At 72.9% G+C, this 57,011-nt stretch carries 54 protein-coding genes and 1 tRNA gene (1 of these 55 cut by a window edge); 33 read left to right on the top strand and 22 right to left on the bottom strand.

Annotation, left to right across the window (positions count from 1 at the left end; genetic code table 11):
* The first annotated feature begins 41 nt into the window (after positions 1-41).
* The 3 genes from J2X26_RS01780 to J2X26_RS01770 are packed head-to-tail and all read left to right on the top strand — an operon-like array spanning position 42 to position 3,854.
* A complete protein-coding gene (locus tag J2X26_RS01780; RefSeq protein WP_307489290.1) occupies positions 42-2,189 on the top strand; it encodes a DEAD/DEAH box helicase in 2,148 nt (715 codons plus the stop codon).
* A 40-nt stretch (positions 2,190-2,229) separates the two neighbouring features.
* Positions 2,230-3,333, top strand: a complete 1,104-nt coding sequence (locus J2X26_RS01775) for a Fic family protein (protein WP_307489288.1) — start codon at positions 2,230-2,232, stop codon at positions 3,331-3,333.
* 35 nt (positions 3,334-3,368) lie between these two features.
* Positions 3,369-3,854 (top strand): methyltransferase family protein, encoded by a 486-nt coding sequence (locus tag J2X26_RS01770; RefSeq protein WP_307489286.1) that lies wholly within the window; start codon positions 3,369-3,371, stop codon positions 3,852-3,854.
* A gap of 4 nt (positions 3,855-3,858) precedes the next feature.
* On the opposite strand, the gene J2X26_RS01765 is transcribed toward J2X26_RS01770, so the two are convergent.
* Both J2X26_RS01765 and J2X26_RS01760 read right to left on the bottom strand, forming a co-directional pair.
* Positions 3,859-4,500 (bottom strand): winged helix-turn-helix transcriptional regulator, encoded by a 642-nt coding sequence (locus tag J2X26_RS01765; RefSeq protein ID WP_307489284.1) that lies wholly within the window; start codon positions 4,498-4,500, stop codon positions 3,859-3,861.
* A gap of 5 nt (positions 4,501-4,505) precedes the next feature.
* Positions 4,506-4,940, bottom strand: coding sequence for a VOC family protein (locus tag J2X26_RS01760; RefSeq protein WP_307489282.1), 435 nt, complete (start codon positions 4,938-4,940; stop codon positions 4,506-4,508).
* Between the two features lie 173 nt (positions 4,941-5,113).
* Between J2X26_RS01760 and J2X26_RS01755 the strand changes: the two genes are divergently transcribed.
* Positions 5,114-6,238, top strand: coding sequence for a hypothetical protein (locus J2X26_RS01755; protein ID WP_307489280.1), 1,125 nt, complete (start codon positions 5,114-5,116; stop codon positions 6,236-6,238).
* Positions 6,239-6,282: 44 nt separating this feature from the next.
* Here J2X26_RS01755 and J2X26_RS01750 read toward each other — a convergent pair whose 3' ends face one another.
* From J2X26_RS01750 to J2X26_RS01735, 4 genes are read right to left on the bottom strand one after another with little or no spacing between them, the layout of a single operon-like run.
* Complete coding sequence (locus J2X26_RS01750) at positions 6,283-7,461, bottom strand: RNA polymerase sigma factor (RefSeq protein ID WP_307490686.1); 1,179 nt, start codon at positions 7,459-7,461, stop codon at positions 6,283-6,285.
* Between the two features lie 41 nt (positions 7,462-7,502).
* A complete protein-coding gene (locus tag J2X26_RS01745; protein WP_307489278.1) occupies positions 7,503-7,829 on the bottom strand; it encodes a YciI family protein in 327 nt (108 codons plus the stop codon).
* A gap of 24 nt (positions 7,830-7,853) precedes the next feature.
* Positions 7,854-8,453: a dihydrofolate reductase family protein gene (locus tag J2X26_RS01740; RefSeq protein WP_307489277.1), complete on the bottom strand. Its 600-nt coding sequence runs from the start codon at positions 8,451-8,453 to the stop codon at positions 7,854-7,856.
* A gap of 49 nt (positions 8,454-8,502) precedes the next feature.
* Positions 8,503-9,618 carry an epoxide hydrolase family protein gene (locus J2X26_RS01735; protein ID WP_307489276.1) on the bottom strand — a complete coding sequence of 372 codons (1,116 nt, stop codon included), beginning with the start codon at positions 9,616-9,618 and terminating at the stop codon, positions 8,503-8,505.
* A 100-nt stretch (positions 9,619-9,718) separates the two neighbouring features.
* Here J2X26_RS01735 and J2X26_RS01730 point away from each other — a divergent pair, with 100 nt between their 5' ends.
* Entirely contained in the window at positions 9,719-10,468 is a 750-nt protein-coding gene (locus J2X26_RS01730) for a DinB family protein (protein ID WP_307489274.1), read from the top strand.
* Between the two features lie 103 nt (positions 10,469-10,571).
* Positions 10,572-11,258 carry a hypothetical protein gene (locus J2X26_RS01725; protein ID WP_307489273.1) on the top strand — a complete coding sequence of 229 codons (687 nt, stop codon included), beginning with the start codon at positions 10,572-10,574 and terminating at the stop codon, positions 11,256-11,258.
* Here J2X26_RS01725 and J2X26_RS01720 read toward each other — a convergent pair whose 3' ends face one another.
* Both J2X26_RS01720 and J2X26_RS01715 read right to left on the bottom strand, forming a co-directional pair.
* On the bottom strand, positions 11,259-11,648 hold the full coding sequence (locus J2X26_RS01720; RefSeq protein WP_307489271.1) for a hypothetical protein: 390 nt from the start codon (positions 11,646-11,648) through the stop codon (positions 11,259-11,261).
* Between the two features lie 45 nt (positions 11,649-11,693).
* Positions 11,694-12,461: a class I SAM-dependent methyltransferase gene (locus J2X26_RS01715; RefSeq protein ID WP_307489270.1), complete on the bottom strand. Its 768-nt coding sequence runs from the start codon at positions 12,459-12,461 to the stop codon at positions 11,694-11,696.
* A 71-nt stretch (positions 12,462-12,532) separates the two neighbouring features.
* On the opposite strand from J2X26_RS01715, the gene J2X26_RS01710 reads away from it, so the two are divergent.
* The gene (locus J2X26_RS01710; RefSeq protein ID WP_307489268.1) at positions 12,533-15,040 is read left to right on the top strand and encodes a cellulase family glycosylhydrolase; all 2,508 of its coding nucleotides are present in this window, start codon (positions 12,533-12,535) and stop codon (positions 15,038-15,040) included.
* Positions 15,041-15,223: 183 nt separating this feature from the next.
* Positions 15,224-16,654: an MATE family efflux transporter gene (locus J2X26_RS01705; protein WP_307489267.1), complete on the top strand. Its 1,431-nt coding sequence runs from the start codon at positions 15,224-15,226 to the stop codon at positions 16,652-16,654.
* Here J2X26_RS01705 and J2X26_RS01700 read toward each other — a convergent pair whose 3' ends face one another.
* Positions 16,655-17,263 (bottom strand): TetR/AcrR family transcriptional regulator, encoded by a 609-nt coding sequence (locus J2X26_RS01700; RefSeq protein WP_307489266.1) that lies wholly within the window; start codon positions 17,261-17,263, stop codon positions 16,655-16,657.
* A gap of 101 nt (positions 17,264-17,364) precedes the next feature.
* On the opposite strand from J2X26_RS01700, the gene J2X26_RS01695 reads away from it, so the two are divergent.
* The 6 genes from J2X26_RS01695 (at position 17,365) to J2X26_RS01670 (ending at position 22,556) form a co-directional block, all read left to right on the top strand.
* Positions 17,365-18,858, top strand: a complete 1,494-nt coding sequence (locus J2X26_RS01695; protein WP_307489265.1) for an MFS transporter — start codon at positions 17,365-17,367, stop codon at positions 18,856-18,858.
* Between the two features lie 79 nt (positions 18,859-18,937).
* Complete coding sequence (locus tag J2X26_RS01690) at positions 18,938-19,621, top strand: TetR/AcrR family transcriptional regulator (protein WP_307489264.1); 684 nt, start codon at positions 18,938-18,940, stop codon at positions 19,619-19,621.
* Positions 19,622-19,669: 48 nt separating this feature from the next.
* Positions 19,670-20,644, top strand: coding sequence for an NAD(P)-dependent alcohol dehydrogenase (locus tag J2X26_RS01685; RefSeq protein WP_307489263.1), 975 nt, complete (start codon positions 19,670-19,672; stop codon positions 20,642-20,644).
* Between the two features lie 142 nt (positions 20,645-20,786).
* Entirely contained in the window at positions 20,787-22,097 is a 1,311-nt protein-coding gene (locus J2X26_RS01680; RefSeq protein WP_307489261.1) for a helix-turn-helix domain-containing protein, read from the top strand.
* A gap of 119 nt (positions 22,098-22,216) precedes the next feature.
* Positions 22,217-22,339 (top strand): hypothetical protein, encoded by a 123-nt coding sequence (locus tag J2X26_RS01675; protein ID WP_307489260.1) that lies wholly within the window; start codon positions 22,217-22,219, stop codon positions 22,337-22,339.
* 91 nt (positions 22,340-22,430) lie between these two features.
* Positions 22,431-22,556, top strand: a complete 126-nt coding sequence (locus tag J2X26_RS01670) for a hypothetical protein (RefSeq protein ID WP_307489258.1) — start codon at positions 22,431-22,433, stop codon at positions 22,554-22,556.
* Positions 22,557-22,681: 125 nt separating this feature from the next.
* Here the strand turns inward: J2X26_RS01670 and J2X26_RS01665 are convergent, their stop codons facing one another.
* Positions 22,682-23,263: a hypothetical protein gene (locus tag J2X26_RS01665; RefSeq protein ID WP_307489257.1), complete on the bottom strand. Its 582-nt coding sequence runs from the start codon at positions 23,261-23,263 to the stop codon at positions 22,682-22,684.
* Between the two features lie 375 nt (positions 23,264-23,638).
* Here J2X26_RS01665 and J2X26_RS01660 point away from each other — a divergent pair, with 375 nt between their 5' ends.
* Genes J2X26_RS01660 through J2X26_RS01650 form a run of 3 tightly spaced genes read left to right on the top strand, consistent with a single transcriptional unit; the run spans position 23,639 to position 29,261 of the window.
* Complete coding sequence (locus tag J2X26_RS01660) at positions 23,639-28,231, top strand: hypothetical protein (protein ID WP_307489255.1); 4,593 nt, start codon at positions 23,639-23,641, stop codon at positions 28,229-28,231.
* A 42-nt stretch (positions 28,232-28,273) separates the two neighbouring features.
* Positions 28,274-28,612: a hypothetical protein gene (locus J2X26_RS01655; protein WP_307489254.1), complete on the top strand. Its 339-nt coding sequence runs from the start codon at positions 28,274-28,276 to the stop codon at positions 28,610-28,612.
* Positions 28,539-29,261 (top strand): dienelactone hydrolase family protein, encoded by a 723-nt coding sequence (locus tag J2X26_RS01650; protein ID WP_307489253.1) that lies wholly within the window; start codon positions 28,539-28,541, stop codon positions 29,259-29,261. Before J2X26_RS01655 ends, J2X26_RS01650 begins: the two co-directional genes overlap by 74 nt.
* Before the next feature lie 244 nt (positions 29,262-29,505).
* On the opposite strand, the gene mscL is transcribed toward J2X26_RS01650, so the two are convergent.
* From mscL to J2X26_RS01635, 3 genes are all read right to left on the bottom strand, one after another.
* Positions 29,506-30,096, bottom strand: a complete 591-nt coding sequence (gene mscL, locus J2X26_RS01645; protein WP_307489251.1) for a large conductance mechanosensitive channel protein MscL — start codon at positions 30,094-30,096, stop codon at positions 29,506-29,508.
* Positions 30,097-30,163: 67 nt separating this feature from the next.
* Positions 30,164-30,847 (bottom strand): SAF domain-containing protein, encoded by a 684-nt coding sequence (locus tag J2X26_RS01640; RefSeq protein WP_307489249.1) that lies wholly within the window; start codon positions 30,845-30,847, stop codon positions 30,164-30,166.
* A 258-nt stretch (positions 30,848-31,105) separates the two neighbouring features.
* Positions 31,106-31,438 (bottom strand): FmdB family zinc ribbon protein, encoded by a 333-nt coding sequence (locus J2X26_RS01635; RefSeq protein ID WP_307489247.1) that lies wholly within the window; start codon positions 31,436-31,438, stop codon positions 31,106-31,108.
* Between the two features lie 146 nt (positions 31,439-31,584).
* On the opposite strand from J2X26_RS01635, the gene J2X26_RS01630 reads away from it, so the two are divergent.
* Complete coding sequence (locus J2X26_RS01630) at positions 31,585-34,197, top strand: penicillin acylase family protein (protein ID WP_439897803.1); 2,613 nt, start codon at positions 31,585-31,587, stop codon at positions 34,195-34,197.
* On the opposite strand, the gene J2X26_RS01625 is transcribed toward J2X26_RS01630, so the two are convergent.
* Complete coding sequence (locus J2X26_RS01625; RefSeq protein ID WP_307489246.1) at positions 34,187-34,825, bottom strand: 5-formyltetrahydrofolate cyclo-ligase; 639 nt, start codon at positions 34,823-34,825, stop codon at positions 34,187-34,189. The genes J2X26_RS01630 and J2X26_RS01625 overlap by 11 nt on opposite strands.
* Positions 34,826-34,944: 119 nt before the next feature.
* Between J2X26_RS01625 and galU the strand changes: the two genes are divergently transcribed.
* From galU to J2X26_RS01600, 5 genes are all read left to right on the top strand, one after another.
* A complete protein-coding gene (gene galU / locus J2X26_RS01620) occupies positions 34,945-35,847 on the top strand; it encodes a UTP--glucose-1-phosphate uridylyltransferase GalU (protein WP_307489244.1) in 903 nt (300 codons plus the stop codon).
* Positions 35,848-35,873: 26 nt separating this feature from the next.
* A complete protein-coding gene (locus J2X26_RS01615; protein ID WP_307489242.1) occupies positions 35,874-37,109 on the top strand; it encodes a molybdopterin molybdotransferase MoeA in 1,236 nt (411 codons plus the stop codon).
* Positions 37,109-37,708 carry a GNAT family N-acetyltransferase gene (locus tag J2X26_RS01610; RefSeq protein ID WP_307489240.1) on the top strand — a complete coding sequence of 200 codons (600 nt, stop codon included), beginning with the start codon at positions 37,109-37,111 and terminating at the stop codon, positions 37,706-37,708. The genes J2X26_RS01615 and J2X26_RS01610 overlap by 1 nt, the downstream gene beginning before the upstream one ends.
* Before the next feature lie 83 nt (positions 37,709-37,791).
* Positions 37,792-38,901 carry a hypothetical protein gene (locus J2X26_RS01605; protein WP_307489238.1) on the top strand — a complete coding sequence of 370 codons (1,110 nt, stop codon included), beginning with the start codon at positions 37,792-37,794 and terminating at the stop codon, positions 38,899-38,901.
* 54 nt (positions 38,902-38,955) lie between these two features.
* A tRNA-Ala gene (locus J2X26_RS01600) sits at positions 38,956-39,028 on the top strand.
* A gap of 56 nt (positions 39,029-39,084) precedes the next feature.
* On the opposite strand, the gene J2X26_RS01595 is transcribed toward J2X26_RS01600, so the two are convergent.
* The 3 genes from J2X26_RS01595 to J2X26_RS01585 form a co-directional block, all read right to left on the bottom strand.
* Entirely contained in the window at positions 39,085-39,591 is a 507-nt protein-coding gene (locus tag J2X26_RS01595; protein ID WP_307489237.1) for an SRPBCC family protein, read from the bottom strand.
* Complete coding sequence (locus tag J2X26_RS01590) at positions 39,588-39,947, bottom strand: ArsR/SmtB family transcription factor (protein ID WP_307489235.1); 360 nt, start codon at positions 39,945-39,947, stop codon at positions 39,588-39,590. The genes J2X26_RS01595 and J2X26_RS01590 overlap by 4 nt, the downstream gene beginning before the upstream one ends.
* A gap of 92 nt (positions 39,948-40,039) precedes the next feature.
* Entirely contained in the window at positions 40,040-40,315 is a 276-nt protein-coding gene (locus J2X26_RS01585; protein WP_055917383.1) for a GlsB/YeaQ/YmgE family stress response membrane protein, read from the bottom strand.
* A 102-nt stretch (positions 40,316-40,417) separates the two neighbouring features.
* Here J2X26_RS01585 and J2X26_RS01580 point away from each other — a divergent pair, with 102 nt between their 5' ends.
* Together J2X26_RS01580 and J2X26_RS01575 are read left to right on the top strand one after the other, a co-directional pair.
* A complete protein-coding gene (locus J2X26_RS01580) occupies positions 40,418-41,419 on the top strand; it encodes a bile acid:sodium symporter family protein (protein ID WP_307489232.1) in 1,002 nt (333 codons plus the stop codon).
* Positions 41,420-41,464: 45 nt separating this feature from the next.
* On the top strand, positions 41,465-42,931 hold the full coding sequence (locus tag J2X26_RS01575) for a family 20 glycosylhydrolase (protein ID WP_307489230.1): 1,467 nt from the start codon (positions 41,465-41,467) through the stop codon (positions 42,929-42,931).
* Between the two features lie 22 nt (positions 42,932-42,953).
* On the opposite strand, the gene J2X26_RS01570 is transcribed toward J2X26_RS01575, so the two are convergent.
* Positions 42,954-45,182, bottom strand: a complete 2,229-nt coding sequence (locus tag J2X26_RS01570; protein ID WP_307489228.1) for a phospholipid carrier-dependent glycosyltransferase — start codon at positions 45,180-45,182, stop codon at positions 42,954-42,956.
* Between the two features lie 56 nt (positions 45,183-45,238).
* On the opposite strand from J2X26_RS01570, the gene rsmI reads away from it, so the two are divergent.
* Positions 45,239-46,114, top strand: a complete 876-nt coding sequence (rsmI, locus tag J2X26_RS01565; RefSeq protein ID WP_439897818.1) for a 16S rRNA (cytidine(1402)-2'-O)-methyltransferase — start codon at positions 45,239-45,241, stop codon at positions 46,112-46,114.
* Positions 46,115-46,234: 120 nt separating this feature from the next.
* Here rsmI and J2X26_RS01560 read toward each other — a convergent pair whose 3' ends face one another.
* The 4 genes from J2X26_RS01560 to J2X26_RS01545 all read right to left on the bottom strand — a co-directional run bounded on the left by J2X26_RS01560 (position 46,235) and on the right by J2X26_RS01545 (position 49,044).
* A complete protein-coding gene (locus J2X26_RS01560; RefSeq protein WP_307489224.1) occupies positions 46,235-46,477 on the bottom strand; it encodes a hypothetical protein in 243 nt (80 codons plus the stop codon).
* Entirely contained in the window at positions 46,432-46,824 is a 393-nt protein-coding gene (locus J2X26_RS01555) for a 2'-5' RNA ligase family protein (RefSeq protein WP_307489222.1), read from the bottom strand. The genes J2X26_RS01560 and J2X26_RS01555 overlap by 46 nt, the downstream gene beginning before the upstream one ends.
* A 99-nt stretch (positions 46,825-46,923) precedes the next feature.
* Positions 46,924-47,790, bottom strand: coding sequence for a cytochrome d ubiquinol oxidase subunit II (locus tag J2X26_RS01550; RefSeq protein WP_307489221.1), 867 nt, complete (start codon positions 47,788-47,790; stop codon positions 46,924-46,926).
* 54 nt (positions 47,791-47,844) lie between these two features.
* Positions 47,845-49,044: a cytochrome ubiquinol oxidase subunit I gene (locus J2X26_RS01545; protein ID WP_307489219.1), complete on the bottom strand. Its 1,200-nt coding sequence runs from the start codon at positions 49,042-49,044 to the stop codon at positions 47,845-47,847.
* A gap of 85 nt (positions 49,045-49,129) precedes the next feature.
* Between J2X26_RS01545 and J2X26_RS01540 the strand changes: the two genes are divergently transcribed.
* The 7 genes from J2X26_RS01540 to J2X26_RS01510 all read left to right on the top strand — a co-directional run.
* Positions 49,130-50,305 carry a PQQ-dependent sugar dehydrogenase gene (locus tag J2X26_RS01540; protein WP_307489218.1) on the top strand — a complete coding sequence of 392 codons (1,176 nt, stop codon included), beginning with the start codon at positions 49,130-49,132 and terminating at the stop codon, positions 50,303-50,305.
* Positions 50,306-50,337: 32 nt separating this feature from the next.
* On the top strand, positions 50,338-52,131 hold the full coding sequence (gene metG, locus J2X26_RS01535) for a methionine--tRNA ligase (protein ID WP_307489216.1): 1,794 nt from the start codon (positions 50,338-50,340) through the stop codon (positions 52,129-52,131).
* Complete coding sequence (locus J2X26_RS01530) at positions 52,131-53,024, top strand: TatD family hydrolase (RefSeq protein WP_307489215.1); 894 nt, start codon at positions 52,131-52,133, stop codon at positions 53,022-53,024. The genes metG and J2X26_RS01530 overlap by 1 nt, the downstream gene beginning before the upstream one ends.
* Before the next feature lie 214 nt (positions 53,025-53,238).
* Positions 53,239-54,375, top strand: coding sequence for a ubiquitin-like domain-containing protein (locus J2X26_RS01525; protein ID WP_307489213.1), 1,137 nt, complete (start codon positions 53,239-53,241; stop codon positions 54,373-54,375).
* Positions 54,376-54,722: 347 nt separating this feature from the next.
* Entirely contained in the window at positions 54,723-55,976 is a 1,254-nt protein-coding gene (locus J2X26_RS01520; protein WP_307489211.1) for a resuscitation-promoting factor, read from the top strand.
* A 70-nt stretch (positions 55,977-56,046) separates the two neighbouring features.
* Positions 56,047-56,985, top strand: a complete 939-nt coding sequence (gene rsmA / locus J2X26_RS01515; RefSeq protein WP_307489210.1) for a 16S rRNA (adenine(1518)-N(6)/adenine(1519)-N(6))-dimethyltransferase RsmA — start codon at positions 56,047-56,049, stop codon at positions 56,983-56,985.
* On the top strand, positions 56,982-57,011 hold the 5' portion of the coding sequence (locus tag J2X26_RS01510) for a 4-(cytidine 5'-diphospho)-2-C-methyl-D-erythritol kinase (RefSeq protein ID WP_307489209.1). Its footprint extends 909 nt past the window's final position; 30 of the gene's 939 nt are visible here — the first part of the coding sequence; its start codon is at positions 56,982-56,984; its stop codon lies off the right edge, out of view. Before rsmA ends, J2X26_RS01510 begins: the two co-directional genes overlap by 4 nt.

Genomic DNA, 57,011 nt, shown 5'->3' with positions numbered 1-57,011 from the left:
GCAGCCGCAGTAGTGGTGTGAACGCTGGCGAAGGAGGGGATGTGGCACGAGCAGGCCGACGCGGCTCTGGTCGCGCGCGCACGGACCCGGGTACGCAGCGCCGCCAGACAACGCGTCCGACCGAGCAGGGGATCATCCCGGTGCTCGCCGAGGTCGCCGGGCAGGTCGACCGCGCTGTGCAGCGACCCCCGATGCGGCCGGCGGATCGCACGAAGTTCCAGGTCGTGGCACTCCTCGTGCGGGAAGAGCGCGCGAGGGTGAAGGCGGACAAGGACCTGTCCGAGTCGCGGCGCACCCAGCAGCTCAAGCGGCTCGATGGGGTCGCGACGCAGCTGGCCAAGACCGCCGCCCGGGACACGTCGCTGCTCCAGCTGCTCGCGGAGGAGGCCCGGGTCTCCGACGCGGCACTCGCCTACAAGGCGACGCTGATGCGCGCGGGCGGGCTGGAGCCGCCGGAGGAGCTCGCGCCCGTCGAGAAGGCTGCGCCGGCGCCCTCCGCCGCCCCGAAGGTGGTGCCGAGGTCGGTGATCTCGCGTCAGCTGGCGAACCCTTTCCTCGCCCCGGACTACGAGGCCGCCGCCCAGCGGACCGCCACGCAGGCGCGACGACTGGCCGGCTGGGAGCTGCTCGACCCGCTCTTCAACTCCTTCGAGCGCGCCGCCACCGGTGCACCCGCGTGCATGACGCTGCCCGAGCCTCGCCGGGTGCCCACTCCGGCCGGGCGGGAGCTGATGCCGCACCAGGCCCAGGTCGTCGCGGCGACGATCACCGGCCATCGCACGTTCCTGCTCGCCGACGAGCCCGGGCTCGGGAAGACGGCGCAGGCGCTGCTCGCCGCCCAGGCGGCCGACGCCTACCCGCTGCTCGTCGTGGTGCCCAACGTCGTGAAGACGAACTGGGCGCACGAGGTGGGGCTCTGGACTCCGTTCCGACGGTCGACCGTGGTCCATGGCGACGGCGACCGGATGGACGGGTTCGCGGACGTCGTCATCGTGAACTACGAGCTGCTCGACCGGCACGTCGGCTGGCTCGGCGACCACGGGTTCCGCGGGATGGTCGTCGACGAGGCGCACTTCATCAAGAACAAGAGCTCGCAGCGCTCGCAGCACGTCCTGGCGCTCTCCGAGCGGATCCGCGAGCGCGTCGCGCGACCGCTGATGATGGCGCTCACCGGCACGCCGCTGATCAACGACATCGAGGACTTCCGGGCGATCTGGCAGTTCCTCGGCTGGATCGACGACTCCAAGCCGCTCGGACCACTGATGACGGCCCTCGAGGAGACCGGGCTGACCCCGGCCGACCCCGGGTTCTACGCCGCCGCGCGGGCCAGCGTGATCGACATGGGCATCGTGCGTCGTCGCAAAGTGGACGTGGTTGCCGACATCCCCGCTCGCCGGGTCGCGGACCTGCCGGTCGAGCTCGACGGCGCCGTCGGCCGCTCGATCCGTGCCGCCGAGGCCGCGCTCGCAGCGCAGATGGTCGCTCGATACAGGTCGGCCGTGGACGTGCGGTCCGGTGGGGCCGGCGAGGACGAGATCGACGACGAGCTCGTCCGCCGGGTGGCTGCCGCGGAGCTGAAGGACTCGAGCTCGAAGGCCGGGGGCGAGAACGTCTTCACGATGGTTCGTCGGATCGGTCAGGCCAAGGCCGGGCTGGCCGCCGACTATGCCGCGCAGCTGGCCCGCAACGTCGGCAAGGTCGTGTTCTTCGCCAAGCACATCGACGTGATGGACCAGGCCGAGCAGACGTTCGCCGACCGCGGCATCCGCTACGCCTCGATCCGCGGCGAGCAGACGACCCGGACGCGCAACAAGAACATCGCCGCGTTCGTCGACGACCCTGACGTGCAGATCGTCGTGTGCTCCCTGACAGCCGCTGGCGTCGGGCTGAACCTCCAGGTGGCCTCCAACCTGGTGCTGGCCGAGCTGTCCTGGACCCACGCCGAGCAGACCCAGGCCATCGACCGGATCCACCGCATCGGCCAGGACGAGCCCGTCACCGCGTGGCGGATCATCGCCGCGCAGACCATCGACTCGAAGATCGCCGAGCTGATCGACGCCAAGTCCGGGCTCGCCGCCCGGGCGCTGGACGGGGCGGGCGACGAGGACGTCACCTCGTCGACGGACGTGCAGCTGGAGACCTTGGTCGGGCTGCTGACCGACGCGCTCGCCGCCGAGGGCGTGAGCTGAGCCAGCGTGTAGCGCCCAGGCTCCAACATGTTGTCGTGTTTTGTTTCGAAGAGCGACGACACGACCACCAATGTTTGTCGTGTTACCATTCGATATGGCGGAACGCGACAATATCGAGGACCGCTCGACCTCGATGCGGCGCACCGGTGGCCCAGGTCGTATGAGCCGCGAGGCGCTCTACAGGCTGCTCGACGACACGCTCTCCGACGTGCAGCAGCGACTCGGGGGGCTGCCGTCCCCGGCTGAAGCCCGCGCCATCTGGGACGAGCTGTGGGTCCACGACGCGCACAACTCGACCGCGATCGAGGGCAACACGCTGGTCCTCAAGGAGGTCGAGCAGCTCCTGCACGACGGCCTCGCCGTCGGCGACAAGCAGCTCAAGGACTACATGGAGGTCCGGGGCTACGCCGATGCGGCTGCGTGGGTGTACGGGCAGGCGCTCGCCCCAGAGCTCGACGGCGACGGTGAGCTCCTCACACTGACCGAGGTGCGCCACGTGCACTCCATGGCGATGACGCCGGTGTGGGGCGTCTCGCCGCACCCGGACGCGGGACCGAACGAAGGCCCCGGCAGCTTTCGTGAGCACGACATCCACCCGTCTCCGGGAGGCATGCAGCCACCGTCCTGGGCTCTGATCGATGCGAGGATCCGTGACTGGCTCGACTCGGTGAACACGATCCGCAGCTCGGAGGCGCACCCGATGGAGGCCGCTGCCGCGATTCACGTCGGCTTCGAGCAGGTCCACCCGTTCATCGACGGCAACGGTCGTACCGGTCGTCTCCTGCTCAACCTCGTGCTGTGCCGCCTCGGATACGCGCCGGCGATCATCCAGAACCGTGAGCGGCGCAAGTACCTCACGGCGCTGCGGCAGGCAGACGCAGGCAATGTCGGACCGCTGGGCGAGCAGATCGCGCGCGCCGTCCTCGACAACGTCCTGCGCTTCGTCGTCCCCGCCCTGGCCGGCCCCGCGCGCCTGGTGCCGTTGCCATCGCTGGCGACTCCCGAGCTCAATGCCGTCGCCTTGCGCGCGGCCGCGCAGCGCGGACGACTCAAGGCCCAGCGAACCGAGAGCGGTCAGTGGCTCTCCAGCAGGACGTGGGTCGAGGAGTACCTGGCCTCGAAGTACCAGCGAGGAGGCGGCTGAGGCTGGAGGAGATGATCAGCCGCGACAATGACGGGATGGCGCACAGTCCTTCGGGAGTCGTGTCGTTCCGGCTCTGGCCGCCGGTCGCGGTCGGCGCGCCGCTGCTGGTCGGCTGGCTGGCCACGGTGGCATGGGGTGACTCGGTCGAGCTGGGCGGGTGGCGGGTTCCGCTCGGCTGGGCGCTGGTGATCGTGTTCGTCGGGTGGAACGGCTGGGCGTTGTGGCTGTTCCGCCGGCACCGGACCGGGCTGCTGCCGGGGCAGGACACGAACGCGATGATCGAGGAAGGGCCGTTCCGGCTCTCCCGGAACCCGTTGTACGTCGGCCTGCTCGCGCTCTACGTCGGTCTGGCGCTGCTGGCGCCCACGTTCTGGGGGCTCGTGCTGTTCCCGGCCGCCGTGCTGCTCCTCCTGTGGGGCGCGATCCTCCCCGAGGAGCGGTTCCTGCACGAGCGGTTCGGTGCGCCGTACGACGAGTACCGGCGGCGGGTGCCGCGCTGGCTCGGACCGGTGCGCCGGTAGGAGCTCAGGCGGCCAGGTGGAACGTGCTCGCGAAGCGGTCGAGGAGGTTCCCCGGTCCGCGCAGCACCTCCACGACGCCGGTCGCGATGGCGCGATCGGGGGCGAGCTCGCCCGAGATGAGCCGACGGATGTCGGGGCCGGCGGCGAACGCTAGGTCGACCGGTCCGTCGCCGCGCGTCACGTCGAGGGTGGGGCCGTCGACGCGGATGAGGAGCTCGGCGGGACCGAGGCGCGCGGCGTAGGCGGTCGTGGGCAGGTCGGCGGAGACCTCCGGGCGGAACGCGGTGCGCAGGGTCATGGTCATCGCGTCGGGGGTGATGATCTGCTCGTCGCGCGGGTCGCCCATCGACTTGAAGCCCCAGGCGCCGAGCGCGAGCACGACGGGTTCGAGCTCGTGCCCGTACGGCGTGAGCTCGTAGATGATGATGCGCGAGCGCGGCACCCGGCGGATGACGCCGGCCTCCTGCAGCTGCTTGAGCCGCGCCGCCAGGATGTTGCTCGGGATGCGGGGGAGCCCCGCGGCGAGCTCTCCGTAGCGGCGCGGCCCGACGAGCAGGTCACGGACGATCAGCAGTGCCCAGCGCTCGCCGACGAGCTCCAGGGCCTGCGTGATGGCGCAGTACTGCCCGTAGTCGCGTGCAGCCACCGAGCTCAGGCCTGCTGGTCGGCGAGCGCGTCGGTGCTCGGGGCTGCGGCGGCGGGGTCGAACCAGCCGAACTCGAGGATGTTGCCGTCGGGGTCGTTGAGCTGGCGCTGGTACATGAAGCCGTAGTCAGTGGCGGGGTGCGGCTCCGTGCCGCCCGCGGCGAGCCCGTCCGCGAGGGTCGCGTCGACCGCGTCCCGGCTGTCGAGGAAGACGGCGGTCGAGACCGACGGGTTCGCTGCCGGGTCGCCGATCGGCAGGTCGGTGAAGGTCTGGAAGTACTCGCGCGTCAGGACCATGACGTAGCTGTGGTCGGCCTCGACGACGAAGCAGGCGCCGTTGTGGTCCGACATCGCGGGGTTGGGAGCGAATCCGACCGCCGTGTAGAACGCCTTCGCGCGCTCCAGGTCGGTCACGGGCAGGTTCACGAACATCGCGGTCATCGTCGGCGCCTCTCGTGGGTCTGTTCTGCGGACGGTGTCCACACTTGCAAAAAACAAGTGCCGCGTCAACGGTCAAGATCGCGATGCGGTGACTGCCGAGGCGGGACACTCACGACCGTCAGCGCAAGATCCGTGCGATCGCTGACATAGACGGGGTACCGACAGGAGGCGACGTGGAGAGCGGTGTCGAGGACGACGTGGTCATCGTCCAGCCCCCACAGCGATCGGCACGTCGGCTCGTCGCTGTCGTCGTGGCGGGGGTCGCCATCATGGCTGTCGTCGTCGCGGTGCCGTTCCTGCTGGCGAACGGGCCCAGCGCTGCCGGGCAGGCTGACTGGCCGGGACAGTTCGGGCGGTGCGGTGAACTGGTGGCAGACGTGATCCCGGCGGACGGTGAGATCGATGTCTCGTTGCTCGACGCCTCCACGAGTGTCGGAGTGCACGGGCAGTGGACCGCGGCGGTGACGGCGAGCTCGGCCGACGCGGCCGCCCAGGGCTGGGTCTACGGCACGGACCTGACGCTCGTGCGCGACGGCGTGGTCGTCGGGGTGCAGGACGGCCCGCAGGTCCCGCAGCCGGAGCACGTCCAGGAGTGGGGCGGCGACTACGCCGTGGCGCCGCTGCCCCTGGTCAGCGACGTGTCCCTCGGGCTGGCGTCGTGCGACCAGTACCCGAACGGCAACGGTTCACCGGAGGTCGCGCCCGGCACCTACGACCTGGTCGTCTCGCAGACCGTCGGGCTGCTGCCTGACGGCGGCTCAGTCGCCGGGGCCTGGGGCGTCGCCGTGACGACGGTGACCGTGGTGGCCGACGGGGAGGCCGTCGTCCAGGACCCCACAGCGTGCGGCGCCTCCACGGACGACCTGGAGATGCTGGCGTCGCAGGAGGGCAACCCCGCGCCGCTGGGGCTGGAGGTGCTCTCCGGAGGCGACGAGCTCGTCGTCCGTGCGACGAACACCGGAACCGGCGCCATCGCTGCGACCACCGGGCACCCGACGGTGGTGATCGCGCGCGACGGCGTCATCGTCGGCGGCCTCGACGGTCACGACGACATCGGGCTGGCGGCCGACCTGCCCGTCGGCGGCCACGCGGACTATGACGCGACGACCAACGCCTTCGACTGCGCGACGATCGGCGTCGGCGAGTATGCGAACACCGGCGACGGCGACCCGCTGCCGGCCGGCGAGTACGAGGTCTGGGCGGTGATGACGTTCTTCGGCGACGGGCTCACGCCGACGCACGCGGACCGCCCCGGCACCCTCGTCGCAGGCGGCCCCGCGCCGTTCACGATCGACTGACCGAGCTGTCGCGGGCCGCGGCGCTGGACGATCCAGCCGAGCGCTCAGGTCGCCCGGAGCTCGTCCCGACGTCGTGCCAGGAAAGCCGTCTCGGCGGTGTTCCCAGCGAGGGCGATCGCCCGGTCGTACGCCGCGCGAGACTCGACGCGACGGTCCACCCGGCGCAGCAGCTCGGCACGCGTGGCGTGGAACGCGTGGTACCCGTCGAGCGCGTCCCCGAGGGCGTCGAGAGAGGCCAGTGCGACGTCGGGGCCGTCGACCTCGGCGACCGCGACGGCGCGGTTGAGGGCGACGATCGGCGAGCGGTCGAGGCGGACCAGCTGGTCGTAGAGGGCAATCACCTGCGGCCAGGAGGTGTCACGGGCGTCCCGCGCGTCGGTGTGCACGGCGTTGATCGCGGCGAGCAGCTGGTAGCGGCCGGGGGCGGCGCCGGAGGCCAGACGCTCGCGCACGAGGCGGTGCCCCTCGTCGATCAGCGCGCCGTCCCAGGCGTCGCGGTCCTGCGACGCGAGGGGGACGAGCGCGCCGTCGGCGGCGACGCGGGCGGGGCGTCGGGCCTCGGTGAGGAGCATCAGCGCCAGCAGTCCGGCCACCTCGCCGTCCTCGGGGAGCAGCGTGCGGACCAGGCGGGTCAGCCGGATCGCCTCCGCGGTCAGGCCGGGACGCACGGGGTCGGTGTCGGGGCCCGTCGCGAGGTAGCCCTCGTTGAAGACGAGGAACAGGACGGCGAGCACGCCGGTGGTGCGCGCGGGCAGGTCGTGCGGGGACGGCACCCGGTAGGGGATGCGCGCGGCGGCGATCTTGGCCTTCGCTCGGGTGATCCGCTGCCCCATGGTGGATTCCTGCACCAGGAAGCTGCGGGCGATCTCCGGCACCGTCAGCCCGCCGACCATCCGCAACGTCAGGGCGACCCGCGCCTCCATGGCCAGCGCAGGGTGGCAGCAGGTGAAGATCAGCCGGAGGCGGTCGTCGTCGATGGCGCCGAGCGGCTCGGGCGGGTCCACGTCGGACAGCATCAGGGCCTCCCGGTACAAGGAGTCGCGCTTGCTCTCCCGCCGGATCCGGTCGATCGCCTTGCGGTTCGCGGTCGTGGTCAGCCACCCGCCGGGGTTGGGCGGGACGCCGTCGACCGCCCACCGCTCGACGGCGGTCGCGAACGCCTCGGCGGCCGCCTCTTCGGCGAGGTCGAGGTCGCCGAAGCGTCGGGCGAGCGTGGCGACCATCCGGGCCCACTGCTCCTGGTGGGCCCGGACGAGCGTCTCCGTCACCTCAGGAACGGCCGCACCTCGACCCGTCGGTTGCACGCCCTGGACCCCTCGGCCATGAGCGCGAGCGCGGCGTCGAGGTCGGGTGCGTCGATGATCCAGAAGCCGGCGATGTGCTCCTTCGACTCCACGAACGGCCCGTCGGTGAAGATCGGTGCCTCGCCTCGACCGTCGATGACCGTCGAGGTCTCGGGTGCGGCGAGGCCCCCCGCGAACACCCAGTGGCCTCCGGTCCGGAGCTTGTCGTTGAACTCGTCGATCGCCACCGCCTCCTCGGCAGTCCCGGAGCTCGTCCGGTGGTCGATCACGGAAACGAAGTACTGCATCTCACTACCTCCGAGGTCATCCTGCTACGCGTACTGGGGGCGGCCGGAGGGCCGGTAGGACTGGGCGAGGATGCCCGTCGGGAACCTGCGCGACTCCACGAGGTCGAGCGCGTGGTCGAGACCGTCCTCCGGGAACAGGCGGGTGCCCGCGCCGACGATCACCGGGCAGACGATCAGCGTCAGCTCGTCGACGAGCTCGTGCTCGAGCAGCCACCGGATCAGCTGGCCGCTGCCGTGCACCTGCAGCTCGCCGCCGGGCCGGGCCTTCAAGGCGCGGATGGACGCCTCGAGATCTCCGGACAGCACGGTCGTGCCCGCCCACTGCGGGTCGGTGATCGTGGTCGAGGCGACGAACTTCGGGCGGGAGTTCAGGGCGCGGACGAACGGGTTGTCGGCGTCGTCGCGCACCCCCCAGTACCCCGCGAAGAGCTCGTAGGTCCGCCGGCCGAACAGGAACGCGTCGGCGCGCAGGTAGCAGTCGCCGATGTAGGCGGTGGACTCGTCGTCACCGAGCGGCAGCGCCCAGCCGCCCCGCTCGAACCCGGGGTCGAGCGTGGGGTTGTTCCCCCCGTTCGCCTGCATCACGCCGTCGACGGTGATCTGGGTGTTGGTGACCAGCTTCATGGTCGTCGCCCCTTCCGAGGCACCCCTCGTGGGCGACCTCTCACCCTTGCTACGAACGAGGATGCCCCGATCCGACAGCCGCGAACTCCCGCACCCGCTCGGCCATGGCGTCCGGTACCTCGGCGATCGTGAAGTGGCCGCCCTCGGCCAGTCGCTCGAACACCCGCAGGTCGCGGTAGAAACGCCGCGCGACCGACTCGGGGTTGTCGTGCTCGTGCCGCTGGATGAAGACCGCGGCCGGGACCTCGACCGGCGGGACGACGGCATCGCCCCCGTCGAAGTACGTCCGGAACGACGTCGCGATGCTCTGCGTCGCCCAGTACAGGGTGGCCTCGGTGAGGATCCGCTCGCGCGAGATCCGTCGCTCCACGGCCGCCGGGTCGCCCGCCGGGGTGTCGCTCCACTCGACCAGCTTCTCGGTGATCCACGCGAGCAGACCGGCCGGTGAGTCGTTCAGCGCGGCGGCGAGGGTGTCCGGCCGGGTGCCCTGCGCGTGGGCGTAGGCCGCCTGGTCGTACCAGCCCGCCGCCATGCGGTCGTAGAACGCGCGCTCGGTCGGGTCGGTCGTCGCCTCCCGCTCGTCCTGCGGCAGGAAGTGCGCGTGCGTGACGACGATCCCGGTCACCGCCTCGGGGTACGTCGCGGCGACGAGGTCGCTCACGTTCGCGGTCACGTCCTCGCCGTAGGTGAGGTAGCGGGAGTAGCCGAGGACGTCGGTCATGAGCGTGTGCACCAGCTGGGCCAGCCGCTGCTCGGTAGTCGGCTCGTCGAGCGGCGGCGAGAACCCGAAGCCCGGCAGGCTCACCACGACCACGTGGAAGTCCGGCAGCAGGTCCGCGAAGTCCAGCTGCAGCGCGAACGTGTGCGGCCAGCCGTGCATCACGAGGAGCGCCGGCGCGTCCGGGCTGGCCGACCGCTGGTGGACGACGTGCAGCGTCGTGCCGTCGACGTCCGCGAGAACCTGCGGGTGCTCGTTGAGCCACGCCTCACGCGCGCGCCAGTCGAACGTCAACCACGACGCGACGAGGTCCCGCAGGTACGCCGACGTCATGCCGGACGCCGGTCGGCGGGGCGAGTCGTCGAGGAAGCGCGTGCGTGCCAGGCGGTCGTGCAGGTCGTCGAGAACCGGCTGCGGCACGTCGATCACGAACGGTCGGACGGTCATCGGCTCACCGTAGGAGCACCCTCCGACATCCCGGCCGGTCGACAATGTCAGGGGCTCTCAGAACAATCGATGCGACGGGACCGTCGACGAGGAGAGCCCCATGGCAGCCTTCACCCGCTCCGACGACCTGCAGGGTGCGACGTTCGTCGGCGCGAACCTGCGGGGTGCGCGGTTCGTCGAGTCCGACCTGTCCGGCGTCGTGATGCGCGGGGTCGAGGTGGGCAACGCGGACATCGACGCGCCGTGGCTCCCCGACGCCGACTACTTCCGCGTCAACGGGGTGGACGTGATCCCGTTCGTCGAGGCCGAGCTGGACCGCCGCTTCCCCGGTCGGGCGCAGCGACGCGCGGCCGACCCGGACGGCCTGCGCGCGGCGTGGGCGGTGCTGGAGCGCACCTGGGCAGCCACCCTCGAACGCGTCTCCGCGATGCCCGCCGGGACCGTCGACGTCTCGGTGGACGGTGAGTGGTCGTTCGCGCAGACGCTCCGGCACCTGGTGCTCGCCACGGACACGTGGCTGGGCAAGGCGATCCTGCGCCTGGACCAGCCGTTCCACCCGCTCGGTCAGCTCGACGCGGGTACGGCGGGCGACGGTACGGACCTGACGGTCTTCACGACGGAGACGCCGACCTACGCCGCAGTTCTCGACGCCCGCGCGGGCCGGGTCGCGATGGTGCGCGACCTGCTCGCCGGCGTCTCCGTCGACGAGCTCGACGAGGAACGCAGGAACCCGCACGCGCCCGAGCACCCGGAGACCGTCCGCTCCTGCCTGCACGTGATCCTCGAGGAGGAGTGGGAGCACCACCGCTTCGCCGTGCGCGACCTCGACGCGATCGACACCGCGTCCTGAACCCCATCACCCCCTCCGGACGTATCTGACGGTCAAGAAGCCGGCCCCTTCTCTGAAACGGGCGTCGCCATGGCGCACGGGTCTCGGAGGGGAAGGCAGTCTCATGGCACTCGGAACACAGCTCTCGCCCACGCAGACGCTCGTCACGTTCTGCTTGTGGGCCCGTCGGCACGGCTACGACGTCGGCGAGATGCACGGGTTCTCGGCGGTCCACCCGGTCCACACGGGCGGGTCGTGGCACTTCGACAGCGACGCCGGGTTCGGCAAGGCCGCGGACATCAACAAGAACGGTCCCGACGAGCGCGCCGAGCTCATCGAGGCGCTGAACCGGGCGCAGGAGCTGGGCCTGGGCGTGATCTTCGCCCGCGACGGGTCCGCGGGGGTCAGCGGTTCGCACAAGAACCACCTGCACGTGGACGTCGGCCCGTTCGGCCACCTGGGTGCCGGGTCGTTCCAGCCGCGCGGTGGCGGGGACGTGCTGACCGAGGCGGTGCAGCGTGCGGTGCGCGCGGCGCCGGACCAGGTGTGGGGTCCGGACACCGACATGCGCGTCGAGGCCGTGAAGGCGGCGAGCAACCTCATGGGGGTGCAGTTCCCGCAGGGGGTCGAGTTCACGCAGCGGGTGGTCGGGGTCGCCGACGACGGTGTGTGGGGCCAGGCGTCCCGGCGCGCGCACGACGTGGTCACGGCCGCGATCCAGCGTGCGCTCGGGCGGCCCGCGAACGGGACCTGGGACGCCGCGATGGTCGTCGCCTACTCCCGCGCTCGCGACCTGCGCAGCAGAGCCTGATCAGTCGGGCAGCAGCCCGCCGTCGAACGTCGTGGCGTCGCCCTCGAACGGGCGCAGCGTGTCCGGGGCGGGGAACGGCAGCACATAGCTGGCGGTCACCACGTCCACGGCGCCGAAGTCGTCGACCTTGACGACGACCCGTTCGGGGGTGACCTCGACGAGCCGGACGCGCTCGCGGGTGCCGTCGGGCAGGTCGAGCTGGTACAGGTCGGCGAGCCAGTGCAGCCCGCGCTCCTCGAGCGCCTCCTCGGCGGTGAGCCAGTCGACCGTGCCGGTGGCCTCGCGCCCGAGCGCGTCGTGGGCGACGAACCCGTCGCCGTCCGGGCGGATCCACCCGAGGCGCTCGCGGTCGCCGGGACGTCGGTGCTCGATCCAGGTCTCGGGGGGCATCGGGCGATCGTATCGACGGCCGTCCGGCCGTGGCGCGCAGATATGTCAGGGGCGGGTGGCCACCCACAGCTCCTCGGCTGGCCACCTGCGCGCCCAGTCGGCGGAGACGATCTCGTAGAAGGCGTGGTCGTCGCCGTCGGGCGGTGCGTACAGCTCGTGCAGGGCGTCGACGACGAACCCTGCCCTCCGCAGCAGCCGGACCCAGTCGCCGTGCGACGGGTGGAACTCGACCCCGCCACCGGGCCACTGCACCTTGTACGCCTCGCGCTGCCCGCGCAGCAGCTGTTCCTCCGCGACGCCCTCGTCCTCCGGCACGCAGAGGGCCGACAGGTGGCTGTTGGTGAGGAACACCAGCCGACCGCCCGGCCGCAGGAGGCGGGCGGCCTCGGGGAGCCAGAGCTCGGGGTCGCACCACGCGGCGGCGCCGTGCTCGCTGACGACGAGGTCGGCGCACCCGTCGGCCAGCGGTACCCGCTGTGCGTCGCCCTGGACCAGCGGGAAGACGGGGCCGTGCTGCCGTTGCAGCCGACGGGCGGTCACCAGCTGCTCGCCCGACAGGTCCACCGCCACCGTGCGCGCGCCGGCGCGCGCGAGCCAGGCGGAGAAGTACGCCGTGCCGCTGGCCAGCTCGACCACGTCGACGTCGCGCACCTCGCCGAGGACGCCGAGCTCGCGCTCGGGGACCGCGAACAGACCCCAGACGGGTTCGGGCCGGAGCCACAGCTCCTCGGCCGCCGCGTCGGTGAAGCGTTCGTTCATGACGGCCCAGAGTGCGCGGTTGAGGGCGGTCTCGTCGGCTCGGCCGTCGGGCATCTGCCGACTCTAGGCCGTACGGGCGTACCGGCCGGCGACCCGTCGCATTGCCGTTACGCTTCGCGATCACCATGGCAGCAACGTCGCTCCTGCACCGCCCAGCCGTCCGCGCGTCCGCGGCCGCTGCGGTCGTCGTCCTCGTGCTCGTCACCGCGCTCGCGCTCCTGGATCCGTCCGGTGGGCTGCTCGCGCCCGTCGGCGGGCACGGGCTGCCGCTCCTCGGCACCGGCGGGGTCTACCGCTGGGCTCCGCTGGTCGTCGGGCTGCCCGTCCTGCTCGTCGCGACGGCGGCTCCGGTCTACGCGCTCGCTCGGCGACGCCGGACCTTCGTGGTCGCCTGGGCCGCGACCGTCGGCGCCTTCGCGCTGGCGGCCGCGGCGACCGGGTTCGTCGCCGCGCTGCCCCTGGTCGGTCCGCACCTCTCGTTCTGGTCGGCGCTGCAGTTCGCGGTCACCACCAGCGGCTGGGCCGGCGCCAAGGGCCTCGTGGTCGGTCCGCTCGTCGCGGCGGCGGCGGCACTGGCCCACCGGTTCGGGCCCCGTGCCGAGCCCGCAGCGGACCGGTATTCGTCCGGTCTCGTCGTCGCGATCATGCTCGTCGTCTCCGTGCTCGCCGCGGCGGGGTTCGCGGCGACCGTCTGGCGCGGCGGGCCCGTCGGCTACGCGTTCGCCGGCCCGCTGGTCGCGCCGACGTCCGCCGCGGGCGTGCTGGGCACGCTGGCCGGGATCGCGGTGTTCGCTGGCGCTTTCGCGCTCGTCGTCCGCTGGCTGACCGGGCACGTGGTCGCCGCGGTCTGGGTCGCCGCGGTCGTCGCGGGTCTGGCCCTCGGGATCGTCGGCGCCGTCGTCGCGGCGGGCACGTCGGGCCTCGCCGACGCCGGACCGGACAGCTGGTGGATCGCCACCACCCTGATCAGCCTGACCACGGGCATCGGCTACGGCGTCGCGGTCGGACTCGTCGCGACGACGGTCACCGCGCTCGTGTGGCGCTGGCGCGACCGCCTGCCGAGCGCGCCGCACCCACGGTCCCGGTTCGCGGTGGTCGGTGCGGTCGTCGTGCTCCTGCTCGCGGTCCCCGTCCTGGTCGGGGCGCCGGCCGCGGCCGGGCCGCAGGCGGCCGAGCCGGTCGCGCCCACCGGCGGCATGGAGCCCCTGACGGTCCTGCCCGCGCCGGAACCCGGTGGGCTGCCGATCATCGGCGACGTGACCGGCCGGCAGGTCATCCTGCGCGGCGTCAACGTCAACCAGCTGATCGACTACCACCTGCGCGACCCCGAGGTCCCCGCGACGCAGCCGCCGACCGACGACGACTTCGCCGGCATCGCCGCGATGGGGTTCAACGTCGTCCGCCTCGGCATGTCCTGGTCCCGGCTGGAGCCCACCCGCGGCGAGCTCGACGAGGACTACCTCGACGAGGTGCGCGCGGCCGTGGCGTCCGCGAAGGAGCACGGCCTCTACACGGTGCTCGACCTGCACCAGGACGCGTGGGGCAACGCCCTGGCACGCCCGGAGCAGCAGTGCGACGGCGGCACGTCGGCCACCACCGGGTGGGACGGGGCACCGGCGTGGGCCACGATCACCGACGACACGCTGCACTGCCAGTTCCTGGCGCGAGACCTCGCCCCCGCGGTCGCGACGGCGTTCGGCAACTTCTACACCGACCGGGACGGCATCCAGTCCGCGCTCGTGCAGACGTGGGCGAAGGTGGCCGGGGCGTTCGCGGACGAGGAGTCCGTCGCCGGGTACGACCTGCTGAACGAGCCCGGCATCGGCGCGAGCCCGCCCACCACCTCCGGCCTGCTGCTCGGGCGCTACTACGACGCGGCGCTGATGGCGATCCGCGACGCCGAGACGGGAGCCGACGGCTTCCACCACCTGGCGTTCTTCGAGCCGAGCGTCCTGTGGTCGGGGCTGGCGTTCGACGTCACGCCGCCGCCCGGGTTCACCGACGACCGGCTGCTCGTGTTCGCTCCGCACCCGTACAGCGAGTCGATCACGATGGACCAGGGCTTCGGCCTCACCATCGCCTCGATCGAGCGGAACCTCACGGTGTCCGCACGCGCCGCCGCGTCGTACGGCGCCGCCCTCTGGCTGGGGGAGTGGGGCTGGTTCGGCAACCCGGCCATCGACGGCGCCAAGGTCGACCGCTTCGTGACCGCGCAGAACCGGCTCGGCCTCGGCGGGGCGTTCTGGGTGTGGCGGCAGGGGTGCGGGTCGCCGGAGACCGGGTCGGACGCGACCTCGTCGGGAAACCTCGTGTCGATCGACTGCGCGACCGGTGAGCTGAGCCCACCGCCCGAGGGCTACGCGACACCGCTGTCGCGCTCGTACCCGAGGGCGTTCCCCGGTCGGATGGACTCCTTGACGTCAGAGCCCAGCGGTCGGGACCTCACGTTCACCGCGACCGTCGACGACGACGACGCGAACTGCGAGATCGACGTCTGGTTCCCGGGCGACGCGACCCCGCAGGTCAGCTCGACGGGGATCGACGACGTGGAGTCGATCGAGGTGCCCGGCGGCTGGCAGATCAGCGGGTGCGCGGCGGGCACGTACTCGCTCTCCGTCAGGTCGTCGCCCTGATCGTGTCCGCGATGTCCGACCCCTCCTGATCCTGTCCGGAACTTCGTACCCAACGTCACGTACAACCACCGGAAAAGGCCTTCGCCGACGGCGGATCGTATCGATACGATCGAGGCACGACGCGACCCGGCACCACCGACCACCGCGGACGTCCCACCCGCTCTCCAGTCCCAAGGTCTCGCTGTGCCCAAGGTCCTCACCGCCGGTCGTCCCTGGCGTGTCATCGTCCTGTTCGCCGTCCCCCTGCTCGTCGGCAACGTCGTCCAGCAGCTCTACCAAGCGGCCGACGCCGTCGTCGTCGGCCGCGTCCTCGGCGTGGACTCGCTCGCCGCCGTCGGCGCCACGGGCGCGCTGCTGTTCCTCCTGCTCGGCTTCGCGTGGGGCATGACGAACGGCTTCGCCATCCCGACCGCGCAGGCGTTCGGCGCGGGCGACCACGCGGCCGTGCGGCGGTCGGTCGCGGCCGGAACCGTCCTGTCGGCGGCGACCAGCGCGGTGCTCACCGTGGTGGCGCCACTGCTCGCGGCGCCGGCGTTGCGGTTGCTGCACACCCCCGAGGAGCTGCTGCCGGAGGCGACGACGTTCGCCGTGATCAGCTTCCTGGGCGCCAGCACGATGATGTTCTTCAACTTCCTGTCGGCGATCATCCGGGCGATCGGCGACTCGCGCACACCGCTGGTCTTCCTGACCATCAGCTGCGTCCTGAACGTCGTCCTGGTGGTCGTCGCGGTCGGCGGCCTGGGCATGGGCGTGGCCGGTGCGGCGGCGTCGACCGTCATCTCGCAGGGCGTCTCGGTGGCGCTGTGCCTCGAGTTCGTGCGGCGCCGGGTGCCGGTCCTGCACGTGCACCGCGAGGACTGGTGCGTCAGCCGGGTCGACCTGCGTCGCCACCTGCGGCTCGGGCTGCCGATGGGGTTCCAGGCGTCGATCATCGCGATCGGCACGCTCGCTGTGCAGGTCCGCCTGAACGAGCTGGGCTCCGAGGCGGTCGCCGCGTACACGACGGCCGTCCGCGTCGACGGTCTCGCGGTCGCGCTGCTGGCGTCCCTGGGCCTGGCGGTGTCGATGTTCGTCGCGCAGAACCTCGGCGGCGGCCGGCCGGACCGCATCCGGCGCGGGGTCGTGCAGGCGATGTGGCTGTCGGTCGGCGGCTCCCTGGTCCTCGGCGTCGTGCTCGTCACCGGTGGCTCCGCGATCGTCGGGCTGTTCGTCGGCGAGGGGGAGCAGCGTGTGGTCGACATGGCCGCGCACTACCTGCTGGTCAACGGCGTGCTCTACGTCGTGCTCGGCGTGCTGTTCGTGCTCCGCGGTGCGCTCCAGGGCCTCGGGCAGACCGTGGTCCCGACGCTGACCGGCGTGATCGAGCTGATCTGCCGGGTGGGCGCGGCGAGCGTCCTCGGCGCGGCGTACGGCTACGACGGCGTCGTGTGGGGCAACCCGCTGGCGTGGATCGGCGCGGTCGTCCTGCTGGTCCCGGCCTACGTGATGGCGTCGCGACGCCTCGCGCTGGAGCCCGTGGCCGGCGTCGTGGCGCCGCGGCGGGTCACGCGGCTGCGGCGCCGCGGACCGTCGGCCCGCAAGCTGGTCCGGCGCTCGCGCGTCCCGTCCGCCTGATCAGGGGCGGATGGCCAGCGGCAGGATGACCGAGTCGATCATCTGCTCCACGAACTCGTCGTCGATGCGGTGGCCGGCCACCATCTTGCGGTAGGCGATCATGGCGGGCGCGACGGCGGCGACCATCTCGAGGTCGATGTCGTCGCGCAGCTCACCGCGTTCCTGCGCCCGCTCGAGGAGGCCTCGCATGAGGCTCACGCGCGAGCGGACGAACTGCTGCTGGAACGCGGCGGCGACGTCGGGGTTCTCCTTGACCGCGGAGATCACGCCGGACATCAGCTCCGAGTCGTCCGACCGCCTGCGGCCGAAGCGGACGGCCAGCAGGTCCGACCGGAGCGAGCCGGTGTCGGGGACGTCGTCGGCGGTCATGGGGACGCCCGGCGTGCAGACGATGGCGTCGACCGTGAGCTGCACCTTGGAGGGCCAGCGCCGGTAGACGGTCGCCTTGCCGGCCCCGGCGCGGTCGGCGACGGCGTCCATGGTCATGCCGTCGAAGCCGCGCTCGGCCAGCAGCTCGCGGGTGGCCTGGAGGATCGCGTCGTCCTTGGACTCGTCGCGACGGCGACCGGGTCGACGGGTCGCCCCCACCGCTGCCTCGTCGACGCTCATGGGTCAACTGTATCCGTAGAAATCGATACTGAGGGGTTCCGGAACTGACCAGTTCCGTATTACAGTCGCTCCACCGACCACGACGTCTCAGGAGCATCCTCATGTCCACACCCACGCAGGCACCGCCGGAGAGCCGGCACCGCTGGCTCGTGCTGGCCACGGTCGCCCTCGCCCAGCTCATGGTCGTGCTCGACGCGACCATCGTGAACATCGCGCTGCCCTCCGCCCAGGCGGAGCTCGGCTTCAGCGACAACGACCGCCAGTGGGTGGTCACCGCCTACGCGCTCGCCTTCGGCAGCCTGCTGCTGCTCGGTGGCCGCCTCTCCGACATGTTCGGCCGCCGCCGCATGTTCCTCATCGGGCTCGTCGGCTTCGCCGTCGCCTCCGCGCTCGGCGGTGCCGCGCAGACGTTCGAGCTGCTCGTCGGCGCCCGGGCGCTGCAGGGCGCGTTCGCCGCTGTCCTGGCCCCCGCCGCGCTGTCCGTGCTGACCACCACGTTCACCATCCCGAAGGAGCGCGCCCGGGCGTTCGGCGTGTTCGGCGCCATCGCCGGCATGGGCGGCGCCATCGGTCTGCTGCTCGGCGGCTACCTGACCCAGAACTTCGACTGGCGCTGGAACCTGTACGTCAACGTGGTCATCGCCGTGATCGCGTTCGCCGCCGGCACCGTGCTGCTGTCCCGGAGCGACGCCAAGCACGACACCCGCATCGACGTGCCCGGCGTCATCCTCGCCTCGACGGGTCTCTTCCTGCTCGTGTTCGGCTTCTCGCAGGCCGAGCCCCAGGGCTGGGACGCGCCGGTCGTGTGGGGCTCCCTGGGCGCCAGCGTCGTGCTGCTCGTCGGCTTCGTCCTGCGCCAGCGCACCGCCGAGCACCCGCTGCTCCCGCTCTCGATCGTCCAGGACCGCGACCGCGGTGCGGGCTTCCTGGCGATCCTCGTCGCCGGGTCCGGCATGTTCGGCGTCTTCCTGTTCCTCACCTACTACCTGCAGCTGACGCTCGGGTACGGACCGATGCAGACCGGCACGGCGTTCCTGCCGATGGTGCTCTTCATCGTCATCACCGCGCAGATCCAGACGAACTTCCTGGTCCCGCGGTTCGGCCCGAAGGTCGTCGTGCCGCTGGGCATGGCCATCGGCGCCGGCGCGATGCTGTGGTTCACCACGCTGCACATCGACAGCGGCTACGGCTCCGTGCTGATGGGCCTGATCGGCATGGGGATCGCGATGGGCTCGATCATGCCAGCGTCGTTCCAGATCGCCACGCTCGGCATCGCGCCGCGGCAGGCGGGCGCCGCGTCCGCGATGGTCTCCACCAGCCAGCAGGTCGGCGGGGCGATCGGCACCGCGGTGCTGAACACCCTCGCCGCGACGGCGGCCACCGCGTACGTCGCCGACCACGCACCGGCGACCCCCGAGGTGATCGCCGCCGGAGCGCTGCACAGCTTCTCCGTCGCCTACACCTGGTCCGCGGGGATCTTCCTGTTCGGCGCCCTCCTGACGGCGTCGCTGTTCCGGACGCGTCGGGACCGCGAGGCCCGGCTCGTCGCCGCCGCCCCGGCGGTGCGCGACGAGGCTCCGGTGCTCGCGCACTGAGCCAGTGCGTCCGAGAGGCTCCCACGGCCGCGTGCCGGGGGAGCCTCTCGTACGATCCGGTGAGGAGAGAGGTGATGTGGTGACGGCCGAACCGGCGCTGACGCCTGGGGAGCGGCTCCCGCTCAGTCGCGAGCGCGTGCTGCGCACGGCGGTCGCGATCGCCGACGAGGACGGCATCGAGGCGGTCACGATGCGGCGGGTCGGTGACGAGCTGGGCGCCGAGGCGATGTCGCTGTACCACCACGTCGCCAACAAGAACGACCTGCTCGACGGCGTCGTGGACCTGGTGGCCGAGGAGATCAACGACGTCGTCGACGGTCTGGACACGTCGGGGCCCTGGCAGCCCGTCGTGCGCGCGCGGATCCTGGCCGCCCGCCAGGTGCTGCTCCGGCACCGCTGGGCTCCTGGGCTGCTCGCCACCCGCTCGACGCTCAGCCCGAACGTGGTGACCTACCACGACCGGCTCGTGGGCCTGCTGCACTCCGGTGGCTTCACGTACGACCTCGCCCACCACGCGCTGCACGCGCTCGGTAGCCGCGCGCTCGGGTTCTCCCAGGAGCTGTTCGACCCGGGCGCCGGGGCGTCCGCGGGGCCGCTGCCCGCGGAGCTGGCAGCCGCCGTGCCGTCGCTCGTCGCGATGCTGTCGGAGGTCGCGCACGACGACCCGGACTCGACCCTGGGCTGGTGCGACGACCAGACGGAGTTCGAGTTCGGGCTCGATCTCCTGCTTGACGGGCTGGATCGCCGGCGAACCCTCTCTTGACCAGACTTACGTTGTAAGCCACTGTGGCTTACAACGTAAGGAGGCGCCATGAAGGCGATCGTGCAGACTCGGTACGGCTCACCCGACACGTGCACGCTGGAGGACGTCGACGACCCGGTGCCGGCGTCCGGCGAGGTCACGGTCCGCATCCGCGCCGCGTCGCTGAACGCCCGCGACTGGCACCTCATGCGCGGCGATCCGTACCTCGCCCGGCTGGCCCCGGGCTTCGGGCTGCGCGCCCCGACACTGCGCATCCGCGGCTCGGACTTCGCGGGGACGGTCGAGGCCGTCGGCTCGGACGTGACCCGGCTGCACGTCGGCGACGAGGTGTACGGCCTGCGCGACGGCGCTCTCGCGGAGTACGTGTGCGCGCCGGAGTCGCTGGTGACCCGCAAGCCGTCGAACCTCACGTTCGAGCAGGCCGCGGCCATGCCCATGGCGGGGATGACGGCGCTGCAGGGGTTGCAGGGTCGCGTCGGTGCCGGGCAGCGCATCCTCATCAACGGCGCCTCCGGGGGCGTGGGGACGTTCGCCGTGCAGCTGGCGCACGCCTGGGGCGCCGAGGTCACGGCCGTGTGCAGCACCCGGAACGTCGACCTCGTGCGCTCCCTCGGTGCCGACCACGTCGTCGACTACACGCGCGACGACGCACTCCGAGCCGGCCATCGCTACGACGTGCTGTTCGACCTCGTCGCCAACCGCTCGCTGCGGGACCTGCGCCGGGCGCTGACGCCCACCGGGACGCTGATCCTGTCCGGCGGAGGCGTCTTCGACGGCGGCTCGGTGCTCGGTCCGATCGGTCTGCTCCTCCGCAGCAAGCTGACGGCACCGTTCGTCGGTCAGGAGGTCGTCGCGCTCTCGACGAAGCCCGGCGCCGAGCACCTCGACACCCTGCGCGACCTGGCCGAGGCCGGGACGATCGTGCCGGCCATCGACCGCACATACCCGCTGCCCGCCGCGGCGGACGCGCTGCGCTACCTCGAGAGCGAGCACGCTCGCGCGAAGGTCGTCGTCACGATCTGACCCGCCGACCACCGTGCGCATGTCCAGAAGATCACGAAAAGTCTGAAAGATCCTGCATGTGCGTATCACCCGGTCGGGGGAGACGGACTCGTCGCCGGGTGCCCGGCTACCGGTGGCTTCTCGCGGTCCCTATCGTGAGTACGTGAATCCGCTGAGCCGACGAGTGCGCGACTCCCGCGAGAAGGCCGGGCTGAGCCAGGGCGAGCTCGCGCGGCAGGCCGGCGTGCACCCGACGTACATCTCGCACGTCGAGAACGACCGTCGAGCTCTCGGGGAGGACGCGCTCGCCCGGGTGGCCGAGGTGCTCGGCGTCTCGGTGCCGTACCTGCTCGACGGCGAGCAGGCTCCCGACTACCGGTCCGCCGAGAGCGCCCTCGTCGAGGCGCGCCGGCTGTCGCGCATGGGCGAGGCGCGGGCCGCTGCCGACGTCCTCGCGCAGGTGGACGTGTCGGCGCTGGACGTCGACGCCGCCGCGCGGGTCGGGCTCGCGCACGCCGAGGCCCTCGACCTCGCCGGCGACCTCGAGGGATCGGTCGACGCCCTGGAGCGCCTCTGCGCGCGGCTGATGGACGCGCACCGGTACCTGCAGGCCGCGTACGCCGCGATGCGGATCGTCATGGCCCTCACCGAGATCGCGGACCTGCACCGGGCCGTCGCGCGCGGCGAGCACCTGCTGGCCCAGCTCCCGGCGTCGGTCGCGGGCAGCGACGAGGTGGTCCGGCTCGAGTCGACGATCATCTGGGCGTACATCGCCCGCGGCGACACGACGTACGCGCGCTACCGCGGCCGGCAGCTGCTCGCGCACACCCGGCAGCACGGGTCCGCCCGCGCGGTGTCGTCCGTGCACTGGAACCTGGCGTTCGTCGACGACGCGCTGGGCGATCCCGACGCGGCGCTCGCGCAGCTCGAGTCCGCGATCGCGCTGGCGGGCGCCGACGAGATCGACCGCGACCTGCCGCGCCTGCGCCTGGACCGGGCGTTCCTGCTCGTCTCCGTCGAGCCGCCGCGGGCCGAGGAGGCGCTCGCGGACCTCGACGCCGCGCAGACCGCCCTCGAGGTCAGTGAGTCACAGATCGAGCTGGCGCGCGCTGACTCCGTCCGGTCGCGGGCCTGGTTGCTGCTCGACGATGCGGCGACAGCGCAGCGGTACGCGACCAGCGCGGTCGAGCTGCTGCGGGAGGGTGTGCGCCGCGACTCGGCGTCCGCGCACGAGGCGCTCGGCGACGCGATGCTCGCCCAGCGGGCCCGGCCCGAGGCCGTCAAGGAGTACCGGTCGGCGGCCGAGCTGCTCGACATGATCTCGTCCGGACGGTCCGCCGCGGTGCTGTGGCGCCGCATCGGGGACCGCCTCCGGGTGGCCGGCGACGAGGACGAGCGGGTGGTCGAGGCCTACGGCCGCGCGCTCGCCGCAGCCGGGATCCGAGGTGTCCTGCCCCCGCCGCCGAGGGTGTGAGCACCCCATAACGACGATGTCTACCCCCTGGTGTCCTGCGTCATTGCGCCCTAGACACGGGCTAGGGACCATTCCAGGTGTACGGGAGAGTCCGGTACACCCTCGGAAAGGTCACCCTCATGAAGAAGCTCGTCGTCGTCGTCGTCCTTGCCCTCACCGCTTTCGCCGGTGTCACCAGCGCCACGGCGGCCTCCGGGGCCACCCAGCAGGTGGCCGCACCGTGCTGCAAGCACATCATCTGACGCCACCGACCGGACGCGCCGCCGCCCCCGCCCCCGCGGTCCGCGGCGCCGCGCCAGTCACAGCCAGAACGACCAGCTGGAAGGTCCCACGATGAAGAAGCAGAGCATCGCCATCGTCCTCGCCCTCGCTGCCCTCTCGGGCGTCGGGGGAGTCATCGCACCCGTGACCGACGACGCCCAGACGTTCGTCCAGCCGTGCTGCAAGACGGGCACCTGAGCGTCTCGGAGCACGCGGCGTCGCGCACTCCCCGCGTGCGGCGACGCCCTACCTCGTCCCGCCGGCCGGTGGGCGCCCCACGGGGAGCCCGCCGGCCGCTGGGCGCATGTCGCCCACGGTCCCGGCTAGCTGCCGAGCGCTCGTCGGCGACGCCAGATGTTCGCTCCCACGCCGAGGTTGACGAGGCCGATCGCGAGCGCGATCACGCCGTTGCTGCCACCCGGGGTCAGGGCGTAGACCAGCCCGCCGACGGCCGGGACCGCACCGCAGACGAGGTACGTCCACATCCGGCCTCGCGACGGAGGCAGGCTGACGGCTTCTCGCAGCGTCGGTCGCGGGGGCTGCTCGGTCCACGTCTGCGTCGGCCATGGGGTCTGCTCGGTCCACGTCGGTGTCGGCCGTGACGGGTCCGGCTCCCAGCCGTAGGACGGGTCGGGTGGGGTGCGGGTCAGCGCATCGAGCCAGAACCGGTCGACCGCGTCTGCCAGGAGCTCGGGCGCCACGCCTGGCGCCCGGACCAGCACGACCTCGCGGTCCTCGTGCCACGCGGCGTGTACGCCGGGCACCGTCGCGAGCATGTCTGCCGTGGCCTCCACGAGGGCGTGGTACGGGTGCGCCGCGAGGTCGCTGAAGCCCAGCTGGACGTCGGCACCGTCCTCGTCCGGATCGAGCTCTTCGATCCAGTAGAGCGGTTCGTCCTCGAGCACTCCGGCAAGTCTCTCCACACCGTCCAGTCGGCCGCGCGTGCGCGTTCCTTGAGCCGGCCGGGCTCCGTGTGTCACCCCGGCACCCCGGGACGGTCCGGCTCGTGCAGGATCAGCCCGGATCCAGGTGATTCTCAGGTTCGAGGATTCACCCGGAAGGACAGCCTGGACGTTTGACCAGCACCGCATTCGTGCCGCACACTCGTCCTGACGGTGCGCATCGCCTGCCCCCTGCGCGGTGCGCACCGTCTTCACGTCCGAAGAGCGGGACGGGTCCCCTGACCCGTCCCGCTCTTGGCGTCTGTGGGTGTGCCCGACCTGCTGCACCTCGGCGCGCCATGCCCGTGATCACGCGGCAGCGCGGTTAGCGTTCCCAGGGTGACCGTCCCCGTGCGCACCTCCGGCCCGGGACCCGACCAGGCTCCTGAGACCGGCGCAGACCCAGCCGACCGACCGATGCTCGTCGAGCCCCCGAGCCCCGCCGAGCTCCTCGAAGGATCCGTCGCCACCTGGCGGGCCGCCCTCGTCGAGGCCGCCGGTGGGTCGACCCTCGTCGACGTCGAGCTGCTCGGCGACGCCGCGCTGGACCTGTCGGCCGCGCACCCGTCGGGGATCTCCCAGCTGTACGCCGGCCGCGAGACCCGCCTGTCCAACCTGGTGCGCGAGGGTGCGGCCCTGTCGACCGCGCGACGCCGCGCCCGTGCCGTCAGCGCTCGCGCTGCCGTGTACGCCCAGCGGTACGGCATCGCGCCCACGTCGCTGGCCATCGGTGTGGCCACGTGGACCGAGCGCACCACCCCGGACATCGCCAGCGACGACGTCGCCGCGCTCGCGTCCGTGACCCGGCAGCGGACCCCGGAGGGTGAGCAGCCCGCGGACGCCGCACCCCGGATCGTGCGCGCTCCCGTGCTCCTGCGGCCCGTCACCCTGCACGCCCGCGGCTCCGGCGAGAGCGACTACGAGCTCGCCCTCGAGCCGTCGCTCGAGGTCAACCCCGTGCTCGCCCGTGCCCTGCGTTCGCGCGGCGCGCTCCTCGACCCCGGCGCGGTCGCGCGCGGCACGTTCACGTCCAACGGGTTCGACCCGCGCGGTGCGCTGCACCGGCTCGCGTCCCTGGGCGAGGCCGTCCTCGACGACTTCTCGATGAGCGAGCGCGTGGTCGTCGGCACCTTCGTGCACCCCGGCCAGATCCTCGTCGACGACCTCGACAACCTGTCCGGCACGCTCGAGCGCCACGAGGTGGTCTCCGCGCTCGCGGGCGTCGACGAGTCCCGTACCCGGCTGCGGCGCGTCCTGCCCGCACCCGTCCGCGGCGACCGCGACCCGGGCCACGAGCGTGGCGTCGGTGACCTCGACCCCGCGCAGCAGCACGTCCTCGACGTCGTGGCGACCGGCACGCACCTGTTCGTCGACGCCCCCGCCGGCGCCGACGTCACCGGCACCCTGGCCGCGCTGGTCGCCGACGCGGCGGCCACGGGCCGCACCGTGCTCTACGTCCCGGGGCATCGTCGTGCGGCCACGGCGCTCGCCGACCGGCTCGCCGCTCTCGGCCTCGGTGATCTGCTGCTCGACGTCGCCCCCGAGGCCGGCTGGCGGTCGGCGATCTCCCGTCGCCTGCTCGGCGCGATGACCCTCGAGGCGCCCACGATCGACACGAACGGTGTCGTCGCCCTGCGCAGCGAGCTCGTCAGCACGCGCGAGCGCCTCCGGGCCTATGTCGACGCCCTGCACGCGGAGCGCGCCCCGTGGGGTGTCTCGGCGTACGACGCCCTCCAGCAGCTGGCCCGCCTCACCTCGACCCGACCGACGCCCAAGACGACCGTGCGGCTGTCGCCCGACGTCGCACGCGTGCTCGACGCGCCGCGGCGCGTGGAGCTGACCGCCGCCCTGCTGCAGGCCGGCGAGCTCGGCGCGTTCCGGGTCCGGCCCACCGACACGCCCTGGTACGGCGCGGACCTGCGGACGCGGGCCGACGCCGACAACGCGGTGCGCCGGCTCGAGCGCCTGCTCGACTCCACCCTGCCGGCGCTGATCGAGCGGACCGCGCAGGTGGCCTCCGAGACCGGGCTGACGCAGGCGACCACCGTCATCTCCTGGGTCGAGCAGCTGACCATGCTCGACGGCGTCCGCGCGGCGCTCGACGTGTTCCAGCCCATCGTCTTCGAGCGCACCGCCGCCGACCTCGTCGCCGCCACCGCCACCAAGGAATGGCGTGCGGAGCGCGGCGTCGACATGGGCTACTGGCTGCGTCGGCGGCTGCGCAAGCAGTCCAAGGACATGGTTCGTCCCGGCCGGCCCGTCGCCGACCTGCACGCTCGTCTCCTCGAGGTGCAGGCGCAGCGCGAGGTCTGGCAGGCGCACTGCCCGTCCGGCGGGTGGCCGCGGCTGCCCGACGGCCTCGAGCACATCGAGGAGGAGTTCGCCGCCGTGCGCGCCGACCTCGACGCGCTCGACGAGGTGCTCGTCACGACGCCGGGCGGCGGTGGCCTGTCGAGCATGCCGTTCGCGGCGCTGACCGAGCGGCTGACGCGGCTGCGGTCCGACACCGACGCCCTCGCCGACCTCCCCGAGCGCACGGGGCTCCTGCACCGCCTCCGGTCCGCCGGGCTCGGCGCGCTCGTCGACGACCTGGCCACCCGCCGGATCGACCCCGCCCTCGCGCCGGCCGAGCTGGACCTGGCCTGGTGGAGCACGGTCATCGAGCAGATCCTCAGCGAGGACCCGGCGCTCGCCGGGTACGACGGCGCCGCGCTCGGTGCCCTGTCCGCCCGCTACGCGACGCTCGACCGCGCGCACGTGAAGAGCCTGTCCGGCCCTGTCCTCGGGGCGGTCGTCGGGCACGTCTCGCACACGCTGCGCCAGCACCGCGAGCAGGCCGAGGCGCTGTTCGCGGACCTCATCGAGGAGCGGCTCACGTCGCTGCGGGACACCGTCGTGCGGCACCCCGAGGTCGCCCGGCGCCTGCGTCCCGTGATCGCCGCCAGCCCCATGCTGGTCCCGCAGGTCCTGCCGCCCACGCGCACCGTCGACCTGGTCGTCATCGACTCCGCCGCGCACCTGCCCGTCGAGGTCGCCCTCGCGGCCGTCGCCCGCGGCCGTCAGGTCGTCGTCGTCGGAGACGCGCGCTGCGCCTCCGGCAGCGCCGTCCGGGAGCTCGCGGCCGTGCTGCCGTCGGTCGCCCTGCGTGCCGATTCCTCGCGCCGCGACCCGTACCTCACCGCGTTCCTCGCGGCCCACGGCTACTCCGGCGTGCTCCGCCCGACGCCGCTGCCGCAGCACCGGCCGCTCGTCAGCCTCGACGTCGTCGACGGCACCGGGATGCCGGACCCGACGACCGGGTCGGTCGACTCGACTCGCGAGGAGGTCGAGCACGTCGTCGAGCTCGTCCTCACCCACGCGCTGCTGCGACCCGACGAGTCGCTCGCCGTCATCACCGCGACGTCGACCCACGCGGAAGCCGTCCGCGAGGCGGTGCTGTCCGAGGTCCGCGGCAACCCCGCGCTCGCCGCGTTCTTCGACTCCGGCCGCGTCGACCCGTTCGTCGTCACCGACCTGCCCAACGTCGCCGGCCTGCGCCGCGAGGCGATCTTCCTGTCGCTCGGCCTGGGCCGGACCCCGCACCGCCGCGTCCTGCACACGTTCGGGCCCATCACCGGCCCCGGTGGCGACGCGCTGCTGCTCGACGCGCTCGGGTCCACCCGGCACCGGCTCACCGTCGTCTCGTGCTTCGGGTCCGACGACCTCGACCCCGAGCGGCTGCGCGGCCCCGGCCCGCGGCTCCTCGCGGACCTGCTCGCGTTCGCCGCCCGCCGCGGCGCCGGTCAGGACGTCGCCGACCTGGTGACCCCGCCCGAGCCCACCGACCCGCTCCTGCGGACGATCGCCGCCGCGACCGCCGCCGCCGACCAGGCCCTCGCCGCGGCCACCGAGCCCGACCGCCTCCTGCTCGACCTCGCCGAGCGCCTCTGGAAGCACGGTCTGCTCGTCGAGGCCGACCACGGCATCCCCGGTGGCGACCGGATCCCGCTCGTCGTCGGCCACCCGGACCTGCCCGGCGAGATGCTCGTCGCCGTCCTCACCGACGACGAGGAGTACACCGCCGAGCCCAGCGTCCGCGTCCGTGACCGCCTCACCGCCGACCGCCTCGAGCGCGTCGGGTGGAGCGTCATCCGTGTCTGGTCCGCCGCCGCCTTCATGGACCCGCAGGCCGAGGTGGACCGCATCCGCCGCGCCGTGCACGCCCGCGTGCCCGCACCGGCCGCGCCCCGCACCGCTCCTCTGCAGCTCGGCCTGATCGACGAGGCCGACGACATCGAGGAGCTGCCCACGCCCGCGTCGTCCGCCCGGTCGGCCGCTCGTGCCGCGGCCCGGGCAGCGGCCCATCCCGCCGAGCCTCGTCCGGCGACCGGGGTCTGGTCGACGATCGAGGTCGTCGAGGCGGTCTCCGCTGCACGAGCTGCATCGCCCGCTCCGTCCGAGCCCGGCGCCGAGCCCGCTCCTGCTGACGGGGGTGCCGCTCCCGCGGCTACCGACCCGGCCGGTCGATCCTCCGCCATCGCCGATGCCTCCGGCGACGGCGCCACGTCCGAGGCTGCCGACTCACCTGGTTCCGACGATGCCGCCCGCTCCGCTGGTGCCGCCGGCTCCGCTGGTGCCGCTGGGTCTGCTGGTGCCGCTGGTTCCGACCGACCTGCCGGTTCCGCCGGTGACGACCCGCGTCCGCCCAGCCGTGCGCTCCAGCTCGCGCTCGCGGTGCCCACCCGGCAGCGTCCCGACGTCCGTCGCGGTCTGCCGATCGGCGCGTACAGCGACGACCAGCTCGACGAGCTCGTCGCGTGGCTCCAGTCCGACGAGCAGGAGCGCACCCGCGAGCAGCTGGCCGCCGCCCTGCGGGACGAGCTCGGCATCACGCGCCGGTCCTACCGGATCGACACCGCAGTTCGGAGTGCCATCACCCGCGGGATGCACTGACCGGGTTCCTCCACCGCGCGCCGCGGGTGGGATCATCGGACGGTGACGTCGTCCGAGCCGCCCCAGGCCGCACCCGCACGCCGTCCGCGGCGAGCCGTACGGCACGCGGGCACCGTTGGCGGGGACGACGCCAACCTCGTCTCGACGCACCCCACACCGCGCGACGACGCGACCCGTGACGACGCGACCCGCGATCTCGTGGCCGGCGACACCGGGCACGCCTCCGGCGACGGGGGCGATGGCGGGACGACGAACGTCCGCCCTGCGCACGAGCCCGTGGTCGCGACGCGGAGCGCCGACGACTCCGATGTCGGGTGGGGCGACCGGGAGGCCGGCTCCAACGACGACCGCCTGCACCAGGACAAGCCGCCGCACTGGTAGCCCCCGTGTCAGACCCGCGCGAGAGGATCGCCGGGCCACCGACCATCCGCACGACCCGAAGGAGACACCCATGGCCGAGGTCCTGCTGTTCCACCACGCCCAGGGGCTCACGTCCGGTGTCCGGAGCTTCGCGGACACGCTCCGCGCCGCCGGGCACACCGTGCACGTCCCGGACCTCTACGACGGGCACGTGTTCGAGGACATCGAGTCCGGCCTGGCGTACGCCGACGAGGTCGGTTTCCCGATCGTGCTGGGACGGGGACAGGCCACCGTCGACACCCTCCCCGCCGGGCTCGTGTACGCCGGTTTCTCGCTCGGCGTCCTACCGGCGCAGATGCTCGCCCAGACACGCCCCGGCGCGAAGGGCGCCCTGTTCTTCCACTCGTGCGTCCCGACCGCGGAGTTCGACAGCCCGTGGCCCAAGGGCGTTCCGGTGCAGATCCACGGCATGGACGCCGACCCGTTCTTCGCCGGTGAGGGCGACATCGACGCCGCCCGTGCCCTGGTGAAGGAGTCCCCGGACGCGGAGCTGTTCGTCTACCCGGGCGAGGAGCACCTGTTCGCGGACGACAGCCTGCCCTCGTACGACCCTGCCGCCGCCCAGCTCCTCACCGAGCGCACGCTCGCGTTCCTCGCCGCCATCCGCTAGCGGAGACCAGCTCGCGCCGCGCACGGTGACGGTCGGAAGCCCGCCGCCCGACGGACTGAACGAACGGGTTCGTCGGCCACACCGTGCCGGTCCGGTCGCGCCCGCCGGGCCGAACGAACGGGTTCGTCGGTCGGGCAGGGCCAGCGCGGTATCGACCCAGCCATGGATCACGCAGGGTGCGTCCTTGCCGCCACCCATGGCTTGTTCGCGAACCGTCGGAGCCCGGGCCGAGGGGTGACGGCGGTCAGAGAGGCTTCGGCGGGGCCGCCGGGCCAGGCGGGATAGACGGCGGGAGGTCGGAGACCGGGGACGATCCGGGAGTGCCGATTCCCGTGCCCGCGGGGCCGGTCGCAGGTCCGGTGCCCGCGTCGTTGACGATCGCAGGCGTGAGGCGGTTGGCCAGCAGATCGCGGATCTCCTGCAGCAGCAGGATGTCCTCGGCGGGCGCGGCGGGCTCATCCTCCTCGCCGCTCTTGCGCCGGGCTGCCAGGGCGTTCAGCGGCAGCACGATGAGGAAGTAGACCGCCGCGGCGGTGAACAGGAACAGGATCAGTGCCTGCAGGATCAGGCCGAACGAGAACACGGCGTCGTTGATCGTGAACGACCAGACGTTGCTCAGGTCGGTCTGCCCGAAGATCGCCGAGATGAGCGGTCCGATCAGCCCGTTGACGATCGACGTCACCACCGCGCCGAACGCCGCGCCGATGACGACACCGACGGCGAGCTCGATCGCATTGCCTCGGCTGATGAAGTCCTTGAACCCCTGGAACACCTTCGCGGTGCCCTTGAGCCCCTCTCGTGCGCCGCTGATCCCTGTGCTGAGCCTGTCGGTCACGTTGCCCCCTCGGGCTGGCTGTGTCGGTGGTCCGGCGGCCCCGGGGCGGGGCGTCTCCGGTCGTCGATCATGGCACGACGACCGCGGACAGCAACGCGGACGCTGCAGCGCCGGCGAGGGCGGGCGCCTCGTCCGGGGACACCGCGAGGAGCACCGGGACGGAGTCGTCACCGGAACCACCGAGCCCCAGCGCGCTCGCGTTCGAGGCCGTCGGGCGAGCGACCGGCAGGACGAGGGCCCTCGTCGCGACCACCCCTCCCGGACCGCCCTCCGGGGTCGCGGCCAGCACGTCGACCCGCATCCCGGGCGAGAGCAGCCCGGCGACGGCCGGGTCGGCGAACCGGACGGTCGCGACGACGCTGCCGGGCGGACCGTGGACCTCGTCGGCGGCCAGCAGACCGGGAACCATCGGGGTGCCGGCCGCGAGCGGGACCGCGGTCGAGGCGTCGACGACGGCGCCGGGGTCGGACAGCGCGCCGTCCGGGACGACGGCGACCGGGAACCGCACCAGCCGGACGTCGGCACTGGTCAGGAGGGTCCCGGCCGCCAGCGCATGGGCCGCCACGAGCACGGGGGTGGTCGGCGGGTCGGCCGGGCGCAGCGCCTGGACCGTGCACGCCGCAGCGAGGCCGAGGAACGTCGCGCCGACGGCGAACCGCGAGCGCCACACCGTCGCCCGCAGCGCGAGCGCGAACGGTCGTCGGCGGTGGGGGAGCTTCGGCGGCCGGCCGGCGAGGAGGTGGGGGTGCATGACGGTCGACGGTAGGGGCGTCGGCCTCAGGGAGTTCGGTGGTCGACCCGCGGTGTGGACAGCGGGGGCGATCGGCGGGGCTGGGGACGGATCGCGCCAGCCGACCGACACCCGTGCCGCTTCGCCGTGCTGTCGCTGTGCGACGTCGGCCTCGTCACCGGCAGTGGCCGGCGCACGCCGCGCTGCCGGACTCGTCGCGGAACGAGATCGGCGCCCCCACCCGGAGGTGAGGACGCCGAGAGGCTCAGGCCCGAGGCGTCAGGACGAGGCCGCGGGCTTGGCTGCAGGAGCGGCCGAGGAAGGCATGGACGAGGAGGACGACGACGAGGCCGACGACGTCGACGGCGAGGAGGTCGACGCCGAAGTCGCGGCAGGCGTCGACGCCGCGGGGCTCAGAGCGGTCGACTTCGCACCGGCGCGCGCGTCGTTGCGGTAGAAGCCCGAGCCCTTGAACACGACCCCGACGGAGGAGAACACCTTGCGCAGGCGTCCCTCGCACTCGGGGCAGACGCTGAGCGAGTCGTCGCTGAACGACTGCACGATCTCGAAGGCGTGACCGCACGCCGTGCAGGCGTAGGCGTAGGTGGGCACTGAAGGTCTCCTGAGAGCGGTCGGAAAGGCTGGCACTCGCATCGTCCGAGTGCCAATCGTAACGGTTCGCTCGCCCGGCACATTCCGTGCACAGGTGCGGGGCGCTGCGGCGGCCGGAGGCGGGACGGCAAAGTACCCTCCGAAGCGTGTCTCGTCGTCGCCTCGTCCGTCTCTCCCTGATCACCGTCGCCGCGGTGGTCGTCGTCGCCCTCGTCGCGGTGATGGTCACGGCGGTCATCGTCGTGCGACGGCCGCTGCCGGAGGTCGCCGGCGAGCAGGAGCTGCCCGGGCTCGACGCCGACGTGACGGTCACGCGCGACGAGCGCGGAGTCCCGACGATCACCGCGACGACGTCCCAGGACCTGTTCCGAGCGCAGGGCTACGTGGCCGCGCAGGACCGGTTCTTCGAGATGGACTACCGCCGCCACGTGACCTCGGGGCGGCTGTCGGAGCTGGTCGGCGAGAACAAGGACGCGCTCGCCGCGGACAAGGTGATCCGGACCTTCGGGTGGCGTCGGGTGGCCGAGCAGGAGTGGGGCCTGCTGGAGCAGAGCACCCGCGACGCGCTCCAGGCCTACGCGGACGGCGTCAACGCGTACCTGGACGGCCGGGACCCGGGCGCGATCGCCGTCGAGTACTCGGTCCTCGGGGTGCAGCTGAACGTGAGCACGCCGGCGGAGTGGGACCCCGTCGACTCGCTCGCGTGGCTCAAGGCGATGGCCTGGGACCTGCGCGGCAACTACGACGCGGAGCTGGAGCGCGCCGCCTCGTTCTCGTCGATCGGTGACGTCGCGCGCGTCGACGAGCTGTTCCCCGCCTACCCGCAGGACCTCAACCTGCCCATCCTCACCGCCGCGGACCTGCCCGTGAGCGCCGTGCAGCAGACGTCCGCGGCGACGACCCCGCTCGACCTCGACAGCGCCGACCTGCAGGACGCGATGGCGTCGGCGGCGGCTGCGCTGGACGCGGTGCCGCACCTGATGGGCGACGGTGAGGGGGTGGGCTCGAACTCGTGGGTGGTCTCCGGCGACCTCACCGAGTCGGGCTCGCCGCTGCTCGCCAACGACCCGCACCTCGGCATCTCGGCGCCGGGCATCTGGGAGCAGATCGGGCTGCGGTGCGACGACGTCTCCGCGCAGTGCCCGTACGACGTCAGCGGCTTCGCGTTCGCGGGCATGCCCGGCGTGGTCATCGGCCACAACGCGGAGCTCGCGTGGGGTCTGACCAACCTCGGGGCCGACGTGACCGACTTCTTCCTCGAGCGCGTCGACGAGAACACCACGCGGCTCGACGGCGCCCAGGCGCCGATCACCGAGCGCATCGAGGTCATCCACGTGAACGGCGGCGACGACATCCGTCTGACGGTCCGCGAGTCGGTGCACGGTCCGCTGGTGTCCGACGTCCTGGACCTCATGGGTGTCGGCTCCGCTCCCGTCCCCGAGGACGCGCCGGCCCGCCGGTTCGCGGTCGCCCTCGGCTGGACCGCCCTGCAGCCGGGCCGGACCATGGACGCGGTGCTCGCGATGAACGTCGCCAAGGACGCCGCGGACATCCAGGCGGCCGCCGCGCTGTTCGACGTGCCGTCGCAGAACATCGTCTTCGCGACGACGGACGGCCACATCGGCTACCAGGCGCCCGGCCGCATCCCCGTCCGCGCCGACATCCCCGGCGGGCCGGTCCCGTCGGACGGCACCTGGCCGCGGCCGGGGTGGGACAGCCGGTACGAGTGGCAGGGGTTCGTCGACCCGGCCGCCATGCCGCGCGCGCTGGATCCCGTCGAGGGGTTCATCGTCACCGCCAACCAGGCCGTCACCCCGGCCGGTGTGGGCCCGTTCCTGACCGAGGACTGGGACTACGGCTACCGCGCGCAGCGGATCCGGGAGCTCCTCACGGACGCGACGACGGACGGCAAGGTCAGCGTCGCGGACATGGGCCGCATCCAGATGGACCAGCACAGCCCGTACGCGGACGTGCTGGTACCCGTGCTGCTCTCGCTCGACATCGAGGACACGTTCTTCGACGACGGGCAGGACCTGCCGCTGGACGTCGAGGACTCGTTCTACGACGACGGCCAGGAGCTGCTGCGCACCTGGGACCGCGTGCAGTCGGAGGACTCGGCGGCTGCGGCGTACTTCGCGGCCGTCTGGGCGGACATCCTCGCGGCCGCGTTCGCCGACGACCTCCCCGACGACTACGGCCCCTCGGGCGGCTCGCGCTGGCTCGAGGTGGTCCGTCGGCTGATCGACGAGCCGGCCTCACCGTGGTGGGACGACAAGTCGACCCCCGGCGTGGTCGAGGGGCGCGACCAGGTGCTGACCCGCGCGATGGTCGCGGCACGCCGCGAGCTGACCGCCGCGCTGGGCCGCGAGGCGACGGACTGGCGCTGGGGACAGCTGCACCCGGCCGCACCCGAGCACCCCGTGCTCGGCGGGACGTCGCTGCCGGGCCTGATCCGGAACCTGGTCAACCCCGACCCCGTCGCGGTGGGGGGCGGGTCCTCGATCGTGGACGCGACCGCCTGGGACGCCAGCTCGGGGTCGTTCGCCGTGACCGCGGCGCCGTCGATGCGCATGGTCGTCGACCTGGGCGACCTCGACGCGTCGACGTGGGTGACGCTCACGGGTGCGTCCGGCCACCCGGCGAGCGTGCACTACTCGGACCAGCTGGGCCCGTGGTCGCGGGGCGAGACGTTCCCGTGGCCGTTCACGCAGGCCGCGACGGAGGCGGACGCCCGGGACCGGTTGACCTTCACGCCGTGATGAGGTGCCACTCCAGCGGCGTCGCGACGGCGTCGACCAGGCGGTCGTGGCGCTCGCGGGGCAGCGGGCGCGTCTGCGCGTCGTAGAGCTCCTCGGGGAACACCAGCGCGACCACGGGAGCGCCGGGACGGAGGTGCTCGAGCGCCCGGTCGTACCAGCCGCCGCCCTGGCCGAGCCGTGCGCCCGTGGTGTCGACGGCCAGCGCCGGGGCGATCACGACGTCGGCGTCCGCGAGCGCCGCCGCACCGAGCGTGGGCCCGCCGGGCTCCGGCGGGCGGCCAGGGGCGCGTTCGCGCAGGTCGTCGGGGCCGTCGTACTCCGCCCACTCGCGCTGCAGACCGCTGCCCAGCACGGGCAGGAGCAGGCGGACGCCGCGGGCGGCGAGGGCCTCGAGCAGCGGACCCGTGCCGGGTTCCGTGACGCGCGACGCGTAGACGGAGACGCAGGTGGCGTCGGCGACGGCCGGGATGGTGAGCACGACGTCCGCCAGGGCGTGCGCGGCGGCGTCACGGAGCCGGACGGACCTGATCTTGCGGGCGTCCCGGATGGCCATCCGGAGACGTTCCTTGACGTCCTCGACCTCGTCCCCCTCGGACACGCGCGGATACGGCTGGGCGACGCTGCTCATGGGACCAGTGTCGCAAACCTGGTGACTCCGGAACGACCGTCCCGGGTATGAGGTGTGAACAATTCGACGGCGTGACGCAGGCCACTGCGCGGTCGGACGTGCGCGGCTAGTGTCCCGACATGACGATCCACAAGGCAGTCATTCCCGCCGCGGGCCTGGGCACCAGGTTCCTCCCCGCCACGAAGTCGACGCCCAAGGAGATGCTCCCGGTCGTCGACAAGCCGGCCATCCAGTACGTCGTGGAGGAGGCCGTGAAGGCCGGCCTCGACGACGTCCTGCTCATCACCGGCCGCTCGAAGCGCACGCTCGCCGACCACTTCGACGCCGTCCCGGAGCTCGAGGCCGCCCTGGAGGCGAAGGGCGACCTGGAGCGGTTGGCCAAGGTCCGCGAGTCCACCGAGCTCGGTCACGTCCACTTCGTCCGCCAGGGTCAGCCGAAGGGTCTGGGCCACGCCGTGCTCCAGGCCAAGCACCACGTCGGGCAGGAGCCGTTCGCGGTCCTGCTCGGGGACGACCTGATCGACGAGCGCGACGAGCTGCTGAGCACCATGCTCGCCCTCCAGGAGCGGACCGGCGGCTCGGTCATCGCGCTGCTGGAGGTCCCGCCCGCACAGATCTCGATGTACGGCTGCGCAGCGGTCGAACCGTTCGACGGTGCGGCAGATCCCGACCAGGTGAGGATCACCGCGCTCGTCGAGAAGCCCCCGGCGGACGAGGCGCCCAGCAACCTCGCCATCATCGGCCGCTACGTGCTGCACCCCGCGGTGTTCGAGGTGCTGGAGAACACGGCACCCGGCCGTGGCGGCGAGATCCAGCTGACCGATGCGCTCGCGACCCTCGCCGGCCTCCCGGCGTCCGAGGGCGGCGGCGTGTACGGGGTGGTGTTCCGCGGACGTCGCTACGACACCGGGGACCGGCTCGACTACCTCAAGGCCGTCGTCCAGATCGCGGTGGACCGCCCCGATCTCGGCCCCGACTTCCGGGCCTGGTTGGGCGAGTTCTCTCAGACCTTGTCCGACTGACCTGCCGGGCGGGGCAGAATGCCCGCATGAGATCGGTCCAGGATCACCTCGCGGCCGTGCTGGCCGCCGTCGGACCGGTCGCACCGCTCGACGTCGTCCTGCGTGACGCCGTCGGCTGCATCCTCGCCGCCGACGTCACGGCCACCCACGACCTGCCGACGTTCGCGGTCGCCGCGCGCGACGGGTACGCCGTCGCCGCGCACGAGACCGCAGGCGCCGGGTACGCGAGCGCGCAGTCGCTGCCGGTCGCGCACGACATCCGGCCGGGCACCGGGCCGCTGCGCCTGGTGCCCGGCACGGCCGTGCGGATCGCGTCCGGCGCGGCGCTGCCGCTCGGGGCCGACGCCGTCGTGCCCCTGGAGGAGACCGACCGGGGGACCGCGCGGGTCGCCATGCAGCGCCCCGCGGTGCCCGGCCAGCACGTGCGCCCCGCGGCGTCCGACGTCCGCGCGGGCGACGTGGTGCTCGAGGCGGGGACCCGCCTCGGCGCCCGGCAGCTCGCGCTGGTCGCCGCGATGGGTCGCGGGCGGCTGCGCGTCCACCCGACCCCGCGCGTGGTGCTGCTCTCGGTCGGCGACGAGCTGGTCGAGCCCGGCACGCACGCGGACCGGTCCGGCCACGGGGTGTTCGAGACCGACGGGCACGCGCTCGAGGCCGCGGTCCGGGACGCCGGCGCCGCGGCGGTCCGGGTCGGCATCCTCGGTGACGACCGCGCGGTCCTGCGGGAGGCCATCGAGGACCAGCTGGTCCGCGCCGACCTGCTCGTCATCACCGGCGGGCTGTCGGAGCTGACCAACGACACGGTCAAGGACGTGCTGGCGACGATGGGCAGCGTGCGGCTGGACCAGGTAGCGATGACGCCCGGGCAGCGGCACGGGTTCGGCACGGTGGCCGACGACCTGGCCAGCGACAAGTCCGTCCCGATCTTCGCGCTCCAGGGCCACCCCGTCGCCGCCCAGGTCTCGTTCGAGGTGTTCGTCCGGCCCGCGCTGCGTGCCATGGCCGGGCACGCCGAGGTGTTCCGCCCGTCGGTCGCCGCCGAGGCCGTCGAGGGGTGGGTCTCACCGCCGGGCCTGCGACAGTTCGTGCCCGCGACCGTGCTCGGGTCCCCCGACGAGGGGTACCGCGTGACGCCGATCGGTGACCCGTCGGCGCCGACGGTCAACGCGCTCGCGCAGGCCAACGCGCTCGCGGTCGTCGGGGAGCAGGACCTGACCGTGCACCCCGGACAGGTGATCCACTGCCTGGTCCTGGAGGGCTGATGGCGTCCGGCTGGCCTGCCGTCCTCGTCGAGGGTGACGTGCGCCTGCGTCCGCTGCGGCGGCGTGACCAGGACACGTGGATGGCGCTGCGCGCGCAGAACGCCGCGTGGCTGGAGCCGTGGGACGCGACGAGCCCCGTGCCGGTCTCGGGTCCGCGGCCGTCGTTCGGCACCTTCGTGCGGACCCTGTCCGCGCAGGCCCGGGCCGGGGTCACGCTGCCGTTCGCGATCGACCACGCCGACCGGCTCGTCGGGCAGCTGACGGTCTCCTCGATCATCTACGGCTCGCTGCGGTCCGCGGCCATCGGCTACTGGGTCTCCGAGCACGTCGCCGGGCTGGGCATCACCCCGACCGCCGTGGCGCTGGCGACCGACCACTGCTTCCAGACGCTCGAGCTGCACCGCGTCGAGATCAACATCCGCCCCGAGAACGGTCCGTCGCTGCGCGTCGTGGAGAAGCTCGGGTTCCGCGACGAGGGCGTCCGGGAGAAGTACCTGCACATCCAGGACCGCTGGTGCGACCACCGCACGTTCGCCCTGACGGTCGAGGACGTCCCCGACGGGCTTCTGCAGCGCTGGCGGTCCCGCACTGTCGGGTGACGCACGGGCTTGTCGGGTGACGCACAGGCCGACACGCCGCGGCGGTCCCCGGCGGGTGCGTCCGCGACGCCTACCGTCGTGACGTGAACGATCTCGCAGGACCGGTCGCGCTCGCGCTGGTCGGCCTGTGGGTGGCGTACCTGGTGCCGCACAAGCTGCGACATCGGCAGCAGCTGCTCGAGTCCCGGGCGGACGACCGGTTCTCCGAGGCGCTGCGCGTGGTCGCGGTGAGCGACCGGCGCAACCGCCAGGAGGCCGTCTCCGGGCCGACAGTGATCAGTACCGCGGGGCTGCTGACCCCGGGCAAGGGGCTCCCGGTGGCCACCGGGAGCGCGACAGGAGGCACCACCGTGGACCGACCGCACGGCACACAGGACAGGATCACCGCCGACGCGGCCCGCCGCGCCGCGCAGGCACGGGCAGCCCGAGCGGCCTCCGTGGCCCGTCGCGGGGCCGCTGCGCGCCGTCGCGCGCTCCTGGCCGGGTTCCTCCTCGTCGCGACCGTCGTCGGCTGGGCCGCGGTCGGAATCAGCCCGCTGGTCACCTGGGTCGCCGGCGTCGTCCCCACCGTCCTGCTCGGCTCCGTCCTCGTGCTGGGTCGGCGTGCCGTCCTCGCGGGCCGGGAGGCCGACGAGGCCTGGGAGCAGAAGATCGCCGACGAGCGCAGGGTCGCCTCCGGTCCGCGCACGGGCGCGATGCGTGCCGTGGCGACGGCCGCGAAGGCAGCCCCGGCAGCCCCGGCAGTACCGGCAGCTCCGGTCGCCGCTCCCGCGGAGGCGCCGATGGCCTTCGTCACGGGCCGGGCCGTGCACCCGTCCGACGCCAGCACCGAGGTGTTCGCGCGCATCGTCGAGGACAAGGGCGAGTCCGACGGCCCCGCCCGGCACGCCTCGACCGGGCAGGTGCCCGTCGTCCGCCGTTCGGTCGGCGAGCGCACCACCGAGGCGCCGAGCGAGGAGGACGAGGCCTGGTCGCCCGTCCCCGTGCCGCGTCCGACCTACACGATGAAGGCCTCCGCCCCGCGCCGCGAGCCGGCCCCGCTGGAGAACCTCGAGGGGTCGACGGCCGCCCGCACCGCCGAGGTCGACGCCCCCGCCGACGCCGAGCGCGCGCCGCTCGAGGCACCCGTCGAGACGACCGGCAGCATCGACCTGAACGCGGTCCTGGCGAAGCGCCGCGTCGCCGGGGAGTGACCCGCCGGATTTCGCGATCCACCGGGGCCTGGTGTTAGTCTTTAGCCCGCTCGCGGGGCTGTGGCGCAGTTGGTAGCGCGTCTCGTTCGCAATGAGAAGGTCAGGGGTTCGAATCCCCTCAGCTCCACCCGCACACGAAGGCGGCCCCCCATCCGGGAGGCCGCCTTCGTCGTTCTCGAGGCCTCAGGCGAACAGTGCGCGGTAGTAGTCCGACTGCGCCGGGTAGTAGTCGCCGAAGTCGACTCCCGCGACGTCGGCACCGGTCTCCGCGGCCACGAGACGGTCCAGGTAGTACTCCCAGCCGGGGCCGACGCCGGTCGCCATGTCCTGGTCCGGCACGGACTGGCTGAACGTGAGCGTCGTGGTGCCGGCGACCTCGGTCAGCTCGAGGAGGAAGTGGAAGGCGTTCGGCGCGCCCGCGACCTGCGAGGTCAGAGCGATCCGGCGAGGTGGGACGCACTCGTGGATCGTGAAGGTCTCGGGTTCGATGTCGTCGCCCTCGGCGTTCATGCGGAACAGGACCGAGCCCGTGGTCGGGTCGCCGGTCCAGGTGCCGACCCAGCGTGCGAGCCGGTCGGACTCGGTGACCGCCGCCCACACAGACGCGATCGGGGCCCGGAACGTGCGGTCGATGACGACGCTGTCGTGACCGTCGCGGGTCTCTCGGCGGCCGGTGGGCTGGGGGGTCATGCTGTCTCCTCGACGGGGTCGGACGTGGTGGCTTCTCGGTGGTCGCGGACGGTGCGGCGGACCTCGAGGTCGAGGCCGTCGAGCACCGACTCGTCGAACCGGGGTCGCCGGTTCAGGTCGTCGATCAGGCCGCGGACCGGGTCGAGGCCGCCGGGCACCAGCGTGTACCGCCGCTCCCGCCCCTGGGTCTCGGCGCTGACCAGCCCGGCGTCGACGAGCACCCGCAGGTGCTTGCTGACGGCCGGGCGGCTGATCGGGTACCCGGCAGCGAGGTCGACCACGCGCGCCGGGCTCTGCGCGAGGGTGCGCAGCAGGTCTCGTCGCACCGGGTCGGCGAGGGCGGGGAACGGGTCCATGGCTCATTGGTAACCAATGGGTTACCAATCTGTCAAGACGAGGGCGGCCCCCCGTCCGGGAGGCCGCCCTCGTCGTGCTGGTGCGTGGAGCGTCAGAGGATGCTGCGGCGACGGCCGCGGCTGCCGGAGACGGCGGCCACACCGATCGCCGCGAGCACGACCTGGAACAGCAGCTCGATCCAGTCGACGCCGGCGGTGTCCTGGACACCGACGAGGCTGGCCAGGTAGGTGCCGATCAGGGCCGCGACGATGCCGATGAGGATGGTCACGAGAAGGGAGATGCGCTGACGGCCGCGCACGAGCAGACGGCCGAGGATGCCGATCACGGCGCCGATGATGATGGCGGAGATGATGCCTTCGGGTGTCATGTGTGGAACTCCTTGACTTCGAGGGGTTCGTCCGGGTACGACGGATGAATCTAGGGGGGATCCGACGGATCCGCGCGCTGAGCGCGGTGACACAATGTCGCCGTGCCCTCCGCTGTGCCCGACGACGACGCCAGGCCCAGCCTCTGGAGACAGGCTCTCCACTGGGTCGACCCCCTGGTCGTGATGATCCTGTCGGCGCTCCTGCTGGGGCTCCTGCTGCCGGCGCGCGGGATGGTCGCCGACGTCCTGGACGTCGCCCGCACGGCCGCGATCGTGCTCCTGTTCTTCCTCTACGGCGCGCGCATGGCGACGGGCGAGGTGTCGGCTGGCCTGCGCAGCTGGCGGCTGCAGGGATCGATGCTCGCGGCCACCTACGTGGCGTTCCCCGTGCTCGGCCTGCTGGTCCAGCTCCTGCCGGACGCCGTCGTCTCGCCGGAGCTCAAGACCGGGCTGCTGTACCTGTCGCTGCTCCCGTCGACCGTGCAGGCGTCGGTGGTGTTCACCTCCGTTGCGCGCGGGAACGTCGCCGGGGCGATCACCGGGGCGACGATCTCCAACGTCGTCGGCATCGTGCTGACGCCGCTGCTCGTCGGGGTGCTGATGGTCCGCACCTCGGGGCAGGCCGGCGGGAACCTCGCCGGGATCCTGCTGCAGCTCCTCCTGCCGTTCGCCGCGGGGCTGCTGGTGCAGCGCTGGCTGGGGCCCTGGCTGCGTGCGCGGCCGCACCTCACCCGCGTGACCGACCGGAGCGTGATCGTGCTCGTCGCGTACACGTCGGTGAGCCAGGCGACGGTGTCGGGGGCGTGGTCGCACGTCACCTGGGTCGCGCTCGTGAGCCTGGTCGTGGTGTGCGCAGCGATGCTCGCCGCGGTGCTCCTGCTCGCCTGGAACGGCGGCGGCCGGCTGGGGCTCGAGCGGGGGGACCGTGTCGCGCTGCTCATGTGCGGGTCGACGAAGAGCCTGGCGACCGGCCTGCCGATGGCGGCCGTCCTGTTCGCACCGGCGCTCGCGGCGAGCGTGGCGCTGCCCGTGATCGTCTTTCACCAGCTGCAGCTGGCGACCTGTGCGGTCATTGCCAGGCGGCTCGCGGCCCAGGTCGAGTAGCGTCTGCCCGGAACGATTCGACCCGCAGCCCCCCGAGGACTCCTTGTGCCCGATGTCATCGCCGTCATCCCGCAGCCTGCCGTCGTCGAGACGACCGGCGACGCGTCGTTCGAGCTGACCGAGGCGACGACCGTCGTGGTCGACGGTCGGCCGGACCTGATCGGTATCGCGGTGCTCGCTGCGGATCTGCTCGGCCGGGTCGGTGGCCGGGCCGTCGAGGTGCGGTACGCCGAGAACGGCGCCGACGACATCGTGCGGCTCCGGCTCGTCGAGTCGCTGCCTGCCGGCGACGAGGCGTACCGGCTGACCTCACGCAAGGGCCGCATCGACCTCGAGGCCCGCACGCCCGCCGGGCTCGTCCGGGCGATCGTCACGCTGCGCCAGCTGCTCGTGGCCGCACCGGGCGGGGTCCTGCGGGTGCCTGCCGTCCGCATCGAGGACGCGCCGCGGTATCAGTGGCGTGGTCTGTCGGTCGACGTTGCCCGGCACTTCCTGCCCGTGCGCGACCTCAAGGTCGTCATCGGCCTCATGGCGCACTACAAGCTCAACGTCCTGCACCTGCACCTGACGGACGACCAGGGGTGGCGCCTGCACGTGCGGTCGCGACCGCTGCTGACCCGGCTGTCCAGCAGCACGTCGGTCGACGGGGACCCCGGCGGCTTCTACACGGCCGAGGACTACGCGGACCTCGTCGCGTACGGGGCGGTGCGCGGCGTCCGCGTCGTGCCGGAGGTCGACGTCCCCGGTCACGTCAACGCCGCGACCCACGCGTACGGCGAGCTGAACCCGACCGGGGAGCCCACCGAGACCTACACCGGGATCGAGGTCGGCTTCAGCCGGCTGCACGCGGACCTGCCCGCGACGGGCGCGTTCCTCACGGACGTGTTCTCCGACGTCGCCGCGATGACCCCCGGCGAGTACGTGCACATCGGCGGCGACGAGGTGCTGACGATGGAGGCCGACGAGTACGCCACGCTGGTCGCCGCCGCGTCCGCCGCCGTCCGTGCGGCGGGCAAGAAGGTGGTCGGCTGGCAGGAGATCGCCCACACCCCGCTGGAGCCGGGCACCGTCGTGCAGTACTGGGACACGCGCGTGGACCCGGCGCCGTTCGTCGCCGCGGCCCAGGCCGGTGCGCTGCTGCTCATGTCTCCGGGGTCCAAGGCGTACCTCGACATGAAGTACGACGCGAGCACCGACCTCGGCCTCGAGTGGGCCGGTCACATCGAGCTGCGCGACGCCTACGACTGGGAGCCGTCGACCCTGATCGAGGGTGTCCCGGCCGAGTCCGTGATCGGGGTCGAGGCGGCCGTCTGGACCGAGACGCTGCGCGACCTGCCGGCGCTCACGCAGATGCTGCTGCCGCGGCTCGCCGCGATCGCCGAGGTCGCCTGGTCCGCGCCCGAGCGACGCGACTGGGACGACTTCCGGACGCGGGTCGGCCGGCAGGCCCCGTTCTGGGACCGCCTCGGGCTGTCCTGGTACGCGAGCCCGCAGGTGGACTGGACGCGCTGAGCGGTCACGCCCGTCACACCCGTCAGACCCAGGTCTGCAGCCACATGTGTGAGTGCCAGAAGTCGTACGGCACGATCCACGCGGACCAGATCGGGTAGAAGAACGCGCTGACGCCCACGATCAGGGCGACCAGCACACCGCAGCCGATGATTGCCCAGCGTCTCTCGCGCGGGTCCAGGTCCTTCGGTCCGATCACCAGGCCGATGACGTAGACCAGCGTGAGCACGACCCAGGGGGCGAAGACGATCGAGTAGAACGTGAAGATCGTGCGGTGCTCGTAGGCGAACCAGGGCAACCAGCCGGCGACGATGCCGGACAGCACGGCGCCCGCACGCCAGTCGCGGTACCGGAACAGCCAGACGACCGCGACGATGATCGCCGCCGCCGCGCACCACCACAGGACGGGGTTGCCGAGCGCGACGATGGCCTGCGAGCAGCTGGACGCACCGCACGCGTCCTGGGCCGCCTGACCGGTCAGGCCGGACACCTCGGTGGGGTAGAAGAACGACGTCGGCCGCCACTGCACGATCCAGCCGAGCGGGTGGGCGGAGTACGAGTGCGGCGTCTCCAGTCCGTTGTGGAAGCCCCACATGTCCTGGTGGTACTTCCAGAACGAGCGCAGCGCCGGGGGCAGCCACAGGACGCCCTGGTCCGGGTTCTGCTCCGCCCAGAGGCGCCCGTAGGACTCCCGGTGCGTGAACCAGGACCACCACGAGCCGACGTAGACGACGAGCGCGATGCCGACCATCGAGATCCCCGCGACGACGCCGTCCTTGAGGATCCCCGCGCGCCACCAGTGCCGCACCCCGACGCTCCGGCGTGCCGTGATGTCCCACGCCACGCTGAGCAGCCCGAACACCGCGAGGAAGTACATGCCCGACCACTTGGTGCCCAGGGCCAGGCCCAGCAGCACCGCGGCCGCGAGCCGCCACCAGCGCACGCCCAGCCGTGGCCCGTCGCGCAGGTCCTCGCCCGCGTCGATGCGTTGCGCGGTCCGCTCGGCCAGCCGCCGTCGGGCCTGGTCGCGGTCGAGCAGGAGGGCGCCGAACGCGGCGAGGACGAAGAACATGAGGAACGGGTCGAGCAGGCTGATCCGCGACATGACGATCGCCTCGCCGTCGATCGCGAACAGCAGGCCCGCCAGCGTGCCCAGCGCCGTGGACGCGAACAGCCGCCGCCCGATGCGCGCGACCATCAGCACCGCCAGGACGCCACAGACCGCCGCGGCCATCCGCCACGCGGCCGAGCTGCCCACGCCACCGCCGAAGTGGATCCCCAGGGCGATCAGCCACTTGCCCACCTGGGGGTGCACCACGTACGAGCCGACGTCGGTCAGGCTGCTGGTGTCGCCCGCCTCGAACGCCGGATTGGGGTCGTCGCCCCACGTCGCCTCGAAGCCGTTGACCAGCAGCGAGTACGCGTCCTTGACGTAGTACGTCTCGTCGAACACCAGCTTGTGCGGGCGGCCCAGCTCCCAGAACCGCAGCACCGCCGCCAGCAGCGTGACCGCGAGCGGCCACAGCCAGCCCGTCAGCCGGTCGCGCGAGGTCGTGCCGAGCCGAAGGGTCTCGTCGCCGAGCAGCCGCCGCAGCAGGCGACCCTTGGTGGACTCCTCCGGACCCTCGAGCTCCCGCGGCTCGTCCTCGAGGACGAGCACGGTCCCCGGGGCGGGGTTTGAATCGAGTGCGTCGGAGCCGTGGACAGCGCGGGTCGTGCCGACGGAGTTCGAAGCCGCGGCAGCGCTGGTCACGGCGACGGCGATCGTCTCGTCGGCGGGGCTCGTCTCGTCGACAACCGGGGCCTCGTCGGCGACCGGGCTCTCGTCGGCGACCGGGGTGCTGTCGACGGACCGGGCGTTGTCGACCGCCTCCGGGTCGTCGACGGCCTGGGTCTCGTCGCGGGCCTGAGCGTCGTCGATACCCTCGGTCTCGTCGGCCACCTCGGTCTCGTCGGCCACCTCGATCTCGTCGGCAACCTCGGTCTCGTCGGCCACCTCGGTGCCGTGGACCGGCTCGGGATCGGCGACCGGCTCGGTCTCGTCGACGACCTGGTCCTCGGGGACCGCGCCGGTCTCGTCAGCCAGGCGGGTGCCGTCGACTGCGTCGGTCGGGCTCGTCGCGTCGGCCGGCTCAGGGGTGCCGTTCACCGTCGGGTCCCCGGTCGTCAGGTCCTCGTCGGGATCCGGGGAGGGGTCGAGGCCCTCCTGACGTTCGGTCAGGGTCGAGGCGTCGTCGTCTCCGGTGGGCGGCACGCGGTCATCGTAGGGGCGGCGACTGTGCTGCGGGAGGGGGTCCGAGAGGTGGCAGGCTGACAGGTGTGACCACTGTCAGCCCCACCGCGCACTCCGCAGGCCGTCTCGTGCTGGCTGCCACGCCGATCGGCAACACCGAGGACGCGTCGGCGCACCTGCGTCGGCTGCTCGCGGAGGCGGACGTCGTCGCCGCCGAGGACACCCGCCGGCTGCGGGCGCTCGCGGCGCGGCTGGGGGTCGAGATCGGCGGCCGGGTGCTCAGCTTTCACGAGCACAACGAGGTCGAACGCTCGGCGGAGGTGCTCGCGGTCGTGGCGGGCGGGGGCACGGTGGTCGTCGTGACGGACGCCGGGATGCCCGCCGTGTCCGACCCGGGCTTCCGGGTGGTGGGGGCCGCGGTCGCGGCCGGTCTGCCGGTCACGGCGGCACCGGGACCGAGCGCCGTGCTGACCGCGCTCGCGCTGTCCGGCCTGCCGACGGACCGGTTCTGCTTCGAGGGCTTCCCGCCGCGCAAGCCGGGCGAGCGCGCGCGGGCGTTCGAGCTGCTGGCCGACGAGCGCCGCACGATGGTGTTCTTCGAGGCACCGCACCGGCTGGACGACACCTTGGCGGCGATGGCGGTCGCATTCGGCGGCGACCGGCCCGCGGCCGTGTGCCGGGAGCTGACCAAGACGTACGAGGAGATCGTCCGGGGACCGCTCGCCGACCTGGTGACGTGGGCGTCCGCGGACCAGGTACGCGGGGAGATCGTCGTGGTGGTCGGCGGGGCGGTGAAGGCGGTGGAGCTGTCGACCGCGGACCTGGTCGCCGAGGTGCTCTCCCGCACGGACACGGGCGACCGCCTGAAGGACGCGGTCGCCGAGGTGGCAGCAGCGGCAGGCGTCCCGAAGCGGGACCTGTACGCGGCGGCCCTGGCGGCCAAGCCCCGCTGACTGAGGCCCCGAACCGGCGATCGCTCACGCGTGGCCGGCGGTTCACGTGCCTGATCGCCGGTTCACGCTCGGACGCGCCATGACCACCCGAGCCGCGATCGAACCCGACATGGATTCCGTTCAGAGGGTCGTCGCGGTACCCAGGTCGGGTTCGGCGCCGAGCGGGAGGCGGGCGACCGTGCGCCACGAGGACGGGGCGTCCGAGCCGGCGACGAGGAGGGCCTCGCGGACGGTCGTGGCCACCGGGAGCGCGGGCGTGACGTCCGCCTCGGCGGCGCGCAGGGTGTCGAGGTCGGCGAGGCGGCGGTCCCCGACCGTCAGGTGCGGGACGACGTCGCTGAACTCGCCGCGGTAGGGGGCCACTGCGGGAACGCCCGCGCCACGGCCGACGTCAGTGCGCGGAACGCGTCGGCGGGCTCGGGGTCCAGCCACAGGATGTCGTCGCCGAACCATCCCGTCCGCCGGAACACGCACCCGAACGCGGGGACATCCGCGACAGTCGCCGCCAGCGCACCGAGCAGCTCTGCGTCGAGCCGGTCCGGGGGCGCGAACGGGAACAGCACGGTGACGTGCGCGGGGATGCCCCAGCCGGTGGCGGCGTCCAGGGTCGCGCGATGGCGGGCGACCACCGGCTCCGCCTCGGGCACGGGCACGAGCACCGCGGTCCAGCGGGGTGGGGCTGTCGGGGTCGGGTCGTCGAGCGAGGACACCTGCCGAGCGTAGGAGGTCGGCGGGTCGACCAAGCCCTGAGCGCCGCGTCGGCGACCTGTCGCGTCACTCATGGCTTGCTCGGAGGCGCCGTCGGCCGGTCAGTAGAAGACCGCGTCGCGGGGGCCGACCGGGTGCCGGAACGTCCACCAGACCCACCCCTGTGCTGCGAGCAGCACCGGGACGCAGGCGAGCAGCACGAGCTCGAGGGTCGGCGCGGGCGAGGCCGCGGGAGCGAGGGCGATGGCGGCGGCGACCACCGGCAGCACGCCACCGACGACCACTGCGGCGAGCGCGCGGTGCAGCCGACCGGTCGCGAGTGCGGGACGCGCCACGAGGGCGGAGCCGGACCCGGCGAGCACGACGAGCGGCGGCAGGACGGCGGTGAGGGGGCCGTCGGCGGGGACGAGGACGACGTAGGTGATCGCCGACGCTGCGAGCAGCCCCGCCGACCAGGGCAGCGCCCGCCCGGCCAGGCGGGTGGCCCGCTCGCGCAGGACGCCCGAGGTCCGGGTGGCCAGGAAGGTGGTGCCGAGGACGCGCGTGACGGCGACGGCGGACAGGGCGGTCAGGACCGGTACGACCACCCGCGCGGTCAGCGACGGCTGCGGCGGGAGCCACACGAGCGCGGTCCCGAGCAGGGCACCGGCCGACAGCGGCAGCCCGACGGACGCGACGACGACCACGCGTTCCCAGCCGGACCGCCAGCGCACGCCCGGACGCCGGCTGCGCAGCCAGACCCCGGCGTCGCGGAGCACCCACGTGACCAGCAGCGCGATGACCAGCGGATACGCGACGAACCAGAGGTCGCGCTCGAGGTCGGGGAACCCGGCGAGCAGGACCCCCGCCGCGGCGACCAGCCACACCTCGCCGGCCAGCAGGAAGGGACCGAGGGCGGTGAGGACGGTCCTGCGCTCGCCGGGGGTTCGGCCGACCTGGCGCAGCGTGGCGCCGAGGCCCTGGTTCATGCCGTCGAGCACCGGCCCAGCCCGCGAACGCGCCGACCAGCAGCACGGTCCAGATCATCGGGACACCTCCGCGAAGGTCAGGGGCTCGTCGGCTTCGCGGGCGTGCAGCGGTGGAGCGCCGAGCGTGGGGGAGGCCGGTCCGAGGCGGGCGAGGCGACCGAGCAGGACCCAGTCGACGACGGCCAGGGTGGCGATGAGCCCCACGAGCACCACGAGCGAGACGAGCACGGTGGTCGCGCTGTGCGCGGAGGTGGCGTCTGAGGTCCGCAGGACGCCGACGACGACCCACGGCTGGCGGCCGATCTCGCGGGTCAGCCAGCCGAAGATCGCGAGCACGAACGGCACGGGCAGCACCGCGGTGAGGAAGCCGTAGAGGGCGCGTCGGAACGGGAGTCGGAACAGTGCCCCGCCGACCATGAGCCCGAGCATCGGGAACGCGCCGAGGAACAGCGCGAAGCCGCCCAGGATCATGAACCCGAGCGCGACGCCGACCACGGGGGACTGCCCCGACCCGGCCCCCTGCGTGACGTACGAGAACTGCGAGAACCCGAACCCGACGGCCAGCAGTGCACCGACCGCCCCGACGACGACCCCGGTGCGCAGCGAGCGCTGGAACAGCTCGTCGAACCCCGTCTCCCGGCGCAGGTGCCACGCGCTGACCCCGACGACGACGAACGCCCCCGCCAGCAGGCAGGCGCCGATGACGTGCCCCAGCGACAGGACGGCGGCGGGGTTGAGCACCAGCGCGGCGGCATCGGTGATCTGCGCGACGCCGTCGTGAAGCTCGTAGCCGACGGGGTGGCGCAGGAACCCGTTGGCGACCATCACGGCGAACGCCGACGCGTACCCGGTCAGCACGACGAGCCAGAACACGACCGTGTGCACCCACCGGTTCAGCTGGTGCCAACCGAACACCCACAGCCCGAGCAGCGTCGACTCGAGGAAGAACGCGACCATCGTCTCGACGGCCAGAGGTGCGCCGAACACCTCGCCGGCCACGTCGAGCAGCCCCGGGAAGTGCAGACCGAACTGGAGCTCCAGCAGGATCCCGGCGACGATGCCGAGCGCGTAGTTGACCAGGTACAGCTGGCCCCAGAACCGGGTCGCGCGCTCGTGCACCTCGCGCCGGGTGACCGCCCACCGGGTCTGGAAGATCGCGACCACGGGTCCGAGGCCCAGGGTCACGAGGACGAACAGGAAGTGGAAGCCCGCGAGCAGCGCGAACTGCGTGCGGGCGGCGTCGACGGCGCTCACGAGGGTGACGCTAGGCGCGGGGAACGGCTGTGGACCCCGCTCCCAGGGGAAGACCGGGGGCGGTTCCGGGTGGTCCCTGAGGTGCGTGGGCGCCCCGGTCAGGGTGGTCCCGGAGTGCGGGGCCGAACGGCTCGTGATCGGCTGGAGCACGCGACCGGTGACCTGGTGCGGGCTCGTCGTCGCCCTCGTCGCGCTCGCGGGGTGCAGCCCGAACGACAGCCCGGACGACAGCCCGACGACGCCGACCTCGACAGCGGAAGCTGCTCCCGCGACGGTGGAGGTGACCGAGGTCGACGACATCCTGGGTGACCTGGACATCCCGTGGGGGCTCGCGTTCCTGCCCGACGGTCAGGCCGTCGTCACGCTCCGGGGGGCGGCGGAGCTGGTGCTGGTCGGGCCCGACGGTGCGGCGACGGACGTGACCGGGCCGGGTGCCGACGAGCTCGTGGACCTCGTCGTGCCCGGCGGCGAGGGGGGCCTGCTCGGGGTGGCGGTGCTGGGTTCCGACGGGTCGGCCGTGGACCTGGCGCTGTACGCGACCGCGACGGACGACAACCGGGTCCTGCGCGGGACGCTCGACGGCTCGGTCCTGGGCGAGCTGCGGCCGATCCTCACCGGCATCGAGAAGGCCGGCAACCACGACGGCGGCCGGCTCGCCGTCGGCCCCGACGACTTCCTCTACGTGACCACGGGCGACGCGGGCAACCCGCCGTCGGCGCAGGACCCGGACAGCCTCAACGGCAAGATCCTGCGCATCACGGCCGACGGCGACCCCGCGCCCGGCAACCCCGACGAGGGGTCGCCGGTGTGGAGCCTCGGGCACCGCAACGTGCAAGGGCTCGGCTGGGCGCCTGACGGTCGCATGTTCGCCTCGGAGTTCGGCCAGAACACGTGGGACGAGCTCAACCTCATCGAGCCGGGCGGCAACTACGGCTGGCCCGAGGTCGAGGGAGAGGGCGGCGGGGCCGACTTCGTCGAGCCCGTGGCGGTGTGGCCGACCACCGAGGCGTCCCCGAGCGGCCTGGCCGTCACCGAGGAGGCCGTCTACCTGGCGGGGCTGCGCGGCGAACGGCTGTGGCGGGTCCCGCTGACCGAGGACGGCGTCGGGACCCCGCAGGCGCTGCTGGAGGGCGAGCACGGACGGCTGCGCGCGGTCGAGCCGGCACCCGACGGATCGCTGTGGGTGGTCACGGGGAACACCGACGGCCGCGGCGACCCCCGCGACGGTGACGACCGCATCCTGCGGGTGGTCGTCGACTGAGCGGCCGCGAGCGCTCACCTAGGATCGGGCGCATGCCTCGCATCCTCTCGGCCGTCGCGTGGCCCTACGCGAACGGCCCCCGCCACATCGGTCACGTCGCCGGCTTCGGTGTCCCGTCGGACATCTTCAGCCGCTACATGCGGATGGCGGGCAACGAGGTGCTCATGGTCTCCGGCACCGACGAGCACGGGACGCCCATCCTGGTGCTCGCCGAGCAGGAGGGTGTGAGCCCGCAGGAGCTGGCGGACCGGTACAACCGCGTGATCGTCGAGGACCTGACCAACCTCGGTCTCTCCTACGACCTCTTCACGCGGACGACGACGCGCAACCACTACGCGGTCGTGCAGGAGATGTTCCGCACGGTGCACAAGAACGGCTACATGATCGAGCAGTCGACCATGGGGGCCATCTCGCCGAGCACGGGCCGCACCCTGCCCGACCGGTACGTGGAGGGCACCTGCCCCATCTGCGGGTACGACGGTGCGCGCGGCGACCAGTGCGACAACTGCGGCAACCAGCTGGACGCCATCGACCTGATCAACCCGCACAGCCGGATCAACGGCGAGACGCCGAAGTTCGTCGAGTCGAACCACTTCTTCCTGGACCTGCCGGCGTTCGCGAGCGCGCTGGAGGCGTGGCTGAAGACCCGGACGGACTGGCGCCCGAACGTTCTGAACTTCTCGCTCAACCTCATCGACGACCTGCGCCCCCGTGCGATGACGCGGGACATCGACTGGGGCATCCCGGTGCCGTTGGAGGGCTGGGAGGACAACCCGAACAAGCGCCTCTACGTGTGGTTCGACGCGGTCATCGGGTACCTGTCGGCGTCGATCGAGTGGGCGCGCCGCAAGGGCGACCCGGACGCGTGGCGCCCGTTCTGGAACGACCCCGACGCCCTGAGCTACTACTTCATGGGCAAGGACAACATCACGTTCCACTCGCAGATCTGGCCGGCCGAGCTGCTGGCCTACGACGGCCGCGGGACGAAGGGCGGCTCGCCGGGGGCCTTCGGGACCCTCAACCTGCCCACCGAGGTGGTCTCCAGCGAGTTCCTCACCATGGAGGGCAAGCAGTTCAGCTCGTCGCGCGGCGTCGTCATCTACGTGCGCGACCTGTTGTCCCGCTACCAGCCGGACGCGCTGCGCTACTTCCTGTCGGTCGCCGGACCGGAGAACCAGGACTCGGACTTCACGTGGGCGGACTTCAAGACGCGCACCAACTCCGAGCTGGTGGCCGGCTGGGGCAACCTGGTCAACCGCACGGCGAGCCTCATCCACAAGAACTTCGGCGAGATCCCGGCGCCCGGTGAGCTGCAGCCGGTGGACCAGGGTCTGCTCGCGACGACGTCGGCGGGCTTCGACAAGGTCGGCGGGCTGCTCGGCACGCACCGCAACCGGGCCGCGGTCAGCGAGGCCATGCGCGTCGTCCAGGAGGCCAACCGGTACATCTCCGAGACCGAGCCGTGGAAGCTGACGGGGGACCGCGACCGGCTGGGCACGGTGCTGCACACGGCCGCGCAGGCGGTGTCCGACGCCAACACCCTGCTGGCGCCGTTCCTGCCGCACTCCGCGCAGAAGGTGCACGAGACGTTCGGTCGCACCGGCACGTTCTCGCCGCTGCCGCGGATCGACGAGGTCACCGACCTCGACGACGACTCGCGCCACTACCCGGTGATCACCGGCGACTACGAGCTCGGCCGGACGGTCGCGCCGTGGAGGTCGAGCCCGATCGTGCCGGGGACGCCCGTCGCGAAGCCGGTGCCCGTGTTCACCAAGCTCGACGACTCGATCGTCGAGGAGGAGCTCGAGCGGCTGCGCCAGGCGTGATGGCCCGGAAGAGGGCGACGGGCTGGCCCGAGCCGCCGGAGCCGCTGCCGGTCGCGGTGGTCGACAACCACACGCACCTGGACACGGTGGTGACGTGGGATGAGTCCCCGTCTCTCGCCGCTCATCTCGAGCGAGCGGTTTCCGTGGGCGTGCCGCGGATGGTGCAGGTGGGGTGCGACCTCGACGCGATCGCCTGGACCGACGAGGCGGTGCGCACCCACGAGCAGCTGCTCGGCGCGGTCGCCATCCACCCGAACGAGGCGGTCCGCCACGCGGGGATCGTCGAGCCGGCCCCGGACGGCCTGGATCCGGAGGCGCCCTACGAGACGTCGCTGGCGGACGCGATCGGCCTGGTCGAGCGGACCGCCCGCGCCAACCCCCGCATCCGCGCGATCGGCGAGACCGGCCTGGACCACTTCCGCGCCGGCCCCCGCGGCCGCGAGGTCCAGCGCGAGGCGTTCCGCACGCACATCGCGCTGGCCAAGGAGCTGGGCCTCGCGCTCCAGATCCACGACCGCGACGCCCACGACGAGGTGGTCGAGGTGCTGCTCGCCGACGGCGCCCCCGACCGCACGGTGTTCCACTGCTTCTCCGGCGACGCCGAGCTGGCGCGCCTCGCGGTCTCCCACGGCTGGTACCTGTCGTTCGCCGGCCCCGTCTCGTTCGGCGCCAACGACGCCCTGCGGGACGCGCTGCGCGAGGTCCCGCCCAGCCTCCTGCTCGTCGAGACGGACGCGCCCTACCTGACGGTGCACCCGTTCCGCGGCCGCCCCAACGCCCCCTACCTGCTGCCGGGCACGGTCCGCACGGTCGCCGAGGTCACGGGACGCCCGCTGGCGGACGTCTGCACCGCGCTCGCGGCCACGTCCGAGGCGGTCTACGGGACGTGGTGACCGGTATGGCCCGGTCTGTCGCCGGACGGTCGGGTGATGTCGGTCCCGCAGGGCGGACCTCGGGTTACCGCCCGGGTCACGGATCGGTTACGGTCGGACCTGCGTCCAGCTCGGACGCATCTTTGTGAGCCCTGCCGAGAGGATCCACCGCGTGAGGCCGGACCAGGAGCGAGCGACGCGCAGTCGCCCCTTCCGTGGTCGACGAGCCGCTCGCGTGGTGGCCCAGGCCGCCGTCCTGGCGGTCGTGGCAGCGGCGACGAGCGCGTTCGCGGTCCTGCACAAGACGGTCACGGTCGACGTCGACGGCACGGCCGTGGAGGTCGAGGCCTTCGGCCGCACGGTCGAGGACATGCTGCTGAGCGCCGACATCGAGGTCGGTGAGCGCGACCTGGTCGCCCCCGCCCTGGACCAGCCGATCGGGCGGTCGGGTCAGATCGTCGTGCGGCACGGTCGTGAGCTGTCCGTCGAGGTGGACGGCTCCGAGCGGTCGGTGTGGACGACGGCCCTGACGGTCGGTGAGGCCGTCGACGGTCTCGGGCTGCGTGACGACGAGGTGCGCCTGTCGGCGTCCCGCTCCGCCGCCCTCGGCCGGGACACGCTGCGCGTCTCCACGCTCAAGACGATCCACCTCGTGGTCGACGGTCAGGTCATCGACGGGCTGAGCAGCGCCGCGACGGTGCGCGACGGCCTGCGGGACATCGGGCTGGTCCTCGAGGAGGGCGACCAGGTCTCGGTGCCCCTCGACTCCACCGCCGTCGACGGGCTCGTGGTCCTGGTGACCCGGGCCAGCACGTCGGGCGAGACGGTGACCGAGGCGATGCCGTTCGAGTCCACCGAGGTCGAGGACCCGGGGATGATCAAGGGCAACACCGTGATCGCCACCAAGGGCAAGGCGGGTGTCCGCACCACCACGTACCAGCTCGACATCGTGGGCGGTGTGGTCGTCGGGCGCACGGCGGTCGCGTCGGTGGTCACCGTCGCGCCGGTCGCCCAGGTCACCCGGGTGGGCACGGCCGAGCTGCCGGACCCGTCCGTCGTCGCCGTCGAGCCGGGCACCGCCCAGGCGCTCGGCAAGGAGATGGCGGCCGCGCGCGGGTGGGGCGACGACCAGTTCGCCTGCCTGCTGGCGCTGTGGAACAAGGAGAGCGGCTGGCGCGTCACCGCGGAGAACAAGTCCTCGGGTGCGTACGGCATCCCGCAGGCTCTCCCGGGCAGCAAGATGGCGACCGTGGCCGACGACTGGCGGACCAACGCGGCCACCCAGATCACGTGGGGCCTGAACTACATCGGCGGTCGTTACGGCGACCCGTGCGGCGCCTACGCGCACAGCCAGGCCAAGGGCTGGTACTGATTCACCCCCTGATGGGCGGATTGGTGCTGTGATGCCGCTCACGCGACCTGACGTGGGGGAACGCCCGAACGTCGGCCGATTCGAGGCACACCACTACCGCATCTGACGGTAGGCGCGCTTGGCAACGCGATCACGATTCGGTTACGGTCGTCCCGCCCCGCGATCTGGACATCGGCCCATCTGTGCCGGCAGCCGTTCCGCAGGGTGGTCGGCGCCCGCTCCACGCGGGCCGCCGTGACGGCCGGATCGGGGATCCGGGACCGACGGGAGACACCCCAGGGTGTCCACAGAGCCTCGAACCGGAGGCACAGCGTCGGGTGACGCGCAGGCGACACGCTCCGCACCCCGTGCCCGGGCACCTCGACGGCTGGAGCCCCGTGCAGTTCTCGACCCTGATCCCTGGTCTGTCCGCGCGATCCCGCGCCACGTCCCCCGAGGACGAGTCCCCCACGACGGGCCACCGGTCCGGTCGGGCACGCATCCTGCCCATCACCGCAGCCGCTGCGGCCCTCGTCCTCGCGGGCGGGACGGCCGCGTTCGCGCACGCGCAGAAGACCGTGACGCTCGACGTCAACGGTGAGGTCGAGCAGCTGAGCACGTTCGCGGGCTCGGTCGACGGCCTCCTGGACGACCAGGGCGTCGTCGTCGGCGAGCGGGACGTCGTGAGCCAGCGCGGCTCGCTGCGCGAGGGCACCGAGATCGTCGTGCGCCACGCGCACCAGGTGTCGGTCAACGTCGACGGCGTGGAGACGTCCGTCTGGACGACCGCGCTGACCGCCGACGAGGCGCTCGACTCGCTCGCCGCCCGCGGCCAGTCCGTGGCGCTCGTCGCGTCCCGGTCCGCCGCCGGTGGCCGACCGGAGCTCGCGCTCGACCTCACGCTGCACGGTCCGGCGGACGTCGTCGTGGACGGCACCACCCTCGAGGTCACCGACGCCGACGCCTCCGTCGCGCAGGTCCTCGGCGAGCTCGGCATCACGCTGAACGCGCTCGACCGCGTGTCCGTGGTGCAGGGCGCCGCCGGCCGCGTGCAGGTGAACGTCAACCGCGTCGTGGTCCAGGACGTCACGACCACGCTCGAGGTCCCGTTCGCGTCGACCACGCAGCAGGACGCCGCCCGCTACACCGACCAGAAGCGCACCCTGACCGCCGGCGTCCCCGGCGCGCGCACGCTCGTCGAGCGCGTCACCACGATCGACGGCGTCGAGTCGGCCCGCGTCGCCGTGTCCGACGTCGTGACCGTGGCGCCGGTGGACGAGGTGCTGAGCGTCGGCACCAAGGCGCGTCCGGCCGTCGTGAAGACCCCGTCGACCACCGCAGGCGCGTCGACCGGCACCCCGGTCACGGCCGGCGGCGACGCCGACTCCCTCAACTGGGCCGCCCTGGCCAAGTGCGAGTCCGGTGGCAACCCGACCGCCGTGTCCTCCACGGGCAAGTACCACGGGCTCTACCAGTTCTCGGTGAGCACGTGGCAGGCCGTCGGCGGCGCCGGGCTCCCCTCGGACGCCTCGGCCGAGGAGCAGACGGCACGCGCCAAGATGCTCTACAACCGCTCCGGTGCCGGCCAGTGGCCGCACTGCGGGAAGTACCTCTTCAGCTGAGCACCCGTAGAACCCCCGCCCCCGCAGTCCTGGGGCGGGGGTTCTGCCGTGCTCGCCTAGGCTCGTGCGCATGTCGACCACCACCACGCTGCTCGGGCCTGCGGAGATCCGTGAGCTCGCGGAGCGTGCGGGGGTGCGGCCGACCAAGCAGCTCGGGCAGAACTTCGTGCTCGACGGCGGCACGGTGCGCAAGATCGTGCGGCAGGCCGACGTCGCCGAGGGCGACCGCGTGGTCGAGGTCGGACCGGGTCTCGGGTCGCTCACGCTCGGGCTGCTCGAGGCGGGGGCCGACGTGGTCGCCGTCGAGATCGACCCGACGCTCGCCCGGCTGCTGCCGACCACGGTCGCCCGGCACGTGCCGGGCCTGACGGTCGTCGCGGGCGCCGACGACGAGCCGGTGGTGCTGCGCGACGACGCCGGACGCGACCGCCTGACGATCGTGCTGGCCGACGCGCTGGACGTGCGCGCGCTGCCCGGCCCCCCGCCCGTCGCCCTCGTCGCCAACCTGCCGTACAACGTGTCCGTCCCGGTGCTGCTGACGTTCCTCGAGCGGTTCGACAGCCTCGACCGCGTGCTCGTCATGGTGCAGGCCGAGGTGGCGGACCGCCTGGCCGCGCCGCCCGGCAGCCGCACGTACGGGGTGCCGTCCGCGAAGGCCGCCTGGTACGCGTCGGCCCGCCGGACCGCGACGGTCGGCCGCTCGGTCTTCTGGCCGGCGCCCAACGTCGACTCGGCGCTGGTCCGCTTCGACCGGCGCGAGCCCCCGGCCACCGACGCGTCCCGGGAGGCGGTGTTCGCCGTCGTGGACGCCGCGTTCGCGCAGCGCCGCAAGATGCTCCGCTCGGCCCTGTCCGCGCTGGCGGGATCCTCCGACCTCGCGGTGGCGGCCCTGGAGGCTGCCGGGGTCGACCCGCAGGCCAGGGGCGAGCGCGTCGACATCGCGGGGTTCGCACGCATCGCCGAGCACCTCGGGCCGGTAGGCGGTCGACCTGGCATTGTGGAGCCGTGACGCTGACCCCCGTGGCCCCGCTGCCC

The organism is Cellulomonas humilata, assembly GCF_030814415.1.
Taxonomy (GTDB): Bacteria; Actinomycetota; Actinomycetes; order Actinomycetales; family Cellulomonadaceae; genus Cellulomonas; species Cellulomonas humilata_A.
This window is presented reverse-complemented; position numbering and strand designations above follow the sequence as displayed.

Excerpts from the sequence above, each read along its gene's own strand:
- J2X26_RS01735 (WP_307489276.1), bottom strand. The coding sequence starts at position 9,618 with ATGACCGTCCGACCGTTCGTGATCGACGTGCCGCAGCCGGTTCTCGAC.
- J2X26_RS01640 (WP_307489249.1), bottom strand. The coding sequence starts at position 30,847 with ATGCACCCCCACCTCCTCGCCGGCCGGCCGCCGAAGCTCCCCCACCGC.
- J2X26_RS01530 (WP_307489215.1), top strand. The coding sequence starts at position 52,131 with ATGGCCCGGAAGAGGGCGACGGGCTGGCCCGAGCCGCCGGAGCCGCTG.
- J2X26_RS01750 (WP_307490686.1), bottom strand. The coding sequence starts at position 7,461 with ATGGTCGCCACGCTCGCCCGACGCTTCGGCGACCTCGACCTCGCCGAA.
- rsmA (WP_307489210.1), top strand. The coding sequence starts at position 56,047 with ATGTCGACCACCACCACGCTGCTCGGGCCTGCGGAGATCCGTGAGCTC.
- J2X26_RS01650 (WP_307489253.1), top strand. The coding sequence starts at position 28,539 with ATGTCGGGTGGGGCGACCGGGAGGCCGGCTCCAACGACGACCGCCTGC.
- J2X26_RS01615 (WP_307489242.1), top strand. The coding sequence starts at position 35,874 with ATGAGATCGGTCCAGGATCACCTCGCGGCCGTGCTGGCCGCCGTCGGA.
- J2X26_RS01595 (WP_307489237.1), bottom strand. The coding sequence starts at position 39,591 with ATGACCCCCCAGCCCACCGGCCGCCGAGAGACCCGCGACGGTCACGAC.
- J2X26_RS01700 (WP_307489266.1), bottom strand. The coding sequence starts at position 17,263 with ATGAGCGTCGACGAGGCAGCGGTGGGGGCGACCCGTCGACCCGGTCGC.
- J2X26_RS01675 (WP_307489260.1), top strand. The coding sequence starts at position 22,217 with ATGAAGAAGCTCGTCGTCGTCGTCGTCCTTGCCCTCACCGCTTTCGCC.
- J2X26_RS01550 (WP_307489221.1), bottom strand. The coding sequence starts at position 47,790 with ATGAACCAGGGCCTCGGCGCCACGCTGCGCCAGGTCGGCCGAACCCCC.
- J2X26_RS01770 (WP_307489286.1), top strand. The coding sequence starts at position 3,369 with ATGGCGCACAGTCCTTCGGGAGTCGTGTCGTTCCGGCTCTGGCCGCCG.
- J2X26_RS01725 (WP_307489273.1), top strand. The coding sequence starts at position 10,572 with ATGGCACTCGGAACACAGCTCTCGCCCACGCAGACGCTCGTCACGTTC.
- J2X26_RS01625 (WP_307489246.1), bottom strand. The coding sequence starts at position 34,825 with ATGAGCAGCGTCGCCCAGCCGTATCCGCGCGTGTCCGAGGGGGACGAG.
- J2X26_RS01745 (WP_307489278.1), bottom strand. The coding sequence starts at position 7,829 with ATGCAGTACTTCGTTTCCGTGATCGACCACCGGACGAGCTCCGGGACT.
- galU (WP_307489244.1), top strand. The coding sequence starts at position 34,945 with ATGACGATCCACAAGGCAGTCATTCCCGCCGCGGGCCTGGGCACCAGG.
- J2X26_RS01670 (WP_307489258.1), top strand. The coding sequence starts at position 22,431 with ATGAAGAAGCAGAGCATCGCCATCGTCCTCGCCCTCGCTGCCCTCTCG.
- J2X26_RS01695 (WP_307489265.1), top strand. The coding sequence starts at position 17,365 with ATGTCCACACCCACGCAGGCACCGCCGGAGAGCCGGCACCGCTGGCTC.
- metG (WP_307489216.1), top strand. The coding sequence starts at position 50,338 with ATGCCTCGCATCCTCTCGGCCGTCGCGTGGCCCTACGCGAACGGCCCC.
- J2X26_RS01760 (WP_307489282.1), bottom strand. The coding sequence starts at position 4,940 with ATGACCGCGATGTTCGTGAACCTGCCCGTGACCGACCTGGAGCGCGCG.
- J2X26_RS01740 (WP_307489277.1), bottom strand. The coding sequence starts at position 8,453 with ATGAAGCTGGTCACCAACACCCAGATCACCGTCGACGGCGTGATGCAG.
- J2X26_RS01585 (WP_055917383.1), bottom strand. The coding sequence starts at position 40,315 with ATGACACCCGAAGGCATCATCTCCGCCATCATCATCGGCGCCGTGATC.
- J2X26_RS01685 (WP_307489263.1), top strand. The coding sequence starts at position 19,670 with ATGAAGGCGATCGTGCAGACTCGGTACGGCTCACCCGACACGTGCACG.
- J2X26_RS01730 (WP_307489274.1), top strand. The coding sequence starts at position 9,719 with ATGGCAGCCTTCACCCGCTCCGACGACCTGCAGGGTGCGACGTTCGTC.
- J2X26_RS01710 (WP_307489268.1), top strand. The coding sequence starts at position 12,533 with ATGGCAGCAACGTCGCTCCTGCACCGCCCAGCCGTCCGCGCGTCCGCG.
- J2X26_RS01590 (WP_307489235.1), bottom strand. The coding sequence starts at position 39,947 with ATGGACCCGTTCCCCGCCCTCGCCGACCCGGTGCGACGAGACCTGCTG.
- J2X26_RS01610 (WP_307489240.1), top strand. The coding sequence starts at position 37,109 with ATGGCGTCCGGCTGGCCTGCCGTCCTCGTCGAGGGTGACGTGCGCCTG.
- J2X26_RS01715 (WP_307489270.1), bottom strand. The coding sequence starts at position 12,461 with ATGCCCGACGGCCGAGCCGACGAGACCGCCCTCAACCGCGCACTCTGG.
- J2X26_RS01720 (WP_307489271.1), bottom strand. The coding sequence starts at position 11,648 with ATGCCCCCCGAGACCTGGATCGAGCACCGACGTCCCGGCGACCGCGAG.